Annotated in this window: 51 protein-coding genes (2 of these 51 running past the window's edge); 24 read left to right on the top strand and 27 right to left on the bottom strand. The window is 61.7% G+C overall.

Going from position 1 to position 57,671, the window contains the following annotated elements; translation table 11 throughout:
- The 3 genes from BLW22_RS14065 to BLW22_RS14055 form a co-directional block, all read left to right on the top strand.
- Positions 1-1,205, top strand: partial view of a fimbria/pilus outer membrane usher protein gene (locus BLW22_RS14065; RefSeq protein WP_235865588.1) — the 3' end only. It extends 1,369 nt beyond the left edge of the window; only the last 1,205 of its 2,574 coding nucleotides appear in the window; the start codon falls outside the window, past its left edge; it ends in the stop codon at positions 1,203-1,205.
- A gap of 64 nt (positions 1,206-1,269) precedes the next feature.
- A complete protein-coding gene (locus BLW22_RS34465) occupies positions 1,270-2,304 on the top strand; it encodes a fimbrial protein (protein ID WP_143045133.1) in 1,035 nt (344 codons plus the stop codon).
- Positions 2,301-3,083 (top strand): fimbrial biogenesis chaperone, encoded by a 783-nt coding sequence (locus BLW22_RS14055; protein WP_074846821.1) that lies wholly within the window; start codon positions 2,301-2,303, stop codon positions 3,081-3,083. The genes BLW22_RS34465 and BLW22_RS14055 overlap by 4 nt, the downstream gene beginning before the upstream one ends.
- Here the strand turns inward: BLW22_RS14055 and rarD are convergent.
- From rarD to BLW22_RS14040, 3 genes are all read right to left on the bottom strand, one after another.
- The gene (rarD, locus tag BLW22_RS14050) at positions 3,052-3,933 is read right to left on the bottom strand and encodes an EamA family transporter RarD (RefSeq protein ID WP_065927790.1); all 882 of its coding nucleotides are present in this window, start codon (positions 3,931-3,933) and stop codon (positions 3,052-3,054) included. The two genes, BLW22_RS14055 and rarD, sit on opposite strands and share 32 nt — an antisense overlap.
- A gap of 411 nt (positions 3,934-4,344) precedes the next feature.
- Entirely contained in the window at positions 4,345-5,355 is a 1,011-nt protein-coding gene (locus BLW22_RS14045) for an aldo/keto reductase (RefSeq protein ID WP_065927494.1), read from the bottom strand.
- A gap of 81 nt (positions 5,356-5,436) precedes the next feature.
- On the bottom strand, positions 5,437-6,339 hold the full coding sequence (locus BLW22_RS14040) for a LysR family transcriptional regulator (protein WP_065927495.1): 903 nt from the start codon (positions 6,337-6,339) through the stop codon (positions 5,437-5,439).
- 101 nt (positions 6,340-6,440) lie between these two features.
- On the opposite strand from BLW22_RS14040, the gene BLW22_RS14035 reads away from it, so the two are divergent.
- Positions 6,441-7,145 (top strand): SDR family oxidoreductase, encoded by a 705-nt coding sequence (locus BLW22_RS14035; protein WP_065927496.1) that lies wholly within the window; start codon positions 6,441-6,443, stop codon positions 7,143-7,145.
- Positions 7,146-7,209: 64 nt separating this feature from the next.
- On the opposite strand, the gene BLW22_RS14030 is transcribed toward BLW22_RS14035, so the two are convergent.
- Positions 7,210-8,520, bottom strand: a complete 1,311-nt coding sequence (locus tag BLW22_RS14030) for an MFS transporter (RefSeq protein WP_065927497.1) — start codon at positions 8,518-8,520, stop codon at positions 7,210-7,212.
- Positions 8,521-8,693: 173 nt separating this feature from the next.
- Between BLW22_RS14030 and BLW22_RS14025 the strand changes: the two genes are divergently transcribed.
- From BLW22_RS14025 to BLW22_RS14000, 6 genes are all read left to right on the top strand, one after another.
- Positions 8,694-9,800, top strand: coding sequence for a sugar diacid recognition domain-containing protein (locus BLW22_RS14025; protein ID WP_074846820.1), 1,107 nt, complete (start codon positions 8,694-8,696; stop codon positions 9,798-9,800).
- Positions 9,801-9,891: 91 nt separating this feature from the next.
- Positions 9,892-11,031, top strand: coding sequence for a glycerate kinase (locus BLW22_RS14020; RefSeq protein WP_074846819.1), 1,140 nt, complete (start codon positions 9,892-9,894; stop codon positions 11,029-11,031).
- A gap of 103 nt (positions 11,032-11,134) precedes the next feature.
- Positions 11,135-12,406, top strand: a complete 1,272-nt coding sequence (locus tag BLW22_RS14015; RefSeq protein WP_074846818.1) for an AAA family ATPase — start codon at positions 11,135-11,137, stop codon at positions 12,404-12,406.
- Positions 12,403-13,122 (top strand): HNH endonuclease family protein, encoded by a 720-nt coding sequence (locus BLW22_RS14010; RefSeq protein WP_065927501.1) that lies wholly within the window; start codon positions 12,403-12,405, stop codon positions 13,120-13,122. The genes BLW22_RS14015 and BLW22_RS14010 overlap by 4 nt, the downstream gene beginning before the upstream one ends.
- Before the next feature lie 64 nt (positions 13,123-13,186).
- Complete coding sequence (locus tag BLW22_RS14005) at positions 13,187-14,251, top strand: DUF1176 domain-containing protein (protein ID WP_074846817.1); 1,065 nt, start codon at positions 13,187-13,189, stop codon at positions 14,249-14,251.
- A gap of 61 nt (positions 14,252-14,312) precedes the next feature.
- A complete protein-coding gene (locus BLW22_RS14000; protein ID WP_065927503.1) occupies positions 14,313-14,825 on the top strand; it encodes a GNAT family N-acetyltransferase in 513 nt (170 codons plus the stop codon).
- Here the strand turns inward: BLW22_RS14000 and BLW22_RS13995 are convergent.
- From BLW22_RS13995 to ccoN, 3 genes are all read right to left on the bottom strand, one after another.
- Positions 14,822-15,514: an aspartate/glutamate racemase family protein gene (locus tag BLW22_RS13995; protein ID WP_065927504.1), complete on the bottom strand. Its 693-nt coding sequence runs from the start codon at positions 15,512-15,514 to the stop codon at positions 14,822-14,824. The genes BLW22_RS14000 and BLW22_RS13995 overlap by 4 nt on opposite strands.
- Before the next feature lie 90 nt (positions 15,515-15,604).
- A complete protein-coding gene (locus BLW22_RS13990; protein WP_065946973.1) occupies positions 15,605-15,814 on the bottom strand; it encodes a hypothetical protein in 210 nt (69 codons plus the stop codon).
- Position 15,815: 1 nt separating this feature from the next.
- Positions 15,816-17,243 (bottom strand): cytochrome-c oxidase, cbb3-type subunit I, encoded by a 1,428-nt coding sequence (ccoN, locus tag BLW22_RS13985; RefSeq protein ID WP_065927506.1) that lies wholly within the window; start codon positions 17,241-17,243, stop codon positions 15,816-15,818.
- Between the two features lie 194 nt (positions 17,244-17,437).
- On the opposite strand from ccoN, the gene BLW22_RS13980 reads away from it, so the two are divergent.
- Together BLW22_RS13980 and BLW22_RS13975 are read left to right on the top strand one after the other, a co-directional pair.
- Positions 17,438-17,932, top strand: coding sequence for a hypothetical protein (locus BLW22_RS13980; protein ID WP_065946974.1), 495 nt, complete (start codon positions 17,438-17,440; stop codon positions 17,930-17,932).
- A gap of 133 nt (positions 17,933-18,065) precedes the next feature.
- On the top strand, positions 18,066-18,737 hold the full coding sequence (locus tag BLW22_RS13975) for a DUF3313 domain-containing protein (RefSeq protein ID WP_074846816.1): 672 nt from the start codon (positions 18,066-18,068) through the stop codon (positions 18,735-18,737).
- A gap of 3 nt (positions 18,738-18,740) precedes the next feature.
- Here BLW22_RS13975 and BLW22_RS13970 read toward each other — a convergent pair whose 3' ends face one another.
- The 5 genes from BLW22_RS13970 to BLW22_RS13950 form a co-directional block, all read right to left on the bottom strand.
- Entirely contained in the window at positions 18,741-19,724 is a 984-nt protein-coding gene (locus BLW22_RS13970) for a DUF3829 domain-containing protein (RefSeq protein ID WP_074846815.1), read from the bottom strand.
- Positions 19,721-21,268: a J domain-containing protein gene (locus tag BLW22_RS13965; RefSeq protein WP_074846814.1), complete on the bottom strand. Its 1,548-nt coding sequence runs from the start codon at positions 21,266-21,268 to the stop codon at positions 19,721-19,723. The genes BLW22_RS13970 and BLW22_RS13965 overlap by 4 nt, the downstream gene beginning before the upstream one ends.
- 131 nt (positions 21,269-21,399) lie before the next feature.
- On the bottom strand, positions 21,400-22,800 hold the full coding sequence (locus BLW22_RS13960; protein ID WP_065927511.1) for a DUF1254 domain-containing protein: 1,401 nt from the start codon (positions 22,798-22,800) through the stop codon (positions 21,400-21,402).
- A 198-nt stretch (positions 22,801-22,998) separates the two neighbouring features.
- Positions 22,999-23,364, bottom strand: a complete 366-nt coding sequence (locus BLW22_RS13955) for a response regulator (RefSeq protein ID WP_065927512.1) — start codon at positions 23,362-23,364, stop codon at positions 22,999-23,001.
- A gap of 238 nt (positions 23,365-23,602) precedes the next feature.
- Positions 23,603-27,154 (bottom strand): hypothetical protein, encoded by a 3,552-nt coding sequence (locus tag BLW22_RS13950; RefSeq protein WP_143045131.1) that lies wholly within the window; start codon positions 27,152-27,154, stop codon positions 23,603-23,605.
- A 219-nt stretch (positions 27,155-27,373) separates the two neighbouring features.
- Here BLW22_RS13950 and BLW22_RS13945 point away from each other — a divergent pair, with 219 nt between their 5' ends.
- From BLW22_RS13945 to BLW22_RS13925, 5 genes are all read left to right on the top strand, one after another.
- Positions 27,374-30,871, top strand: coding sequence for a response regulator (locus BLW22_RS13945; RefSeq protein ID WP_074846812.1), 3,498 nt, complete (start codon positions 27,374-27,376; stop codon positions 30,869-30,871).
- Entirely contained in the window at positions 30,872-31,702 is an 831-nt protein-coding gene (locus BLW22_RS13940) for a CheR family methyltransferase (RefSeq protein WP_174562736.1), read from the top strand.
- Positions 31,699-32,298: a chemotaxis protein CheB gene (locus BLW22_RS13935; RefSeq protein WP_065927515.1), complete on the top strand. Its 600-nt coding sequence runs from the start codon at positions 31,699-31,701 to the stop codon at positions 32,296-32,298. Before BLW22_RS13940 ends, BLW22_RS13935 begins: the two co-directional genes overlap by 4 nt.
- On the top strand, positions 32,292-33,485 hold the full coding sequence (locus BLW22_RS13930; protein WP_065927516.1) for a hybrid sensor histidine kinase/response regulator: 1,194 nt from the start codon (positions 32,292-32,294) through the stop codon (positions 33,483-33,485). The genes BLW22_RS13935 and BLW22_RS13930 overlap by 7 nt, the downstream gene beginning before the upstream one ends.
- A 78-nt stretch (positions 33,486-33,563) precedes the next feature.
- On the top strand, positions 33,564-33,941 hold the full coding sequence (locus BLW22_RS13925; RefSeq protein ID WP_057703059.1) for a response regulator: 378 nt from the start codon (positions 33,564-33,566) through the stop codon (positions 33,939-33,941).
- A gap of 62 nt (positions 33,942-34,003) precedes the next feature.
- On the opposite strand, the gene BLW22_RS13920 is transcribed toward BLW22_RS13925, so the two are convergent.
- From BLW22_RS13920 to BLW22_RS13905, 4 genes are all read right to left on the bottom strand, one after another.
- The gene (locus BLW22_RS13920; RefSeq protein WP_065927517.1) at positions 34,004-35,674 is read right to left on the bottom strand and encodes a response regulator; all 1,671 of its coding nucleotides are present in this window, start codon (positions 35,672-35,674) and stop codon (positions 34,004-34,006) included.
- Positions 35,671-37,173 carry an ATPase domain-containing protein gene (locus BLW22_RS13915; RefSeq protein ID WP_065946983.1) on the bottom strand — a complete coding sequence of 501 codons (1,503 nt, stop codon included), beginning with the start codon at positions 37,171-37,173 and terminating at the stop codon, positions 35,671-35,673. Before BLW22_RS13915 ends, BLW22_RS13920 begins: the two co-directional genes overlap by 4 nt.
- A gap of 111 nt (positions 37,174-37,284) precedes the next feature.
- Positions 37,285-38,343: a tetratricopeptide repeat protein gene (locus tag BLW22_RS13910; RefSeq protein WP_065927518.1), complete on the bottom strand. Its 1,059-nt coding sequence runs from the start codon at positions 38,341-38,343 to the stop codon at positions 37,285-37,287.
- A 71-nt stretch (positions 38,344-38,414) separates the two neighbouring features.
- Entirely contained in the window at positions 38,415-39,308 is an 894-nt protein-coding gene (locus BLW22_RS13905; protein ID WP_074846811.1) for a bestrophin family protein, read from the bottom strand.
- A gap of 45 nt (positions 39,309-39,353) precedes the next feature.
- Between BLW22_RS13905 and BLW22_RS34855 the strand changes: the two genes are divergently transcribed.
- The 5 genes from BLW22_RS34855 to BLW22_RS13885 are packed head-to-tail and all read left to right on the top strand — an operon-like array spanning position 39,354 to position 43,398.
- Positions 39,354-39,509, top strand: coding sequence for a hypothetical protein (locus BLW22_RS34855; RefSeq protein ID WP_159440246.1), 156 nt, complete (start codon positions 39,354-39,356; stop codon positions 39,507-39,509).
- Positions 39,509-40,276, top strand: coding sequence for an SDR family NAD(P)-dependent oxidoreductase (locus BLW22_RS13900; protein WP_065946985.1), 768 nt, complete (start codon positions 39,509-39,511; stop codon positions 40,274-40,276). Before BLW22_RS34855 ends, BLW22_RS13900 begins: the two co-directional genes overlap by 1 nt.
- Before the next feature lie 12 nt (positions 40,277-40,288).
- Positions 40,289-41,473 carry an acetyl-CoA C-acyltransferase gene (locus BLW22_RS13895; protein WP_074846810.1) on the top strand — a complete coding sequence of 395 codons (1,185 nt, stop codon included), beginning with the start codon at positions 40,289-40,291 and terminating at the stop codon, positions 41,471-41,473.
- Positions 41,474-41,485: 12 nt separating this feature from the next.
- Positions 41,486-42,613: an acyl-CoA dehydrogenase gene (locus BLW22_RS13890; RefSeq protein WP_065946987.1), complete on the top strand. Its 1,128-nt coding sequence runs from the start codon at positions 41,486-41,488 to the stop codon at positions 42,611-42,613.
- An 11-nt stretch (positions 42,614-42,624) separates the two neighbouring features.
- The gene (locus BLW22_RS13885) at positions 42,625-43,398 is read left to right on the top strand and encodes an enoyl-CoA hydratase (protein ID WP_065927523.1); all 774 of its coding nucleotides are present in this window, start codon (positions 42,625-42,627) and stop codon (positions 43,396-43,398) included.
- Between the two features lie 97 nt (positions 43,399-43,495).
- Here the strand turns inward: BLW22_RS13885 and BLW22_RS13880 are convergent, their stop codons facing one another.
- The 11 genes from BLW22_RS13880 to arnC form a co-directional block, all read right to left on the bottom strand.
- Positions 43,496-44,647 carry an acyl-CoA dehydrogenase family protein gene (locus BLW22_RS13880; RefSeq protein ID WP_074846809.1) on the bottom strand — a complete coding sequence of 384 codons (1,152 nt, stop codon included), beginning with the start codon at positions 44,645-44,647 and terminating at the stop codon, positions 43,496-43,498.
- Between the two features lie 3 nt (positions 44,648-44,650).
- Positions 44,651-45,754, bottom strand: coding sequence for an enoyl-CoA hydratase/isomerase family protein (locus BLW22_RS13875; protein ID WP_065927525.1), 1,104 nt, complete (start codon positions 45,752-45,754; stop codon positions 44,651-44,653).
- Between the two features lie 141 nt (positions 45,755-45,895).
- On the bottom strand, positions 45,896-46,606 hold the full coding sequence (locus BLW22_RS13870) for an HPP family protein (RefSeq protein WP_065927526.1): 711 nt from the start codon (positions 46,604-46,606) through the stop codon (positions 45,896-45,898).
- Positions 46,607-46,845: 239 nt separating this feature from the next.
- Positions 46,846-48,468, bottom strand: a complete 1,623-nt coding sequence (locus BLW22_RS13865; protein WP_074846808.1) for an ArnT family glycosyltransferase — start codon at positions 48,466-48,468, stop codon at positions 46,846-46,848.
- 3 nt (positions 48,469-48,471) lie between these two features.
- Positions 48,472-49,851, bottom strand: a complete 1,380-nt coding sequence (locus BLW22_RS13860; protein WP_065946990.1) for a UDP-glucose dehydrogenase family protein — start codon at positions 49,849-49,851, stop codon at positions 48,472-48,474.
- Positions 49,848-50,261 carry a 4-amino-4-deoxy-L-arabinose-phosphoundecaprenol flippase subunit ArnF gene (gene arnF, locus BLW22_RS13855; protein WP_065927529.1) on the bottom strand — a complete coding sequence of 138 codons (414 nt, stop codon included), beginning with the start codon at positions 50,259-50,261 and terminating at the stop codon, positions 49,848-49,850. Before arnF ends, BLW22_RS13860 begins: the two co-directional genes overlap by 4 nt.
- Positions 50,258-50,605, bottom strand: coding sequence for a 4-amino-4-deoxy-L-arabinose-phosphoundecaprenol flippase subunit ArnE (gene arnE / locus BLW22_RS13850; protein ID WP_065927530.1), 348 nt, complete (start codon positions 50,603-50,605; stop codon positions 50,258-50,260). The genes arnF and arnE overlap by 4 nt, the downstream gene beginning before the upstream one ends.
- On the bottom strand, positions 50,602-52,257 hold the full coding sequence (arnT, locus tag BLW22_RS13845; protein WP_074846807.1) for a lipid IV(A) 4-amino-4-deoxy-L-arabinosyltransferase: 1,656 nt from the start codon (positions 52,255-52,257) through the stop codon (positions 50,602-50,604). The genes arnE and arnT overlap by 4 nt, the downstream gene beginning before the upstream one ends.
- The gene (arnD, locus tag BLW22_RS13840) at positions 52,254-53,138 is read right to left on the bottom strand and encodes a 4-deoxy-4-formamido-L-arabinose-phosphoundecaprenol deformylase (RefSeq protein ID WP_065946993.1); all 885 of its coding nucleotides are present in this window, start codon (positions 53,136-53,138) and stop codon (positions 52,254-52,256) included. The genes arnT and arnD overlap by 4 nt, the downstream gene beginning before the upstream one ends.
- A complete protein-coding gene (arnA, locus tag BLW22_RS13835) occupies positions 53,138-55,129 on the bottom strand; it encodes a bifunctional UDP-4-amino-4-deoxy-L-arabinose formyltransferase/UDP-glucuronic acid oxidase ArnA (RefSeq protein ID WP_074846806.1) in 1,992 nt (663 codons plus the stop codon). Before arnA ends, arnD begins: the two co-directional genes overlap by 1 nt.
- Positions 55,126-56,163 (bottom strand): undecaprenyl-phosphate 4-deoxy-4-formamido-L-arabinose transferase, encoded by a 1,038-nt coding sequence (gene arnC / locus BLW22_RS13830; RefSeq protein ID WP_065927534.1) that lies wholly within the window; start codon positions 56,161-56,163, stop codon positions 55,126-55,128. The genes arnA and arnC overlap by 4 nt, the downstream gene beginning before the upstream one ends.
- Positions 56,164-56,563: 400 nt before the next feature.
- Here arnC and BLW22_RS13825 point away from each other — a divergent pair, with 400 nt between their 5' ends.
- Positions 56,564-57,376, top strand: coding sequence for a M949_RS01915 family surface polysaccharide biosynthesis protein (locus BLW22_RS13825; protein ID WP_065946995.1), 813 nt, complete (start codon positions 56,564-56,566; stop codon positions 57,374-57,376).
- A 108-nt stretch (positions 57,377-57,484) separates the two neighbouring features.
- On the top strand, positions 57,485-57,671 hold the 5' end (the start) of the coding sequence (locus BLW22_RS13820) for a site-specific integrase (RefSeq protein ID WP_027605855.1). Its footprint extends 728 nt past the window's final position; 187 of the gene's 915 nt are visible here — the first part of the coding sequence; its start codon is at positions 57,485-57,487; its stop codon lies beyond the right edge, outside the window.

Below are 57,671 nucleotides of genomic sequence, written 5' to 3'. Positions count from 1 at the left end.
CCCTGAATGTGCGTGAGATCGCGAGCCGCTCCGGTGATGTCAACGGCTATGCCCGGCAAAAAAGCCGGCTCGACCTGACCATCAGCCAGCAACTGGGCATCGGCACCTTGAGCCTGTACGGCAGCTCTGTCGACTATTGGGGCGGTGAGGAGGGGCGCCAGGTTTCATTCACCGCCAGCTACGGCTCGACCTGGAACAAGCTCAACTGGAACCTTTCGGCGCAACGTTCGAGGATCCAGGACACGCGGCAACTGACCCAAAGCGAGCTCAGTGACGATGTGTTCTTCGGGCGTATCGGCCAACCTGGGCGCATTGATAACCGCTACATGCTCACACTGTCGATGCCCCTGGGGAGCGAGTCGAGGTCGCCGACGATCAATACTTCGCTGTCCCGGGATACCGGCGATACACGGGGCAGCCAGCAGCAGGTGGGCATCAACGGCTTCCTGGGCGAGAACGCCGAGGTCAACTACGGTGTTTCCGCCCACCGTGCGACCAGTGAAGGCACACGCTCCAGCCAGTTCAACACCTATGCGGGTTATCGCACCGATGCCACCCACCTGCGCGCCGGATATGGCCAGAGCCGCGATAGCTCGCAGCTTTCGTTCGGCGCCGACGGCGGGGTAGTCGTGCACGCCGACGGTGTGGCGTTCTCGCAAAGCCTGGGCGAAGCCTCGGCGCTGGTCCATGTGCCGGGAGCCGAAGGCGCCCGGCTTGGCGGCGGCGGCGGTACACGGGTCAACAGCAAGGGATACGCCGTCGTGCCCAATCTGACGGCGTTCCAGAACAATACGGTGGAGATCGATCCGGAAGGCATGTCGCTGGATGTGGAGCTTCAGGAATCGACCCGCAACGTCGTACCGACCTCGGGTGCGGTATCGCTGGTCAAGTTCGACACGGTCAACGGCCGGGCAGTGGTGGTCAAGGGCGTTCGCGAGAATGGCAGCCCGCTGCCATTTGCCGCACAGGTATTCGATGGGCAAGGGCGTGAGGTCGGTGTGGTGGGGCAGGCCAGTAAAGCCTTCGTCCGGGACATCCCGCAGGAAGGCCGCCTGACCGTCAAGTGGGGCAGCAAAATCGCCGAGCAGTGCGATATCCACTATCACATGCCGCCGGCGACCGCCGGCCAGCGACAGGTCACTACCGACTTCATGCAAGGGGTATGCGTGGCGAGCCAGGCTCGCCAGGTGGCAGGCCAGCCATGAGCGAGCGCCGATTCATGATTGATGCGATGCAAGACTTATCCGATATGACAGAGGTGTTGTTTTCATGACTAGGTATTCGCTTGTCGGCGTGGTGCTGGGAGGATGGATGGTGGCGCTGGAAGCTCAAGCGATCACCTGCGCCCCCGGCCCGTCGGTGAATATTACTATTCCCCCGATCACCGTTGCGGCCGGGCAACAGGTAGGGCAAGTGATAGGGTCCGCCAGCGGCTATCGCTTTGACAGCCCTCCAGCATCTGCGCTTCGGTGTACCCAACGCATTGCTTTTGGGGCGCAGGCCAGGCTGGCGCTGGTCAATAGCCCGCCGACGGGCCGGACATTTTCCGCTAACGGGCTTTCAATGCCAGTGCATGCCACCAATGTACCTGGGGTCGGGTTTGCCTTGATGGCGAGGGACCCGAATCGGCCGTTCATGCCTATCAACACGGCAGGTGTCACACTGATTGTTGGAGATATCAGGGCAAGGCCCATCGTCCTCGGGCTTGATACCCGTATCTACTTTGTAGCCACGGGCCCCATCACCGGCGGCACGATCGCCGCCAGGAACCTTGCACGGTATACGATCACCGGCACGCCCATCAGCGGCGCCGGTTATTACGCGGTGAACTTCTCCAATATCACGATCAATGCGCCCCGCAAACCCACCTGCAGCGTCACCACGCCTTCGGTTGCAATGCCCATGCCGGCCGTGGCTGCACGTGACTTTCGCGGGGTGGGCAGCTTCGCCGGCAGCGTGACCCGCAACATCACACTGTCATGTGCGGGCGGCACCAGCGGCGCTACGCGTGACGTATTTATCACGGTGACAGACCAGACCACGCCGGCCAATCGCAGCGATGTGTTGTCCCTGACCCCGACCTCCGTGGCCAGCGGCGTCGCACTGCAATTACTGCGGGGGAGCACACTGGTGCGTTACGGCGCTGACTCCACGACCATTGGCAACCCGAACCAGTGGCTGGTCGGCACAACCGGCAATGCAACCGTGCAGATTCCTTTGACCGCACGTTATATCCAGACGGGCTCATCGATCCGGCCCGGCAGCGCGAACGGGTTGGCGTCCTTCACAATGAGCTACCGATGAGCATCGCGCTGTGGAGCAGGGGCCTTGGCGTGCTGATGAGCCTGCAGGTGATCGTCGCGCAGGGTGAAATCGTGATTGACCGCACACGTGTCATCTATCCGGGCGCCGCGCGCGCGGTGGTGATCAACCTGCACAATGAGGCTGACAGTCCGCGCCTGGTGCAGGCGTGGATCGATGACGGCGATGCGGCGGCGGCGCCCGAAAACAGTGATGTGCCGTTCACGATTACGCCACCCATCGTTCGCATGAATGCAAGCACCGGACGCGCCTTGCGGATCATGCATTATCAAACGCCGAAGCCGATGGCTGGCCGGGAGTCGGTGTACTGGCTGAACGTGCTGGCAATCAGGCCGAGCGTTGAGGCCTCGGCTGAAACCAACGTCCTGCAATTTGCCTTTCGTACGCGGATCAAGCTTTTCCTCCGGCCCGCCGAACTGCCGGGGAAGGTGCAGGACGCGGCTCATGCGCTGCAATGGTCCGTAAGCGGTGGAGGCGAGGCGGGGTTGGAGGTGCTTAACCCCACGCCCTATCACGTGACCTTGTCCGGGGTGGTACTGACACTCAGCGCAGTGGAGCATCGCAGCGAAGATCCGCCGATGGTCGCGCCCTATGGGACTGCACGGATTGCGATGCCCGGGCTGCCTCACGAGGGCCTGACCGGTACGCAAGTACAGTTCACCACCCTGGACGATGCGGGTGCCATTCAGCACCATCAGGCGCTGTTGCGGCCTGTCGCCTGTTCGTCGCTCAAGCCCTGCGCTGACGCACCAGGTGCTTGACCCCTTCGAACACCAGGACCATGACCGCGATCCAGATCGGGATGTAGGTCAACCATTCGCCGGCCTTGATGCCTTCACCCAGCAGCAGCGCCACCACCAGCAACAGCACCGGCTCGACATAACTGAGCAGTCCGAACAGGCTGAACGCCAGCAGGCGGCTGGCGATGATATAGCTCACGAGCGCCGAGGCGCTGATCAGGCCCAGCATCGGGATCAACCCGTACAGCTTGGGGTGGGCATCCATCACCGCAAAGCCCTGTTCGCCGCTTTGCACAAACCACCAGGCCACCGGCAGCATGAGCGCCATGTCCAGCCACAGTCCGCCCAGGTGGTCGGTCTTGAGGTATCTGCGCGCAATGAAATACAGCGGGTAACCGATGATCACCACCAGCGTCGCCCAGGAGAACCCGCCGGCCTGGAACAACTCGTTGAGTACCCCGAGGCCGGCAAAAAACACCGCGATCTTTTGCAGGTAGGACAACTGTTCGCCCCATACCAGGCGCCCGGTCAGCACCATGGTCAGCGGCAGCAGGAAGTAACCCACCGATACATCCAGGCTGCGCCCGTTCAGCGGCGCCCACATGAACAACCACAACTGCACGCCCAGCAACGCCGACGACAACACCACACCGCCGATCAGCCGAGGCTTGGCCGCCAGCACTCGCAGCAATTCCCAGACCCGCCGCCATTCGCCGCTGACGATCATGAACACCGTCATGCACGGTACGGTCAGCAACATGCGCCAGCCGAAAATTTCCAGGCCGCTCAATGGCGTCAGCAATGACGTGAAGTAATACATCACGGCAAACAACACCGAGGCCGACACCGATAACACAACACCTTTAGACACGCTGTCCTCGCGAAAACCGATTTCAAACAAGTAGGGGAGTTTCAACAGGGGGATTATGGTGCTTTTGAAGCGGGAAGGGCGCGCTGTTTTGGGGCGTTTTCAGGAAAATCTCTCGCTGCCGCTGTCTGGGTCTGCCTGGTAGGGGCAGTCGGGGTGTTGTGGTGGTGGTGGTGGTGGTGGTGGTAGTGGTAGTGGTAGTGGTAGTAGTGGTGAGCGGGCTTGCCCCGCGCTGGGCTGCGAAGCAGCCCCAATAACTGGCGACGAGGTTTTCCTGGAAAAACGCGACGGCTTTAAAGGGCTGCTGCGCAGCCCAGCGCGGGGCAAGCCCGCTCACCACAGCAAGCCCGCTCACCACAGCAAGGCAGCTCACCACAGTAAGGCCGCTCCGCAACCCTTACTTGGTCAAACAGGCTATGCGCGCGCCACTCGGCCCGAGACAAAATGGCCCACATCGTTGAACCCCGGCGTAGAGGAATGCCCCGGCGTTACCAACGAATCAATGAACGCTTCATCCTCAGCCGTGATCTTCACGTCCAGCGCGCCGGTGTAGGCATCCCACTGCGCCTCGGTGCGCGGCCCCACGATCGCCGAGCTAACCGCCGCGTTGTTCAGCACCCAGGCGATGGCAAACTCGACAATGCCCACGCCACGGCCCTGGGTGTATTGCTGGATCTGCTGGGCGATGCGCAACGACTCCACGCGCCATTCGGTTTCCAGGATGCGCTTGTCCTGGCGTGCCGCACGGCTGCCGGCTTCGGGTGTCACGTCCGGTGCGTACTTGCCGCTGAGCACGCCGCGCGCCAGTGGGCTGTAAGGCACGACGCCCAGGCCGTACGCGGCAGCGGCGGTGATCTGTTCGACTTCAGCCTGGCGGTTGACGATGTTGTACAACGGCTGGCTGATCACCGGTTTGTCCACGCCCAGGCGTTCGGCGACGCGGATCACCTCGGCAATCCGCCAGCCGCGATAGTTGGACAGGCCCCAGTAGCGGATCTTGCCCTGGCGAATCAGGTCGCCGATGGCCGATACCGTCACCTCCAGCGGGGTGTCGTGATCTTCGCGGTGCAGGTAGTAGATGTCGAGGTAGTCGGTATCGAGACGGGTGAGGCTGGCTTCCAGCGCGTTGAAGATGCGCTTGCGGCTCAGGCCACTGCGGTTGGGCAGGCCCTCGGTGGGGCCAATGGCGACTTTCGACGCCACCACCCAATCCTGACGATGGCGAGCGATGGCCTCGCCGACGATTTCCTCGGAGCGCCCGCCGGTGTAGACATCCGCCGTGTCGATAAAATTGATGCCCTGGTCCCAGGCCTTGTCGATGATGCGCAGCGAGTCCTCGGTGTGGGTCTGTTCGCCAAACATCATGGTGCCCAGGGTCAAGGCGCTGACCTTCAAACCGGACTGGCCCAATGTGCGGTAAATCATGCAAAGCTCCTTGCAGCTGTGAGACGTGACCTATGCAATACCAGAGTCGCAGGCTCTGGAACAAGCCCTGCGGGCGTTTCTTCATGCACTCAGCAAGGCCTGGCAACGCCCTTGCAGAAATCGGTGCAGCACTTTCACCCGCTCCGACACTTGCAGGCGGTGCGGGCACATCAGGTTGAACGGGGTGGGTTCGCCTTGCCAGTCCGGCAGCAGTTGCACCAGCCGTCCGGCCTTGAGGTCCCGGGCGATGTCGAGATTGGCTTTGTAGGCAATCCCGTGGCCAGCCAGCGCCCAGCGCCGCACAATTTCACCGTCATCGCTCAGGTAGTCGCCCGTCACTTCGACTTCCTGCAACCTAGTGCCCTGGCGAAAGTACCAGGTGCTGTTGGCCCGGCCCTGGCGCATGTACCGCAGCGTATTGTGCTGCGCCAACTCCGCCGGGGTGCGCGGCGTGCCGTGGCGCGCCAGGTAGTCGGGGCTGGCGCAGGGCAGGCGTTGGTGATCGGGCACCACCGGCAGCGCCACCAGGCTGGAGTCCCGTGGGACGCCGAAGCGCAGGGCGATGTCGACGGTGTCGCGGAACAGGTCGGCATTGCTGTCGTTGAGCAGTAGTTGCAGGCGGATGTGCGGGTGTTCCAGCTTGAACTCATCCAGCCAGCCCAGCACCACATTACGGCCGAAATCCGAGGGCGCGGCCAACTGCAACAAGCCGGTCAGGCCCTGGCTCTGCTGCTTGAGCGCTTGCTCGCCTTCGGCCAAGGCGGCCAGGGCCTCGCGCACGCTGTCGAGGTAGCGCCGGCCTTCTTCGGTCAGGCGCATGCTGCGGGTGGAGCGTGCCAGCAGGCGGGTACCCAAGCGGGTTTCCAGGCGCTTGAGGGCAATGCTGGCCGCTGCGGGGGTCAGGCCGAGCCCGCGTGCGGCGGCAGACAGGCTGCCGGTGTCGGCGGTGCGTGCGAACACTTCGAGGTCGAGGATTGAGCTCATTTGTAAAAATCCCTTAAAGATCCTGTCGTTTTACCGGGATTTTTCATTGATTGCCAAGCTGGGAAGATGAACGCTCACTTTCTGACCCAGGACACTTCCCCATGAATTCCTCACTCAACGGCAAAACGGTCATCGTCATCGGCGGCAGCAGCGGCATCGGTGCAGCCGTGGCCAAGGCCGCAGCCGCACGCGGTGCCCAGGTGGTGCTGGCGGGGCGGCGCCTATCGTCGGGCCGCGATAACGGCCTGCGCAGCGAACCAGTGGACGTCACCGACGCCGCGTCCCTGCAACGGTTGTTCGAAACCGTCGGGCGGTTTGACCATCTGGTGTACACCTCCGGCCCCGCGGTGCGCGCCAAGGCCTTGGCCGAAACCGACCTGGGCGAGGCCCAGGACAACTTCAACGTGAAACTCTGGGGCGCCTTGCGGGCGATCCAGCACGCGCTGCCTTTCCTCGATGAGCACGGCAGCATCAGCCTGACCTCCGGGCAACTGGGGCGCAAATTGGCACCGGGGCAGTTCATCAAAGTCGGTATCAACGCCGCCACTGAAGCCCTGGGCAAGCAGTTGGCCAAGGAGCTGGCGCCGCGTCGGGTCAACGTGGTGAGTCCCGGCGTGATTGATACCCCGGCGTATGCGGGGTTGGCCGAGGACCAGCGCCTGGCGATGTTTGCCAAGGCAGGTGGCGCGCTGCCGGTGGGGCGCGTGGGGCAGGCCGAGGAAGTGGCGGCGGGGTATGTGCTGGCCATGGAAAATGGCTACATGACCGGCGCTGTCATTGATATCGACGGCGGCGGCCTGCTGTAAACGCAGGCTAAATGTGGGAGGGGGCAAGTCGAATCGTCGCACCGCCCCTCCCACATGGACCGCGTTATACCTTCAAGGTCCGCGTCATCCGCAACGCCAGCACACTGCCCGCCACAATCACCGCCGCCAGCAGGTACAACGCCACATCCGTGGACCCGGTGGCATCCTTCACAAAACCGACGATATACGGGCTGAGGAAACCGGCCATCTGGCCCATGGAGTTGATCAGCGCCAGGCCGCCAGCGGCTGCGCCTGCGCTGAGCATGGCGGTCGGCACCGGCCAGAACATCGGCAGGCCGGTGAGGGCGCCCATGGTGGCGATGGTCAGGCCGAGGATAGCGATGGCCGGGGTGGTGGCGAAGTTCACCGCGATCACCAGGCCGATGGCGCCCATCAACATCGGTACGACAAGATGCCAGCGACGCTCCTTGCGCAAGTCCGCCGAGCGGCCCACCAGCAACATGAACACCGCTGCCAGCAGATACGGAATCGCACTGAGCCAGCCGATCACCAGGTTATCGCTGAAGCCCAGGTTCTTGATGATCGACGGCAGCCAGAAGTTGATGGCGTATACGCCACTCTGGATGCAGAAGTAGATCAGGCCGAACGCCCAGATCGCCGGGTTCTTGAACACTGCGGCGAGTGAATCGGTGGTGGTTTTCGGCTTGTTGGCCAGGTCGGTGGCCTGATCGGCTTCCAGCACGGCGCGCTCGTGGGGCTTGAGCCACTTGGCATGGGCAAAGCTGTCGCTGAGCAGGAAGTAGGCGAGGGCGCCGAGGATCACGGTCGGGATGCCTTGCAGCAGGAACATCCACTGCCAGCCCGCCAGGCCGCCCTGGCCGGCGGCGAAGTGGTTGAGGATCCAGCCGGAAAACGGGCTGCCAAGCAAACCGGACACCGGGATCGCCGACATGAACAGCGCCATGATCCGCCCACGGCGGAACGTCGGGAACCACTGCGAGAGGTACAGCACCACACCGGGGAAGAAGCCGGCTTCAGCCGCACCGGTAAACAGGCGCAAGGTGTAGAAATGCGTCGGCGTGGTGACGAACAGCAGGCAGGTGGACAGTGTGCCCCAGACGATCATCATCAAGGCAATCCAGCGCCGTGGACCGAACCTGGTCAGCGCCAGGTTGCTCGGCACGCCGCACAGCACGTAGCCGATAAAGAAGATCCCGGCGCCCAGGCCGTATACGGTTTCGCTGAATTTCAGCGCATCGAGCATCTGCAACTTGGCAAAGCCAACGTTGACCCGGTCGAGGTAGTTGAACAGATAGCAGATGAAAATGAAGGGGATCAGGCGCAGGGTAATGCGCTTGTAGATGGCGTTTTTATCGTCATCGGTGGCCAGTGTGACAGCGGCGCTCTGTGACATGGGAATCTCTCTTTATTATGATTTTTTGCGATGCGAGGGTAACGTTGATCGCCCAACGAGTCTCGGCCACGTGGCGGGGTGCTGTCTTTGTGCTTGCGCACAGTGATGCATGCTTTGCGCTGTGCCGATGAACAACCACGCTTTCAAGGACTTCCTTTCAAGGAGATGGCCGCATGTTCGAGCTGGATCATGACCTGGCGCAGGATATCGTCAATCGCACCATGGCGATCCTGCCCTATAACGTCAACGTCATGGACAGCCAGGGCCTGATCCTCGGCAGCGGCGAACCCGAGCGCATCAACACCCGCCACGAAGGCGCGCAACTGGTACTGGCCAACGGTCGCGTGGTCGAGATCGACGGGCAGACCGCCAAGCACCTCAAGGGCGTGCAGCCGGGCATCAACCTGCCGCTGATGCACGATCAGCGCTTGATCGGCGTGCTGGGTATCACCGGCGAGCCCGAGCTGTTGCGCACCTATGCCGAATTGGTGCGCATGACCGCCGAAATGCTCGTCAGCCATCGTCATCAGCAAGCCGAGCAGCAATGGCGACGCCAACGTTGCGATGATCTGTTGGCGTTGCTCCTCGCCGACAGCGGCGACTCACCACGCCTGATTGATGAAGCCCGGCAATTGGGCCTCAAGCCGCAGCTGGCGCGCACGCCGTACCTGTTCGAACTGGGCGCGGGGCAATCAGCGGAGGCCTTGAGTACCTGGTTGACGTCGCGTTACCCGGACAGCTGGTGTGTCAGCTCGGCGCAGTTTTCCCTGTTGTGGTGCCGGCCTGCCGCCGTGCCCGTCGACAATCCGCGCCTGTTGGAAAAACTCGAAGGCCTGGGCTGGACTATCCTGCGTGTGGCCGTGGGCGGGCAGGCCGATGGGCTGGCGGGGCTGCGCCGGTGTTATCGGCGGGTCGGCGATTTGCTGGCGTACGGTCGCGATGTACTGCCGCACTCGCGGCTGTTGACCCTCAACCGCTACCGCCTGCCCGTGATGCTCTGGCGTCATCGCAACGACGATGCCCTGGACGAGCTGCTCAATCCCTTGCGCAAGGTGCTGGCCAAGGACAGCAACGGCCAACTCCTGGCCACGCTACGCAGTTGGTGCGAACACGACGGGCAAAGCCAGGCCTGTGCCGACGCCCTCGGCATTCACCGCAACAGCCTGCGTTACCGTATGGAGCGCATCGCCGAACTCAGCGGCGTCGACCCGCTGACCCTGGATGGGATGTTGGCGCTGTACCTCGGCGTGCAGTTATTGCCCCAGGCTTTGTCGGAATGAACAACAAACCTTACTCGTACTTGTGCATCGGACCGGCGTCAGCGGCGGTGCCAACTGGCAGCATGGGCGTGATAAAAACCGGAGAAAGCCCATGAAAATCATCATCGCACCCGACTCGTTCAAGGACAGCCTGAGTGCCGAGGGCGTCGCCCAGGCCATTGCCGCAGGGTTGGCGCAGGTCTGGCCGGACGCACAGCTGATCCAGTGCCCGATGGCGGACGGTGGTGAAGGCACGGTGGACGCGGTGCTCGCCGCCTGTAACGGCCAATTGCGCCGCCAGGCGGTATGTGGCCCTCTGGGCGGTACGGTTGAAGCACGTTGGGGCTGGTTGGCTGACAGCCACACCGCGATTATCGAAATGGCCGAAGCCAGCGGCCTGCAATTGGTAGCGCCAGGCCAGCGCGATGCGTGCACCAGCAGCACCTACGGCACCGGCGAGCTGATTCGCGCGGCCCTGGACCTGGGTGCCCAGCGCATCATTCTGGCAATTGGCGGCAGCGCCACCAACGACGGCGGCGCGGGGGCGATGCAAGCCCTGGGCGTGCAACTGTTCGACGCTGCGGAACAGGCCTTGCCGCCCGGAGGCCTGGCCTTGTCACGGCTGGCGCATATCAACCTGGAAAAACTCGACCCGCGCCTGGCCCAGGTACGCTTTGAAATCGCCGCCGATGTGAACAACCCACTGTGCGGCCCCCACGGCGCCTCGGCGATTTTCGGCCCGCAAAAAGGCGCCAGCCCCGGGCAGGTGCAACAACTGGACGCCGCCCTCGGCCACTTCGCCGATCACTGCGCCAAGGTCCTGCCCAAGGACGTGCGCGACGAGCCCGGCAGCGGCGCCGCCGGCGGCCTGGGGTTTGCCGCCAAGGCGTTCCTCGGCGCGCAGTTCCGCGCGGGCGTGGAAGTCGTTGCCGAACTGGTGGGCCTTGACGAAGCCGTACGCGGCGCCGACCTGGTCATCACCGGCGAAGGCCGCTTCGACGCCCAGACCCTGCGCGGCAAAACCCCCTTCGGCGTGGCTCGCATCGCCCGGCAACACGGCGTACCGGTGATTGTCATCGCCGGCACCCTGGGCGACGGCTACAAGCAGATGTACGACCATGGCGTGGCAGCGGCGTTTGCCTTGCCGAGCGGCCCGATAAGCCTGGAGCAGGCCTGCAGCGAGGCGCCGCGTTTGCTGCGCGAGCGCGCGGCGGATATTGCGCGGGTGTGGCGTGTGGCCGCGCGGGGCTGATAGAGGCAGCCCTCGGCTGCCGTGACACAGCTGTCGATAATTACTATGATCCGTGCATTCTTTTAAGACTGGCTGACCTGGCCGGACACGTTGGAAGCCGATCATGCAGATCAAGCGTTTTACTCTCGTCAATTTTCGCGGCATCGAGCACATGGAGCTCGACTTCGAGGGTAAGAAGACTGTTGCTTTGGTGGGCGTCAATGGGGTGGGCAAGTCTTCGATTCTGGATGCGTTGGCGATTACGCTTTCGAATTTGACGGCGCGGATCATCGATCAGACTTCGAAATCCAGAGCTATTTCCAAAGATGACATCAGAATAGGTGCTGATTATTCACGATTAGAGGTAGTGACCACGCTCGCTGATGAGGAAGTCGATTGGGCCATTGCCTTGAATCGGCGTGCAGGCAAACATTCGAAAGATCAAAGCAGTGATTTGATACGTTTGAATAAAGCGGTCTCTCCTATTGAGACCCAAGCGTTCAACTATGACCTTGTTGGTGGCATGCGTGTCGAACTACCTCTGGCCGTTTACTACGACGTCCATCGAGCAGTGTTAGACGTACCATTGCGTGTGCGAGAGCATTTGATCAATGCAGTCACTGAGGGATACGACGACGCGCTCGGGCACGGCGGGGCGGATTTCAAGAGATTTTTTATCTGGTTCCGCAATCAGGAAGATTTGGAAAATGAAAGTAGTCGCGACTTGCCTGGATATCGCGATCCAGAGCTTTCGGCAGTTCGCCAAGCGATCGAAACATTCACTGGATTCAAAGATGTTCGGATTCGTCGCAAACCAACATTGAGAATGACTGTTCTTAAGGATCGTCTCGAATTCAATGTTTTACAGCTATCCGACGGAGAGAAGTGTCTACTGGCAATGGTTGGAGATCTTGCACGCAGACTGACCTTGCTCAACCGTCAGGTAGCTGAGCCATTGAAAGGCAAAGGCGTTGTTCTTATCGACGAACTGGACCTTCACTTGCACCCAGCCTGGCAGCGTACCGTCGTCGCCAACCTTGAAAGGACGTTTCCCAATTGTCAATTCATCATCACTACACATTCCCCGCAAATACTCGGAGAGCTTCCTGCCGAGTCTGTAATGTTGTTGAAAGACGGCCAATACCTCGGGCACCCAGAGCGTTCTCTGGGGCTGCGCAGCGGTGAAGTCATCGAAGAGTTGATGGGCGGCCTCGCTCAAAACCATAACGTCAGCCAGCAACTCAGAACAATCTACCTTGACCTCGACGACGACAATCTTGAATCCGCCCAGGCTAAACTCGCGAACCTGCGCGAACAGGTCGGCAAAATCCCTGATGTCCTTGAAGCCCAAGCCAGTATTGACTCTCTGAGGTCGCTAGAAGAGGGCGGCGCGTGAGGTCTATCAAAAAAGGCGCCGAGCCACGGGCGCTGATTGAATGGAAAAGAGAAAACCGCAATACGCCGCATAACCTTTACTACGGCAAAGGAAGCAGCTTTCCGAGCGAGCCCGTTCGCCAGGCGCTCTTGAAGGAGCAGTTCCATTTATGCGCGTACACCTTGCGGCGGTTGCCCACTGCGACCGAATGCCAAACAAAGGGACAGGGCACACAATTCAGCTGCCACATTGAGCATGTCCTTGCACAAACGCATCACGAGGCTGACAGCATCGCCTACGACAATTTGGTGGCGTGTTATCCCTCCAGCCAAACCAAGATGGCTTGTGGTTATGGTGCCGTGGAAAAAGCCGACTACGACGTGGCCCGAAAGCCCTTCGTTTCTCCGCTGTCAGCCAATGTCGAGCGCCAGTTTCGATATTCCAGTGATGGCTACGTAGAAGGTCTGACGCCTGACGCTGTTGCCACCGTCGAGGTCCTTAAGCTCAATCACCCGACGCTGGTAAACGATAGGGCCGCCGTTGTCAGAGGCCGATTGCGACCACGTGGTACTCCGATCACTGCCGCTGCTGCCCGGCGCCTGGCAGACGAAGTCAACTCACCCGATGCCCAGCATTGCCTCCCCGAATACTGCCAGGCACTCAAGCAACAGGCCGAACGTCACGCACAGCGTCTCGAAAAGTACGCAGCCCGTGTTCGTGGCCAAGCCAGGCCCTGAGTACTACCGTCTTAAACAGTGAACATGGGACAATCCGCGTCATTTTTCGACACGGAGAGTCCCCATGCTGCGCCCCGTTCTCCTGGCCCTGCTGCTGACCGGCACCGCCACCCAGGCCTTCGCTCAACCGCCCGCTGAAACCGTACCGCTGCTACGGGAAATCAAGAACTGGGTCACCGGGTGCGACAACCTGCGCAATTGCCATGCCCTCAGCGCGCCCAGTGGCGTCGATGAAGAAGACTACAGCTCCCTGACCTTACATATCTGGCATCAGGCCGGTCCCGAAGGGTATCTGCGCTTGCGCTTCGACCACCGCGGCGAAGCGCTGGACCTGTCGACCTTGCTGTTGGACGGTCAGCCGCTGGGCCTGGAGCTGACCCGGGATCTGCATGTGGAACTGGACGATCAGGGCGGCGATCCCGAGGTGCAGTCTTACGGCGTGATCGAGGACGCTGCGGCGCGGCGCTGGTTGCAGCGTTTGCGCAATGGCCAGCGCCTGCAATTGCCGGGCGACGAACAGGCCCATGTGTCGCTGAGCGGCCTGAGCGCTTCGCTGCTGTTGATGGATGCGGTGCAGGGGCGGGTGGATAACGTGACGGCCCTGGCACGCCCCGGAAAAGCGCCGGCCCGTGAGGTGCCGCCACGTTTGCCGACACCGGTGTTGCGCAAGTTTCCTGCGCCGCCGGCGTTGACCGCGCAGGAACAGGCCGGCCTGGTGGCCGCTGCAGTGCAGGCCGTGACGCCGGAGGAGGGTGAGCCCGAGGCAAAGGCCGGGGCGCTGACGGCGCAACAGGCGATGACGGTGGTGCGTTACGACTGCGCGGCCTACAACTGTGAGTTCGACGTGACCAGCCGCCAGCGTCAGGCGCCCTATGCGCAAACGCCGCTGGCGCTTGAGCCCTTGCCGTTGGACGGCGCCGCGCTGCAAGGCTCGGTGGGCTATGACGAAGCCACCGGCACCTTGAGTTATTTCTACAAGCAGCGTGGCATCGGTGACTGTGGCGGCGGTGGTGTCTGGGTGTTTGACGGCAAGGCGTTCCAGCTCAGTGAATTTCATAGCATGCCGCGCTGCACCGGTGTCGGTTACGGCGACTGGCCGTCGTTATGGACGACCGTGCCGGCGCCCTAGCCAGGGAGCAGGCACGGCCTCTACACTGGTCGGCCACGTGTCTTTCAAAGGATGAAACACCATGCACGCACCTGAACCCCATATCGTGATCCAGCGCTTTACCGAGGCCCACCTTGACGGTGTGGCGGCGCTCTATAACGAACCGGCCGTGTGCCGGCAGGTGCTGCAGATGCCGTTCCAGTCGGTGGATGTCTGGCGCAAACGCCTGGTCACCGACAACGAGCGGCGCCTGCAACTGGTGGCGGTGCACGGCGGCGAGGTGATCGGCCAACTGGGCCTGGAACAGTACCTGCGCGTGCGCCAGGCCCATGTCGGTTCGTTCGGCATGGGCGTGGCGACGGCCTGGCAGGGCAAGGGCGTAGGCTCGCGGCTGTTGACGGCCGCGCTGGACGTGGCCGACAACTGGATGAACCTGCACCGGGTGGAACTCACGGTGTACGCCGACAACGAAGCCGCGCACCACCTGTACCGCAAGTTCGGCTTCGAGGTCGAAGGGCGCTTGCGTGACTACGCCCTGCGCGATGGGGTGTTTGTCGACACCCTGAGCATGGCGCGCCTGCGCCAGTCGGCTTAACCCTCCAGCGCAAACGCCACCGCAGCCTGCGCATGCAGCTCGGTGGTGTCCAGCAGCGGCAGGTCGCTGTGTTCGGGCTTGACCAACAGGCTGATTTCCGTGCAACCGAGGATGACCGCCTGGGCACCCCGTGCGGCCAGGGACTCGATGACCCGCAGATAAACCTGGCGTGATGCATCGCTGATCACGCCGACGCACAACTCCTCATAGATGATCCGGTGCACGGCGCGGCGCTCCTCCGCGTCCGGCACCAGCACGGTGAGGCCCTGGGCGGCCAGGCGTGACGTGAGAAAATCCTGCTCCATGGTGAACGCGGTGCCGAGCAAGCCGACGGTCAGGGTGCCGGCTGCCACCGCCGCCGCAGCGGCCGCATCGGCGATATGCAGGAAGGGAATCGACACCGCCGCCTCGATACGCGGCGCCACCAAGTGCATGGTGTTGGTACACAACACCACGCATTCGGCGCCGCCGGCCTGCAAACGGCGCGCGGCGTCTTCCAGGATCAGCGCGGTGTCATCCCAACGCCCGGCGTGCTGGGCCTGTTCCACCGGGCCGAAGTCCACGCTGTACATCAACACCTGGGCCGAGCGCAGCGGGCCGAGCTGGTCGCGCACGCGCTGGTTGATGATGCGGTAGTACTCGGCGCTGGACTCCCAGCTCATGCCGCCGATAAGGCCGATGGTGCGCATGTGATGCTCCTGACAGGGAAAGTCGCTTCACCTTACCCATCAGCCGCTGAATAGTCATACGCAGTTGCCCGCCAAATGACCGGAGCAGTTTCACATGTCCAGGTTGCCCCATCCCGGCCGGGGTTGCTCCGCGGCAATGGCGTGGATGGGTTTACCCGTGGCCTGCTCCACGCGCCGCGCCACCTCCGGGTCGTCGGCGAACGGCAACATGCTGGCTTCGTCCAGGCTCGTCTCGGACTGCCCGCGCAGGCAATACTCCACCGCAGCGTACAGGCACACCACGATCAGCACGCTCCACATATCAGGCGATCCGCGCATCGAGCCGGGCCACGTTCAAGTCTGCGACCCGCACCGTGCGCCAAGTGTTGTAGGCCATCAGCAACATGCCCGTGAGGAAAAACACGCCCCCCGCAAACCGCACCACAAACCCCGGATGGCTGGCCTGCAAGGCTTCGACAAACGAGTAGGTGAGGGTGCCGTCGTCGTTTACCGCGCGCCACATCAGGCCTTGGGTGATGCCGTTGACCCACATCGAGGCGATGTACAGCACCGTGCCGATGGTTGCCAGCCAGAAGTGCAGGTTGATCAGCGCCACGCTGTGCATCTGCTCGCGGCCGAACAGCTTGGGGATCATGTGGTACAGCGAGCCAAAGGTGATCATCGCCACCCAGCCCAGGGCACCGGCGTGTACGTGGCCGATGGTCCAGTCGGTGTAGTGGGAGAGGGCGTTGACGGTCTTGATCGCCATCATCGGACCTTCGAAGGTCGACATGCCATAGAACGCCAGGGACAGCACCAGGAAGCGCAGGATCGGGTCGGTGCGCAGCTTATGCCAGGCACCGGACAAGGTCATCATGCCGTTGATCATGCCGCCCCAGCTCGGGGCCAGCAGGATCAGCGACATGGCCATGCCCAGTGACTGCGCCCAGTCGGGCAAGGCGGTGTAGTGCAAATGGTGCGGGCCGGCCCAGATGTACAGGGTGATCAGCGCCCAGAAGTGCACGATGGACAGGCGATAGGAGTACACCGGCCGGCCCACCTGCTTGGGTACGAAGTAATACATCATCCCCAGGAAACCGGTGGTGAGGAAAAAGCCCACGGCGTTATGCCCGTACCACCACTGCACCATGGCATCGGTCGCGCCGGAATACACCGGGTAGGACTTGAACCAATCCACCGGGATCGCCAGGTGATTGACCACGTGCAACATGGCGATCACCAGGATAAACGCGCCGAAAAACCAGTTGCCCACGTAGATATGCCGGGTCTTGCGCCTTACCACCGTGGTGAAGAACACAATGGCGTAGGCCACCCACACCACGGTCATCCACACCGCGCCGGAAAACTCGATCTCGGCGTATTCCTTGGTGGTGGTGTAGCCCAGGGGCAGGCTGACCAGCATGATCACGATCACCGACTGCCAGCCCCAGAAGGTAAACGCGGCGAGGCGGTCGGAAAACAGGCGCACCTGGCAGGTCCGTTGCACCGCATAGTAGCTGGCGGCAAATTGCGCACTGCCGGCGAAGCCAAAGATCACCAGGCTGGTGTGCAACGGCCGCAACCGGCCGAACGTGGTCCAGGGCAGGTCCAGGTTCATCTGCGGCCAGACCAGTTGCGAGGCGATCCACACGCCCATGGCCATACCCACCACGCCCCACACAAGGGTGGCGATCACGAATTGGCGGACGACTTTATAGTTATAGGCCTGCCCGGTTATTGCTGTGCTCATGCTTAGTCCTCCCACGGTTCCAAGTGGCGGGCACTGTAGGAAACGCGGGAAAAACAAAACAGGCTCAGAAAAACCTCATTACAGCGGATCAGTCGACAAGCACGCCCACTGGCCTGTCAGCGTTAATCGTACGGTCAGTGGCCGCATCTGCCATGATCGGGCATCGCAACCTGGCACACCCAAGGAAATCTGCAATGGACGATGTACAGCAACTGGGCGAGATGCTTCGTCATTACGCCGATAGCGAAGCGCACAAGAAGCAGCAGTTCGATGTGCAGTCGGCGCGCTGGACGCACAAGCTCGACGAGCTGTTCGGGCAGATCGAGCAATGGCTGGAGCCGGTCAAGACTGTCGGCCTGCTGGAGGTGCACCGTGAAGCCTATGTCGCCAGCGGGCCGGGCGTACCGGTGGAGACCTCGACCTTCAAGACCGAAAAGCTGCTGGTGCAGATCACCGGTAAGACCGTGGAGTTCGTGCCTGAAGTCATGGGCGTGGGCGGTTTGATCTCGGTGTCGGTGATGGGCCTGACCGCTGCCCGCCACGGCAGTGTGTCGCTGGTGCTGCCGGCCGACAAAAACGACTGGCTGTGGAAGAAAACAAATGGCCTCAAAGACCCGGACACCTTTGGCTTTGACGCCAATTTCCTGGCTACGCAGTTGCAGAGCCTGATCCCGCGCGAACGCGGCTGAGGGCTCCCGCTTCGCGCAACGTCGATGGGGGACGCCGGTGTGTCAGACACTGGGTGGAAATACGCATTTTTTTCCCAGGATTGGCTATACCTACAGCTCCATGTTTCGATGATGATCGCCAGGGAGTTCAATGATGAAACTAAGGCTAATGATCAGTACGCTGTGCGTGGCCTCCATCGCAATGGCCGGCTGCGCCAGCAAGGTCACCCAACCGGACGAGTACTCAGGCTTTCTGTCCGACTACAGCCAACTCAAGGAAGCCAAGTCGCCTTCGGGGGTCGAGGTGATGCGCTGGGTAGACCCCCAACTCGACCTGAGCCGCTATACCGCGGTGTATATCGAACCGACGCAGTTCTACCCCAAGCCCCAGGCCACCACGAAAATCCCCGACAGCACCCTCAATGGCATCAACACCTACTTCAACCAGGCGCTCAAGCGTGAGCTGGGCAAATCACTGCCCCTGGCCAACGGGCCCGGCCCCGGTGTGATGGTGGTACGTGCGGCGATCACCGCCGTCAGCAGCAAGACCGAAGGCCTCAAACCCTATGAATTCGTGCCCGTGGCCCTGGTGGCGGCAGCGGTGAGTACCGGTACCGGCATCCGAGACCAGGAAACCACCCTGGGCACCGAGGCGCAGTTCCTCGATGGTGCCAGTGGCAAGGTGCTCGCCCAAGTGGTGCGCAAGGGCACGGGCAAGCCGCTGTCCAACGACTCGCAGGTGATGAAGGCCGATGACGTGAAAGGCGTGATCGATGGCTGGGCGTCGGACCTGCATCAGTCGTATGTGAAGCTGAAAAAACACTAGGGACTAGAACGCATTCCTGGCGGGTTTGTTGTAGTAGCTGAGCAGGGCGTCGTAGCGACGGGTGATGAGGTAGTAGTCATCGCTCAGTTGCTGTGGTGGGGCGTGTTCCCGCCAGTCCTGATGCAGGGTGCGCAACGCCTGGAGGTACGCGTCGGCTGACGCGCGGGTGGCGTACCAGAGGTGAGTGGCTTCATCCTCCCGTTTGCTGCGCGGCATTTTCACCAGGAAGTCCTTGCTGGCATCGCTGGCCTGTTGCAGCGTCTCGGTCAAGCTGAACAGTTGCTGAGGCGTCAGGCTGGCGTCGCGTACACCCTGGTCAATCTGGTTCATCGCCTGGCGGGCGGCGATCATATGGTTGAGCAGGTGCCAATGCAGGTCCCGGCCGAAGCGCGATTCGAGTCGCTCCAGCTGTGCCGGGCGCAAACGGAGGTCTTCGTCCTGCAAATGGTTGCGTAATTCGGCGGATGCCCGCAGGTATTCTTCGCCCCGCTGGGCCAGTTGCTCCTCCAGACTCTTGTTCATGGCCTGTGCCACAAACTGGCGTATGTTCGACGGCATACCTTCGGTTTGTATCGGGTCAACCATGTCTGCCAGCGAGGTGAATTTATTCAGCTTGTCGGCATACACCGTGGCGAGAGTACCGAGGTGGCTTCCGGGCTGCTGGCGCTCCAGTTTGAGTGTGTACAACTGCGAACAGACCGCCGCTTGGATAAGGCGCGGTTCAGGCTCATCACGGTCGCCAAATTTATCCTGGGTGGGTGCTTCGGGCTGTGTCGAACGCATACGGTAGTACGCCAGGCGCGTATCGCGATCAATGCGGTTCACGCAGTCAATGATCGGGGCCAGTGCGCTGGCCGTTGCGGTGGAAGGGCTGTCCCGTTGGTCGAGCCATAATTGCACGCGTTGCAGGGGTTTGGTGGCGCCGGCCACACCGAGCAATCCCAGGCCCAATACCAGGCTGATGGGTAACAACCATTTCGGATTCATTGCGCGGCCTCCTGGCCATACCACTGTGCCTGGGTGGCGGGCGCCTGACAGTCGGGGGCGGTGCGAGGCATGCGGCTGCACAGGCGTTCGGGCCACTGTTGCAGGCCCTGGTTACGGGTCACGTGTTGCTGGTTGTCGAGCACCTTCAAGCCGGCGTACAGCACAATCCCACTGGTGACCAACAGCACCATGCCCAGGGCCGTCCAGCGCGGGTGGCGGGCGGTCCAGGGGGTGTGGCTGTTCATGAAGGGTCGCTTGATGACGCCGATAACCGCCAGGGTCGCGACCAGCGCCAGGCTGGCAAACGGGCCGAAGGCGTAACCCAGCGCTGCGACAAGGACCAGCCCTGGCAGCAGGTCCCGTATCGGCAACAACGGCAGGTGAGTAGGGCTGAGCCAGCGCGGCAGGTGCTCACTGAGTCGTTCATCGAGCACGCGGTACTGATGAGCCAGCGGGCGCCAGACCTGCCAAGCCAATCCGGCACCTATCACGGCGCCCAACGCCCACAGCAGGCCGTAGCCCAAGGTCGGCAGCACATTGCCGGCCAGGGGCTCGGCATTCACCAGCACGCCCACCAGGCAGCTCAACACCAGTGCGACAATCCAGGGCCAGGTGTCCATGGCCGTGTCCCACCCTTGCCAGAAATACACGGTACCGCCGGGCATCGCTTCGGCTTCGGCCACATGGTCGGCGTAGATATCTGCGCTGAGTGCCTGGCAGGCTTTCCAGTCATGTTCATCGAAGCGTTGGGCGAAGGCACGGCGCTGCCCCAGGCTCATCGGAGCCAATAGCAGCCGGGCGGCACGTTGTTGCGGGCTGTTGGGCGCTTCGGCTGCCAGTGCCCGTTGGCGTGCCATGAAGACCGGGCCTTGCTGGCGTTGCAACAGCCGCGCCCAATCCCCCGCCGGGCAGTCGTGACCGGCGCCGCCATGCCAGTGCTGGCCGGCGCACACCGCGTCGAACACTGCGCTCGACCAGTAGTGACTCTGTGCAAGCAGGCGGGCCAGCCATTGGTTGAACCACTCGGCATGGGGATGATTGTTCACCCAGGGATGTTCGGAACGTGCGGCATAGGCAGCCAGGAAAGCGGCCTCGTCCTTTTGCTCAAGGGCCTGGCGAAAGGGTTGCTGCAACGCGCTGCGGTGCTTGCGCTCGAGTCTTTCGATCAGCTCGCCGGGCAACTCCAGGCGCTGCCAGGCCGTCAGCCAGTTGAAGGTTTCAAAGGCCCAGCGGGTGTCTTCGGGGTTGAGATGCCCCTCGATGTCGCGTAACAACAGCTGGATTTCAAAGTGCAGCGCATTGCCATGGGCCATGGCTGCCTGGTAGTGGTCGGCAAGGCCGTCGCCCAGGATGTCGATGACCACTTCGTCAGCTTCCTGCTGCCCCTGGCTCCACTCCAGCGCGGCCTCATAGGCTTCGCGCAGGCGCTGGAAACCCTCGGGGTCATCATCCGGCCGGGTTTTCTTCAGCAGGGCGGCGTATTGGCGCTTGATCGCGCGGCTATCGGCATCCGGGGCCAGGCCGAGGAGATTCCAGCAAGTCATGTGCAGTGCAACTCCATAGACAATCGCGCGCACGTTACCCGTTTTACAGGTTGATAAACCAGCGGTAGTAGGGGGTAGGGCTCGTGGTAGGACTGGCCCGGTCCAGCCCTGCGGCGACCGGGCACGCGGTGTTACTTGAGCGGCGTCAACGGCGGCAGTTTCCACTGGCCGTTACCCACCTCAGGCGTGGGCAGGTAAATCCGCAGGATTGCGTAGAACGGACCGGGTGGGGCCGGCAACCAGTTGCTCTGCTCGGCTTTTGGCGGCTCGTGGTGCTGCAGGGCCAGGGTCAGGCCGCCATCGGCGTCGCGCTTGAGGCCGGACAGCATGTGCGAGTTGATCAGGTAGCGTTTCTTGTGGTTGGGCACCAGTTGCTTGGTCTTGGCGTCGTACATGGTCAGGGACCAGAACGCATCGGCCGGTGGCAACTGGTCCTTGGCGAAATGCACGGTGTAGCTGTGGCGTGCGCCGTTGGCAGGCTTGCCCTCGCTGTCGATGACGTAGCTCAGGTACGCGACCTCATCGCCGGAGTTACCGAAAATCCCCATGTCCGCACCGGCGTAGCGGTACAGGTAGTTGTTGTTCAGGTGGTCGCGGCTGCCGTACAAATCGGCACTGGAGACTTGATGCGTGTCGACCTTGTCCTTTTTGAACGCGGCAAACTCGGCGCGGGCATCGGAGATACCGTCTTCCAGGGCCTTGCGCTGTTCAGCGGTCAACGCCTTGACCTTGAAGGGCGCGCCTGGGGCGATACCGATCTTGGCGAAACGCGCCAGCAGGTCTTTCTCGCTGTCCTGGGGCGCGGCGAAGGCCAGCATGAAGTTCAGGTAGCGAAACAGTTGCGGACCTTCGGTCATGGTCGCCATGGGCTTGGGCCACTCCACTTTCGGAGCCTTGGCCGGCGCGGCTTGCTTCACGTAGCTGCTCAGTGACTGCACTTTGTAGCCGTTCTGAATCTGCTTGACCTTGTTCAGGTCCTTCTCGTCGAACAACTGCGTACGGTAGAGGGCGTAGGCGATGTTGCTTTCGCTGTACACCACACGGTCCACGTTGACCGGTTGCTGACCTTTCCAGTCAGGGCCGGCGATCATGTAGTGGCCGCCGTTGTTGCCGGTGCTGCGGGTGCCCAGGTAGGCGATGTTCTGTGTGTAGAGATCGATCAACTGCACCGAGTAATAACGGTTGTCTTCGATCCTGGGCAGTGTCAGAACCTGAGGCTCGCTGCGCAGGTCCAGCCAGACGAAGGAGTAGGGCGTGTCCAGGTTCGGGGTGACGACCGCGGTGTCCTTGGGGGTGAACACCTGAGCTGTATTGCCGATATGGTTGAACGGCGCCTTGAAGTTGGCGCCGCCCTTGTCGACGGCCTGGGTGTAGAGCGTCTTGTACATCTCCACCACTGGGTAGCCATACAGGTAGGCTTCCTTGGCGATGGCCCGGGCTTCGCTGGGGGTGGCGGTGAAATCGGCCCAGGCGCCGGTACTCATGAGTATCGAGAGGCTCGCCAACAGCAGGCGCGTCGGTTTTCCAATCATGTTGTCGCGTCCTTCCAAAGTGCGTTTGACTGACGGGGAATAAAGGCGATGAGTTTCCTGTTTTATTTCCCGAACGTCACGTTAATCCCTGCGAATTATGCGAACTCATCAATGCCGATCCGTACGGCGGCTTGAACCTGTGGGTAAAGACGCACAAATAGCCGCCTCGATGGGCGGCACTGTGTAAAAGAGGGGTGGTCAGGCGGCAGGCAGCATCGATTTGACTTTGTCGCGCAATTGATCGATGGAGAACGGCTTGGCGATCACCTGCATGCCGGCGGGCACATCGATGTTCTCGGCATAGCCGCTGGCAAACAGGATCGGCAGGGTGGGCCGCACTTCACGCACCTTGGCTGCCAATTGCTTACCGTCCATATCCGGCAGGCCGACGTCGGTCATCATCAGGTCGATGTGCTGCGCGGCATTTTCGACAATCTTCAAGGCTTCTTCAGCGTCGGCAGCTTCAAGCACCAGGAACTCCAACTCTTCGAGCACATCAACGATCAACATGCGCACGATGGCATCGTCTTCGACGACAAGGAGGGTGGAGGGGGCTGCGGACATAATGAGGGTTCCCGAAAAAATGGAGGTGCAGGTCTTTAGCGGTTGAAAGACCATTCTCTAATGAGTCGCGTCAATCTCGGCAAGTTCCGTTGGCGCGGGCATTGTGACGGGAATGGAGGAAAATGTCGCGTTAACCACGAGGGGCCGCGAGCGGTCAGTGGCGCCCTCCTGCGCACCGTTCAACGCCTTGCTTTTTCAGGAGCCCCAACCCTGCCGGGGGCCGGGGCAATCCCATGCGTCAAGACGGCAAGGGCGTGGACACCATGATTGAAACCGCAAAACTGTCGACCTTGTCTGTGACGATGTCATCGGGATGGAAAGCGCTCACGTGGAATTCCTTTTTGCCCGCCGGCGAAACCTTAGGCTTCAAGGTCGCGCTGACACCGCCGCTGCTGAGGATTTTTTCGATGCCTTCGCGCATGGACTCTACGTTGTCAAAACTGACCAGCCCGCCATTGGGTTCGAAGAAAAACCACTCTTTTTGGCCATCCTTGACTCTGACACCCGCCAGCATGGCGTGATCTTCCGTGCTGATTCTCAGGTATTTTGACGCAGTGGACTTGCTCAGGTCGTCGATGATGGACTGATGATTGATCAGTGAAGGGGCGGCGTTTATATGGAAGGTGTCCTTTGTGTTTACGGCGTACTGCAGTGTTTTTATATCGCGATTGAATTTGTCATGCAGCGAAGAGGGCGATTTAGTCGTGGACGCCTTGCGAAGATTGTCGAGGAATATTTTTTCGTCGCCTCGATGCAAGGCGAGCGCCATGGCATTCGATAGCCCGGCGCAATCGCCCTTGGAGGTCAGATCGACACGGCCGAGGTAGTCCGACTGGGCAAAGCGATTGATGGAAACCCCGGGATTCCCGACGTCGCTGGCAAGCAGCGCGGTGAAATACTCGCCGTCTTCAATTCTTCTGGTCTTCAACTCCCTGGCCAGAATCCCCATTTCTTCCGGTGTCCTGCCAGGTTTTGCGGCGAGTGCCACCAACGCTTCGAAACTGCGCTCTCCAGCGTAATCCGACAGGTCATCCAATGCACCGCTTCGATAACCCTGGTTGAATTTTGGAAGTGCGTTGGAGGTCCTCGCCTTAGCGATATTCGTTCCTACACTCGTCAGGTGCATATCCGCGACGCTATCGAACAGACTGCCGCGCAGGGGGGAGAAATCCTCGATTGGCGGGCCATAGGGCAGGTTCCGGACAGGGTCATAACTGAACCACTGATCGTTTTTCAACACGGCAAAGCCTTCGACGCTTTGCTCTCCGACCTTATAAGACCCTATCAGCGTCGGGCCATATTGCTTGTTTGCCGCCTTCAACAGGTCATAGCTTCCGGATGCGCCACGCACCTTGTTGATCAGTACCTGCCCGGAGTCGCCGAGAAATTTTGCGCCGCGCGTGGCCAGCTTGGCGCCTCCCGTCGCCGCGCCCCTCACTCCGCTCAACGGGTTGAGCGAGCTGATAAGGCTACTGCCGATGACGCGACCCGCCTGCAATGCCTTTACGGCAGTGGACGCCGAGGATGAAGCCACCTTGGCGAGCTTTGCGGCAGCACCGTAACCCATGGTCAGCAGCCCGAGAGCATCCAGGCCGAGGTCCAAAAGCCCGGCTTCATAGTCACCGTCACGAAAGTTGACAATGGCCGATCTCAAGGGAATCAAGTTGAGAAAAAACTGCCTGAGTCGCTCATTACTTTCTTTCTGCTGATCGAATGTCGTGCTTCCCCTGGCTTGTTGCCATTGGTTCCTGATACCAAGGTGCTCAAAAAAAGCGCCTGCCAGGTCGTGTGTTCGGGTAGAGGTGAAACTCGATGGGGGACGAGAAGGGTCCTCCGGCGGCTGTTCTCGCTCGAGCCGGTCCTTGTGCTCAGGGGTGAACTTTTCCACTTTGGTCGATATATTCGCGTCGCGCCATCCACCCCGCGTAATGGCTGCCTCACTCTGTCGCTTGACGATGCGTTTGTTCCGGACATCGATCTCATAAACATTGACCTCGGTTTTTCCGTCAACCTGCCTTTCGGTTCTTACCAGCAATTCATTGAGCTTGGATTGGAAAGTGGCCGGGTTTATGAAACCCCTGCCAATCTTGTATTGGTTGTATTGAAATAATTCGATTTTACCGAACTCCAGGTTTTTCCGATCTTCCAGTGGCAGCTCGGAAATCATGTGTTTTACCTGGGTCTCAATGCCATCTTTGAGTGATTCGATTGCCGATTCGTATTGCCCCAGGAATATCCCATTGACGTTGAGCCTGGGTTGCTGGTTGATCGCGTGGATAGGAAGGCCAGGGTCGTCGGTTTTCCAGTTGACGTTGATGCCCATCATGGCCATGTCCAGCATCGAGTGCTTGCCATCCAGTTGCTTGGCTTTGTCATCGGAGACGGTTGAGAGACTTTTCGACTCAAAGTCAGTGCGCTCGCCAAAATGCTCCTTGAGTTTTTCCAGGGCGATGGCTTTTCTACTTGGAATCTCGGCAGTGAGTGATTGGGAGGCCTTGATTCTGGCACTTAACTGCTCATTGAACGCGGTCCGGATGCTGTCCACTTCCTCAGGGGTGTAGAGGGCATCGTCCTTCTTTTCGACCAAACCATTGGACACGCCCCAATCCAGTAACAACGGCGTGATGGCGTGTTCCGCAGGACCATTCAAGGCTTGTGCGGCACTCATGACCTGGCCGTAGCTCATTTGTGATGCGGTCCCCGGCGCACTCGCTTCGACCTTGGCCACCGCAAGGCAGAAACTCACCCAGGCCTGGCTGCCGTTCACCAGTGTGTCGGGAATATCCTTGACCAGGAACTGGGGGGCTGTGCGTGACAGCAACAGGTGGGTGGCCAGCTTGGCCGTGGCCGGCGTGGCCCTGCCTTTAGTCACCAGATGTTTACTGAGCCGCTCGACGATGGCTGACGGTGGCAGGCCCCAATAGTCTTGATGGCTCAAGTCAAAGCCGGCGATTGAATTTCTCACAGGCAACACGACGGATTCACGATCGAGACCGATGTGAAGGGCGGCCAACACGTAATCGCTGATGCTGGTTGGCGTGTCGATACCATTCAGCCCGTCCTGGATCCCTTGCCCTATCTTCTGGGCCATGGGGGACTTGAGCAGGGTGTCCAGCGCCCTGGCCGGGTCTTGCAGTTCGACATCCGAAAGAGCGCTGGCCTTGATAAGCGCACCCAGCGCCGCTTTGGCCAGCTCCGCCCGGACTAAGGAGGGCTCTGTCCGGATATTGCTGCGCAGGATGCTGGACTCGACGATGACCCGTATCTTGCGCCGTTGTTCCTGGGTCAGGGGAAGGGGCCAGGATAAGCCACCTCCTAGATCACCCAGCGGCGGTTCCAGGGCCCGAGCGTTAGCGGCATCTGCCAAGTGAACCAGGTCAGCTCGGGTTTCAGGGATAGGTAAATCGTGATGCTTGATAAAGCTTTCCAGGCTGGCGGCGGACTCGCTGCCCGGCATGCCGGACGGGTGAAAGGCCGAGTGTGGATCAATGACTGTTTGAGTGGTTTTCAAATGTGACAACACGGCTGCTGGAGTCGCGTCCTCTCCCAGGCTCTTCGTCGCCTCGGTGAGCTGGTGCGCGAGGTTCTTCCAGTTCTGTGCGTTTGCCTGCGCGCGTGCTTGGGGTGAAAGAGGCTGCGATTCATCCGAGGAGCGTCGTGCAGGTGTTGAAGCTGGGTCGCTGTGTATGGACAGGGTGTTACCAGGGGTGGCCTGCGACTGAGCAGGCGTCGATGCAATGGAGTGATCTATAACCGAGGGGCGTGGTTGGACGCTCAATGAGGATGACATTTTCATTACCTTTGGTTGTTGGTCCTCCCTGGACCTGCTTCAGACCTCCGTTGAGTGTCGGGAGCGCACAAAGGTGTTCCTCCGGCATTGGTTCCATAAATGTCGGGCATCGGCGGTGGCAAGTTTGGGATGTGAATATGTTTCGCGTCAGAAACGTAGCCCTCTACCGGCACTTTGGGGCAAACTCCCGGTTTTTCCCTATTTGGCCAAGGCATGCCCATGACTCCCGCGTCGTCCGTCGATGAAAAGAGCTTTCGTACACTGCTCAGCCGAAACGTGGCATTGCCCCTGGGGGTGGGCGTGCTCAGCGCGGTGTTTTTCGTCTGTCTGATCACCTATTTGCTCGCGGTGATCCAGTGGGTGGAACACACGGACCGGGTCATCAACAACCTCAACGAGTCGTCCAAGCTGACCGTCGATCTTGAAACCGGCATGCGTGGTTTCCTGATCACCGGGGACGAGCACTTCCTCGACCCGTACGAAGTGGCCAAGCCGCGCATCATTGCCGACCTGCGTAACTTGCAGGAGCTGGTGGCGGACAACCCGCAACAGGTGGACCGCCTGAAACGCCTGGAAGCCCTGCAAGCCGAATGGAACAAATACGCCCAGTCGATGATCGACCTGCAGCGCGAAAGCGGTGACTACCGCAACGCCGTCAAGTCCGGCCGGGGCAAGCGCCTGACCGACGAAATTCGCAAGGAATACGAGGACGCGGTGGCGATGGAGCAGCAGTTCCGGATCACTCGCAACGAACAAGTCACGCGCACCACGGTGATCAGCGTCACCCTCTATCTGTTGTTCGTTCTCGGCCTGAGCGGGATCCTGGCGTATATCGGTAGAAAAAATTTACTTTCCCTGTCAGATAGTTACAGCGCAAACCTCGCGTCACAACAGAAGATCGCGCAGCGCCTGGAGCGACAGGCATGGCTGCGTAACGGCCAGACCGAACTGGCCGAACAAGTGCTCGGCCAACTCACCCTGAACATGCTCGGACGCAATATCCTGCAGTTCTTTGCCCAGTACATGGGCTCGGCGGTGGCGGCGCTGTATGTCCGCGAAGAGCACGGCGGCCTCAAGCGCGTGGCCACCTATGGTTTCTCCCGCGAGCAGGAACAGCTGGAGCAGTCGATCTACAGCGATGAGGGCATCGTCGGGCAGGCCGCCCAGCTCGATCGCCTGATTCGCCTGGACGACGTGCCGGTGGACTACTTCAAGGTCAGCTCCGGCCTGGGGGAAGGCTCGACCCGCAGCGTGCTGGTGGTTCCCACCAGCGATGACGACCGTGTCAACGGTGTGATCGAACTGGGCTTTTTGCGCCCGCTGGAGGAGCGCGACGTCGAACTGCTGGAGCTGATCGCCGGCAATATCGGCACCTCCATCGAAGCCGCCCGTTATCGCCAACGCCTGCAGGAAGTGCTGGCCGAAACCCAGCAGCTCAACGAAGAACTGCAGGTCCAGCAGGAAGAACTCAAGACCGCCAACGAAGAACTCGAAGAACAGTCGCGCATTCTCAAGGAGTCTCAGGCTCACCTGGAAACCCAGCAGGCAGAGCTGGAGCAGACCAACGAGCAACTGGCCGAACAGACCCAGACCCTGGCCGAACAGCGCGACGCCATGGACCGCAAGAACGTCGAACTCAACCAGGCCCAGCTGGAGCTGGAAGATCGCGCCGATGAATTGCAGCGCTCCAGCAAGTACAAGTCCGAATTCCTCGCCAATATGTCCCACGAACTGCGCACGCCGCTGAACAGTTCGTTGATCCTGGCCAAGTTGCTGGCGGAAAACCCCCAGGAAAACCTCAGCGCCGAACAGGTCAAGTTTGCCGAGTCGATCTATTCGGCGGGCAATGACCTGCTCAACCTGATCAACGACATCCTGGATATTTCCAAGGTGGAAGCCGGCAAGTTGGAAGTGCGGCCGGAAAATTCAAGCGTCACGCGCCTGGTCGATGGCCTGCGCGGGATGTTCGAGCCGTTGGCCGCCGACCGTAAGCTGGGGTTTCAGGTACAGGTGCAGGCCGATGCACCGATCATGCTGTTCACCGACCGCCAGCGCCTGGAGCAGATCCTCAAGAACCTGCTCTCCAACGCGATCAAGTTCACCGAGCAAGGCGAGGTCAGCCTGTCGGTGTCCCGCGCGCCGGGGGAAGGCATCGCCTTTACCGTGCGCGATTCGGGCATCGGGATTGCCCCGGACCAGCAGGAAAGCATCTTCGAGGCGTTCCGCCAGGCCGATGGCACCACCAACCGCCGTTACGGCGGCACTGGCCTGGGCCTGTCGATTTCCCGCGACCTGGCCGCGTTGCTTGGCGGCTATATCAGCGTGACCAGTGAGCCCGGCAAAGGCAGCACCTTCACCCTGGTGTTGCCGGAGCAGTATGTCGAACGCGAGGAAGATGCCGCGCCAATCGAGCCGCCGCGCCAGGTGATTACCGCACCCGCACCCACGCCCATCGCAATTTCGCCGCTGCCGGTGGCCGATACCAGGCAGATCCCGCGCTTCGCCGATGACCGCGACAAGGCGCCGTTCACCACCCGCTGCATCCTGGTGGTGGAGGACGAACCGAACTTCGCCCGTATCCTGTTCGACCTGGCCCATGAGCTGGGTTACCAGTGCCTGGTGGCCCACGGTGCGGACGAGGGCTACAGCCTGGCCGAGGAGTACATTCCCGATGCGATCCTGCTGGACATGCGCCTGCCGGACCATTCCGGGCTCACCGTGCTGCAACGCCTCAAGGAGCACGCCAACACGCGCCATATCCCGGTGCACGTGATTTCCGTGGAGGACCGTGTCGAAGCCGCCATGCATATGGGCGCCATCGGCTATGCGGTAAAACCGACGACGCGCGAAGAGCTCAAGGACGTGTTTGCGCGCCTTGAGGCCAAGCTGACCCAGAAGGTCAAGCGCGTACTGCTGGTGGAGGACGATGACCTGCAGCGCGACAGCATTGCCCGCCTGATCGGCGACGATGACATCGAGATCACCGATGTCGGCTATGCCCAGGCCGCCCTGGAACTGCTGCGCACCAACGTCTATGACTGCATGATCATCGACCTCAAGCTGCCGGACATGCTGGGCAACGAGTTGCTCAAGCGCATGGCCACCGAAGATATCTGCTCGTTCCCGCCGGTGATCGTCTACACCGGGCGCAACCTGACCCGCGATGAAGAGGCCGAACTGCGCAAGTATTCGCGCTCGATCATCATCAAGGGCGCCCGCTCGCCAGAGCGCCTGCTCGATGAAGTCACACTCTTTCTGCACAAAGTCGAATCCCAGCTGTCCCATGACCGCCAGAAGATGCTCAAGACCGCTCGCAGCCGCGACAAGGTCTTCGAAGGGCGCAAGATCCTGTTGGTGGACGACGATGTGCGTAACATCTTCGCCCTGACCAGCGCCCTGGAGCACAAAGGTGCCGTGGTGGTGATCGGGCGTAACGGCCGCGAAGCCATCGAGAGACTCAATGAAGTCGACGATATCGACCTGGTGCTGATGGACGTGATGATGCCGGAGATGGACGGCTACGAGGCCGCCGCCTTGATCCGCCAGGACCCGCGCTGGAAGAAACTGCCGATCATCGCGGTGACGGCCAAGGCCATGAAAGACGACCAGGAGCGCTGCCTCGCGGCGGGTTCCAACGACTACCTGGCCAAGCCGATCGACCTGGATCGCCTGTTCTCGCTGATTCGCGTGTGGCTACCGAAGATGGAACGCATTTAAGTGGAGCAACGTTTTTTGGAGAAGAGCAGCGATATTGAGCTGCGCCTGTTGATCGAGGCGATTTACCTCAAGTACAGCTACGACTTTCGCGACTACTCCGGCGCGTCGGTCAAACGCCGCGTGGCCCATGCCTTGCGCCAGTTCGACTGCGCCACGATTTCAGCGCTGCAGGAGCGGGTGCTGCACGACCCGGCGGCGTTCATGCAGTTGCTGCAGTTCCTGACGATCCCGGTGAGCGAGATGTTTCGCGACCCGTCGCACTTCCTGGCGATCCGTCAGGAAGTGGTGCCGCTGCTCAAGACCTACCCGTCGATCAAGATCTGGATTGCCGGCTGCAGCACGGGGGAGGAGGTGTACTCCATGGCCATCCTGTTGCGTGAGGAAGGGCTGCTGGAACGCACGATCATCTATGCCACCGACATCAACCCCGCGTCCCTGGATAAAGCCAAGCAAGGCATCTTCTCCCTGGAGAATGTGCGGGCCTACACCGCCAATTATCAGCAGGCCGGGGGGCAGCGATCATTTGCCGACTACTACACGGCGGCTTACGATTACGCGATCTTCGACAAATCGTTGCGGGAGAATGTGACCTTCGCCGACCATAGCCTGGCAACCGACAGTGTATTCTCAGAAACTCAATTAATTTCATGTCGTAACGTGCTGATCTATTTCAATAAAAAATTGCAGGATCGGGCGTTTGGATTGTTTCATGAGTCGCTGTGCCATCGCGGCTTCCTGGTCCTGGGCAGTAAGGAAACCCTGGACTTTTCCGCCTACAGCAAGCAATTCGAACCCTTGGTCAAGCAGGAACGGATCTACCGCAAATCATGACCGACGTTGCCGCCAACCCGATTCGCGGGATTGAAGCCATCGTCGTCGGCGCCTCCGCCGGCGGCGTCGAGGCGTTGCTGAGTATTTTCAGCGAACTGCCCGACACCTTCGGCCTGCCGATCATAGCCGTATTGCACCTGCCGGATGAGCGCCGCAGCCAACTGGCGGAAGTCTTTGCGCGACGCCTGCCGATTCCGGTACGGGAAGGGCAGGACAAGGAAGCGATCCAGGCGGGCACGTTGTATTTCGCCGGGCCTGGTTATCACCTTTCGGTCGAGCATGACCGCAGCCTGTCCCTCAGCCAGGAAGAGCGGGTACACCATTCCCGGCCGGCGATCGACTACCTGTTTGCCTCCGCCGCCGATGCCTATGGCCAGGGCCTGCTGGCGATTTTGTTGACGGGGGCCAACCAGGACGGCGCCCACGGGCTGGCCCATGTCAAGCATTCGGGCGGCACCACGGTGGTCCAGGACCCCAGCGAAGCGCGGATTGCCGTGATGCCGCGGGCGGCCCTGGCCCTGCACACCCCTGACCATATTCTGACCCTGAGCCGCATTGCCGCATTGCTGGCTTCCCTGGAATCCTCCCCATGTTAAGTACTGTCCAGGCCAAACTGCTGATCGTCGACGATCTGCCGGAAAACCTGCTGGCCCTCGAAGCGTTGATCAAGCGCGAGGACCGTCAGGTCTTCAAGGCTTTGAGCGCCGATGAGGCCTTGTCCCTGTTGCTGGAGCACGAGTTCGCCATGGCGATTCTCGATGTGCAGATGCCCGGCATGAACGGGTTCGAACTGGCCGAGCTGATGCGCGGCACCGAGAAAACCAAAAACATTCCGATTGTGTTCGTCAGCGCCGCCGGCCGTGAACTCAATTATGCGTTCAAGGGCTATGAAAGTGGCGCTGTGGACTTCCTGCACAAGCCGCTGGATATCCACGCGGTCAAGAGCAAGGTCAATGTGTTTGTCGACCTGTACCGCCAGAGCAAGGCGATGAAGCAGCAAGTCGAAGCCCTGGAGCGCAGCCGCCGCGAGCAGGAGCTGTTGCTCACGCGCCTGCAGGCCACCCAGGCCGAGCTGGAGCAGGCGGTGCGCATGCGCGACGACTTCATGTCGATCGTCGCCCACGAGGTGCGTACGCCCCTTAACGGCCTGATTCTCGAAACCCAGCTGCGCAAGATGCACCTGGCCCGGGATAACGCCGCCGCGTTCACCCTGGACAAGATGCACGCCATGGTCGACCGCGATGAGCGCCAGATCCAGAGCCTGATCCGCCTGATCGAAGACATGCTCGACGTCTCGCGTATCCGCACCGGCAAACTGTCGATACGCCCGGGGCGCTTCGACCTGGCGCAATTGGTGAGCAACCTGGTGGAGAATTTCGCACCGCAGGTGGCTGCCGCCGAATCGTCGATGCACCTCGCGGCCGAGGGGCCGGTGGTGGGCAACTGGGATGAGTTTCGTATCGAACAGGTGGTCACCAACCTGCTGACCAACGCCCTGCGCTACGGGGCCAAGAGCCCGGTGGAGGTGCGCGTGTATACCGAGCATGGCGAAGCCAGGGTAGAAGTGCGTGACCACGGGATCGGCATCAGCGAAGAGAACCAGAAGCGTATTTTCCAGCAGTTCGAACGTGTGTCAGCCAGCCAGGTTGCCGCGGGACTGGGCCTTGGGTTGTTTATTTCCGAGCAGATCGTAGCCGCCCATGGCGGCACCATCGAGGTCGAGAGCCAGATAGGCGAGGGCGCCTTGTTCCGGGTGTGCCTGCCCCTTGAACCGTCGGCATGAAATCAATCGTCACCCCGACGCAACCTCTACGTGACCCCATGGTCGTAATTGCAGCAATTGACCGGACAAAGGCTTCCCATGAGTGAAGATGCACAAGATGTCGTACTGATCGTCGAGGACGACGAATCCATTATGTTTGTGCTGGGTGAGTACCTGGCCGGCCTGGGGTATCGGGTATTGAAGGCGATCAACGGGGAGCAGGCCTTTGAAATCCTCGCCACCAAGCCGCACTTGGACCTGATGGTCACCGACTACCGTTTGCCCGGTGGGATTTCCGGCGTGCAGATCGCTGAGCCCGCGCTCAAGTTGCGCCCGGAATTGAAAGTGATCTTTATCAGCGGCTACCCGCAGGAGATTCTCGACTGCAACAGCCCGATCACGCGCAATGCGCCGATCCTGGCCAAGCCGTTTGACCTGGATACCTTGCAGGAGCATATACAGCGGTTGTTGGCCTGAAGGGCCAGGTGGTGCATCAGGCTCTTCCTGAGCCTGAATGACACTGCTTGGCTAATGGCCATTTACGCCCGAATCATCTCCCGCACCTTCGCCGTCAACAAATCAAAGGTAAATGGCTTGGTGATCAACTGCATCCCCGGATCCAGGAACCCCCCACGCACCGCCGCATGCTCGGCATATCCGGTAATGAACAGCACCTTCAGGTCCGGACGAACCTGCCGGCCTATCTCTGCCAGTTGGCGTCCATTCATGCCGGGCAAGCCGACGTCGCTGATCATCAGGTCAATGCGCTGGCTGGATTCGATAATCGGCAGTGCGCCATCGGCATCGCCCGCTTCGACAAAGGCGTAGCCCAGCTCACTCAATACCTGGCTGACCAGCACGCGCACCGCCGGGTCGTCCTCGACGATCAGCACGGTTTCCCCGCTGTTGGCGATCGGCAACAGGGCAGGGTCCACGGTCACATCGGGGGTGATTTCGCCGACGAAACGCGGCAGGAACAGGCTCACCGTGGTGCCTTTGCCTACCTCGCTGTGGAGGGTTACATGGCCGCGCGACTGGCGCGCGAAACCGTAGATCATCGACAAGCCCAGGCCGGTGCCCTGGCCAATGGGCTTGGTGGTAAAGAAGGGGTCGAATACCCGGCCCATGAGGCTTTCCGGAATACCGCAGCCGGTGTCGCTGACGCTCAGTTCCACGTAGTCGCCGGGCTTGAGCGTGCCGTAGGCGGCGGTGAAGACGCTGTCGAGGTGACGGTTGCAGGTTTCGACAACCAGGCGGCCCCCACTCGGCATGGCATCCCGGGCGTTGAGCGCCAGGTTGAGCAGGGCACTTTCCAGTTGATTGGGGTCGGCCTCGGCGGTCCACAACTGAGTGTCCAGGCGCATGTCCAAGGCGATGCTTTCGTTGAGGCTGCGTTGCAGCAGCTCGCCCATGGACGTCACCAGTTGGTTGATCTGTACCGGCTTGGAATCCAGCGATTGGCGCCGCGAGAACGCCAGCAGGCGGTGGGTGAGGCCGGCGGCGCGGTTGGCGGAGGTCACGCCGAGGTCGATCAGGCTGTCCAGATCGTCCAGCTTGCCGCGGGACACACGCCTTCGCAGCAGCTCCAGGCTGCCGATAATACCGGTGAGCATGTTGTTGAAGTCATGGGCGATACCGCCGGTCAACTGGCCGACGGCTTCCATCTTCTGGGATTGGCGCAAGGCTTCTTCATTGCTGCGCAACTGCGCCGTGCGTTCCTCGACTTGCTGCTCCAGGGTCTCAAGGGTGCGCTGCAGGCGCAGTTCGCTCTCGCTCAGGTCGATCAACCTGTCCCGTGCTTCATATTGCCGACGCCGTCCACGCAGGGCCGCGCTCACCAGGCTGATCAAGGTCACGGGGTGGAAGGGGCGCTCCAGGAACGTCACGTTGCCCAGCAGGCCGCTGAGGTGGGATGAACCGTTCTGCTCGCTGCCGCCGTGATGGGTCATCAGCACGATGGGCAGGTCGGACCAGGCGGGCTGCTGGTGAAGGTATTCCAGCAGGGGCTCCAGGTCCGCGCCGCGCAGGGCTTCGGCTGCGATGATAAGCATCCCGGCGCCTTGCTCCACGGCCTCGCACAATGCGGGCAGGCTGCTGGCAACCATGCCGGTGTAGCCGGCTTCCTTGAGCATCATCAGCGCCAACGAACCATCACGGCCCATGGGCGCCAGGACGATTGCGCGTTCGGATACAGGTGAAATGGTGGTCACACGCCCTCATCCTTGAGCAAAGGCGAACCGGCGCCCATGTAGGTCGGGATGCCGCGCAAAACCCCTTGGAAATTGTCCAGCGGTTCGCCGACGGTCATGCCGCGGCTGCTGATACGGTATTCACGGATAGTCGACTCGTGGGCGCCGGTGCGTTTCTTGATAATCGAGATGGCGCGGCGCACCTTGCCCAACGCCTCGAAATAACGCAGCAGAATCACGGTGTCGGCCAGGTAAGTGATGTCGACAGGAGCCTGCATGTCGCCGACCAGTCCATGTTGCGCAACGGTCATGAACGTCGCCGCGCCACGGCGGTTGAGGTACAGCAGCAGTTCATGCATATGCAGGATCAGCGCGTTTTCTTCCGGCATTGCCGCCTGGTAGCCATTGATACTGTCGATGACCACCGTCTTGATCCCGCGCTCGTCCACGCAACGACGCACGCGGTGGGAAAACTCGCCGGGGGACAACTCGGCGGCGTCCACCTGTTCGATCAGCAGGTTGCCGGTGGCCTGCAGGGCGGCGAGGTCGATGCCCATATTGTTCATGCGCTCGAACAGCAGGCCCAGTTCTTCATCGAAGATAAACAGCGCGGCCTTTTCGCCACGGCCTACCGCCGCTGCGGCGAAGATCATCGAGATCAGCGATTTGCCGGTACCGGCCGGGCCGAGAATCAGGCTGCTGGAGCCGGTCTCGACGCCGCCGCCCATCAGGGCATCCAGCTCACGAATGCCGCTGCTCAAGGTCTGGCGTATGTAACCGCCACGATGCTCGGCGGCGACCAGGCGCGGGAATACGTGAATGCCATCGTGCATGATGGTGAAGTCGTGAAACCCACCCCGATATTTCTGCCCGCGATATTTCACCACCCGCACACGACGGCGTTCGGCGCCGTAGTTGGGGGTCAGTTCTTCCAGGCGAATCACCCCGTGGGCCACGCTGTGCACGGTTTTGTCGAGTGATTCGGTAGTCAGGTCGTCGAGCAGCAGCACGGTGGCGTCGTAGCGCACGAAGTAATGCTTGATCGCCAGGATCTGGCGGCGATAGCGCAGCGAGCTTTGCGCGAGCAGGCGGATTTCCGAGAGGCTGTCGATGACCACTCGGGTCGGCTTGACCCGCTCCACCACTTCGAAGATCTGCCGGGTTGCTTCGCCCAGCTCCAGGTCCGAAGAGTACAGCAGGCTCTGCTGATGCTCGGCATCCAGCAGGCTCTCCGGCGGGGTCAGTTCGAAGATATAAATATTGTCGTCCAGGTCCCAACCGTGGGACTCGGCGCCCTGGCGCAACTCACGCTCGGTTTCGGACAGTGTGATGTAGAGCGTTCGCTCACCCGCTTTCGCCCCGGCCTGCAGGAAGTGCAGGGCGACCGTGGTTTTACCGGTGCCAGGTTCACCTTCCAGCAGGAACAGGTGGCTGCGCGATAGCCCTCCGGCAAGAATGTCGTCGAGACCTTCGATGCCGATGGCTGCTTTTTCGGTTAACAACGCTTTGGATGTAGACAAGAAGTGCCCTCAGGTCACATACGAGTAGAGGATGCGCATCCAGGTGGACGCGCCATGTTCTCTTGACCGTAGCGCTTTGTGGCGGTTCAAACTGATGCGCGATTATTGTGCCTACAGGCCTTGCTGCAGTGCCGGATCGTCAGGGTTTTGCTGTTCCAGCTGGGCGAGCAGCACCTGCACATTCTGCAATTGGCCGCTTTCTTTCCAATAATTGACCAGCAGCACCCGCGCCTTGCGATTGGCCGGGTGGCGCTGGACGATTTCCTCCAACTGGCGCTGGGCCGCTTCCAATTCCTGCTGGGCATGCAGGGTGGTAGCGAGGTCGTAGCGGTAATCCTGATTGTCCGGCTCCAGCTCCACGGCCTTGGACAGGCCGAGCAACGCATAGGGGCGCTCGCCATGGTGCAGCAGCCACATACCCAGGGCATGTTGCAGGTAGGCCGACTCAGGGTGCGCCGCCAATTGCCGGGCCAGCAATTGGCGGGACTCATCGGTCTTGCCCTGTTTATCCAGCAACTCGATCTGCGCGACCACCGCTTGCAGGTTGTCCGGCTGCAAGCGCATGGCCTGTTCCAGCGCGTTTTGTGCTTCCGGCAGCAGGGCGCTGTGGATGTACAGGCGCGCCAGTTGAATCCAGCCTTCGGCCGTTTCCGGCTGGGCCTTGAGCTTTTTCACGAACTCGTCCAATACCTGCTGCAATGGCCCGAAGTACAGGCCCAAGGTGTCGGGCGACAGGCCGAGCAGGGCATTGGCGGCGGCAAAGCGTACGCTTTGTTCGGGATCATCGAGCACCGGGCCCAGCAGAAGGGTGCGCTGGCCGCTGGGCACCAGGCCGACAATGCTGTGGATGGCCGCTTCGCGCACCAACGCTGAGTCGCTGGTGAGGTCTTTATCGGCGAGCTTCAAGGCCTGGGGGCTGGGGTAGTTGGGCAATTCGGCATGCAGCGCGGCGCGGCGTTCGGGTGACAGGTCCGGCCGGCCCAGTTGCTGATACAGCACGCGCGCGGCGCCCGGCTCGCCGTTATGCGCCTGTTTCAAGGCTTTTGAGTAACCGTGGGCAATGGCAGGAGGCACGGCCACCTGGGCGGTGCGGGAGAAATACCAGGTGATCAGCACAATCAACAACAGGGCGCACAGGCCGACGATGGCGTAACGGCGTGACTTTGACATGCAGGCGTCCGAAAAGCTGAAGAAGCAAAGCCGCAAGCTTCGGCCAGACCACGGCAGGTGTCAAACCCGCGTCAGGTCAGCACGTATTCCACTGGCTCCAGGGCCGGTGGCAGGTCGGTTTCGCCGAGGGCGGCGAGCAGCTCACGCTCCAGGGTGCGCAGGATCGCATTGCAGGGCAGGTCGTTTTCGTCAAAGCCGAAAGGGTCTTCCAGGTCGTCGCCGATCTCATCGAGGCCGAAGAAGGTGTAGCTGACAATGGCGGTAAACACCGGCGTCAGCCAGCCCAGGGGGTCGGCCATGGCGAACGGCAAGAGGATGCAGAACAGGTAAATGGTGCGGTGCAGCAGCAAGGTGTAGGGGAAGGGCAGCGGCGTGCTTTTGATTCGCTCGCACGCGGCCTGTACCTGGCTGAGGCTGACCAGACGGGTTTCCAACTGGGTGTAACGCCATTCGCTGAGGGCGCCTTGCTCGGCCAGGGCGGAAAATCCCGCGCCAATCTGTTGCAGCACCCGGTCAGGCAGGTTGGGATGACTCGCTTCCACACTGGCCCAGGGCTGGATCGCCCGGGCTTCGTCTTCGTGGCGCAAGCGCGCGACCAGCCCGTGGGCGAAGCCGCCCAGGCCCCGCAGCAGGCGCCCACGCTCCGCCGGGTCAGTAAGCAACTGGGTCTCGCGAATCAGCGAGCGCACCTCGATGATCATCTGCCCCAGTTGCTTGCGGCCTTCCCACCAGCGGTCATAGCAGGCGTTATTGCGAAAACTCATGAAGATCGACAGCGACAGCCCGAGCAATGTGAAGGGCGTGGCGTTGACCTTGGAGAAATAGGCCGGGTGCAGGGTTTCCACCAGCACGATCACCGACGCCAGCAGCGTGACCAGCAGGCTGCGCAGGGCGATGCGCTTGGCAATCGAGCCCTTGAGGGAAAACAGGATGCCCAGCAGGTTCGGTTTGGGACGTACGATCATCGCGGGGAGGACTTCTTCGGTGGCGCAGGCCCTCAGGTTAGGAGCTTGCACGACGCACGTCCAATCGCTTGGGCTGACCGGACGATCAGCGCGGTCGATGATTGGCCAAACCAGTCAGCCATGTTGAAGGCTTTGACCATTGCTGCCGTGGCGTTGCAGAGCGACTATTTCGACGATCTCGACCGTTCAAGGAAACAATAATGCAGATTGAGAACAAGGTTTTTCTGGTCAGCGGCGGCGCTTCCGGCCTCGGTGCGGCCACCGCAGATATGCTGGTCGCGGCCGGCGCCAAGGTCATGCTGGTGGATTTGAATGCCGACGCCGTGGCGGCCAAGGCCAGGCAGCTCGGCGACAACGCCCGCAGCGCCGTGGCGGATATCAGCCAGGAGGCCGCAGCCGAAGCCGCCGTGCAGGCAACGGTCGCGGCGTTTGGCGGTTTGCACGGCTTGGTCAACTGCGCGGGGGTGGTGCGCGGTGAAAAGATCCTCGGCAAGACTGGCCCCCACGGGCTGGCCAGCTTTGCCCAGGTGATCAACGTCAACCTGATCGGCAGCTTTAACCTGCTGCGCCTGGCGGCAGCGGCCATCGCCGAAACGGAAGCGAACGCCGACGGCGAGCGCGGGGTGATCATCAATACCGCGTCGGTGGCTGCGTTCGACGGGCAGATCGGGCAGGCCGCGTACGCGGCGTCCAAAGGCGCGATAGCCAGCCTGACCTTGCCCGCCGCACGGGAGCTTGCGCGCTTCGGCATTCGCGTGATGACCATCGCCCCGGGCATTTTCGAAACCCCGATGATGGCCGGCATGACCCCGGAAGTACGCGACTCACTGGCCGCCGGCGTGCCGTTTCCGCCGCGCCTGGGCAAGCCTGCCGAATACGCCGCGCTGGTGCGGCACATCATTGAAAACAGCATGCTCAATGGCGAGGTGATCCGTCTCGACGGCGCCTTGCGCATGGCGGCCAAGTAAGGAGGATGAGCCATGAATGATCCCATCGTGATTGTCAGCGCCGTGCGCACGCCCATGGGCGGGTTCCAGGGCGACCTCAAGGGCCTGACTGCGCCGCAACTGGGCTCTGCCGCCATCCGTGCGGCGATCGAGCGTGCAGGCATCGCCGCCGACGCCGTGGATGAGGTGTTGTTTGGGTGCGTGCTGCCCGCCGGCCTGGGCCAGGCGCCCGCGCGTCAAGCCGCCTTGGGCGCCGGGTTGGACAAATCCACGCGTTGCACCACCCTCAACAAGATGTGCGGCTCGGGCATGGAAGCGGCGATCCTCGCCCATGATTCGCTGCTGGCCGGCAGCGTCGACGTGGTGATCGCCGGCGGCATGGAAAGCATGTCCAACGCGCCCTACCTGCTGGACCGCGCCCGCAGCGGCTATCGCATGGGGCACGGGCGGGTCATCGACCACATGTTCCTCGACGGCCTGGAAGATGCGTATGAAAAAGGCCGCCTGATGGGCACCTTTGCCGAGGAGTGCGCGCAGCTCAACGGCTTCAGCCGTGAGGCGCAGGATGCGTTTGCCATCGCGTCGCTGACCCGTGCGCAGGAGGCAATCACCCATGGCAGCTTCGCCGCCGAAATTGTCCCGGTACAGGTCACCGTCGGCAAAGAGCAGAAAACCATCCTGCATGACGAACAACCGCCCAAGGCCAGGCCGGAAAAAATTCCCGGCCTCAAACCGGCGTTCCGCGAAGGCGGCACGGTGACGGCGGCCAATTCCAGCTCGATTTCCGACGGCGCGGCCGCATTGCTGCTGATGCGCGAGTCCGAGGCACAACAGCGGGGGCTCAAACCGTTGGCGGTGATCCATGGGCACGCAGCGTTTGCCGATGAACCGGGGTTGTTTCCGATGGCGCCGGTGGGCGCGATTCGCAAGCTGATGAGCAAGACCGGCTGGAGCCTCGACGACGTCGATCTGTTTGAAATCAACGAAGCCTTTGCCGTGGTCAGCCTGGTGACCATGAGCAAGCTGGAAATCCCCCACGCCAAGGTCAATGTCCACGGCGGTGCCTGCGCCCTGGGCCACCCGATTGGCGCGTCCGGCGCGCGGATCCTGGTCACCCTGCTCTCGGCCCTGCGCCAGAAAGGCCTCAAGCGGGGCGTCGCCGCCATTTGTATCGGCGGCGGTGAAGCCACGGCCATGGCCGTCGAATGCCTGTATTAAGGACTGAGCCCAATGCTGCCCAATGACGAACAACTGCAAATCAGCGACGCCGCCCGGCAATTTGCCCAGGAGCGGCTCAAACCGTTTGCCGCCGAGTGGGACCGCGAACATCGCTTTCCCAAGGAAGCCATCGGCGAAATGGCCGAACTGGGCTTTTTCGGCATGCTGGTGCCCGAACAGTGGGGCGGTTGCGCCACGGGTTACCTGGCCTACGCCATGGCCCTGGAAGAAATCGCCGCCGGTGACGGCGCCTGCTCCACCATCATGAGCGTGCACAACTCGGTGGGCTGCGTGCCGATCCTGAGCTTCGGCAACGATCAGCAGAAAGAGCAATTCCTCAAGCCCCTGGCCAGCGGCGCCATGCTCGGTGCTTTCGCCCTGACTGAGCCGCAAGCCGGTTCGGATGCCAGTGGCCTGAAAACCCGCGCACGGCGTGAAGGCGATCATTACGTGCTCAATGGCTGCAAACAGTTCATCACTTCCGGCCAGAATGCCGGGGTGGTGATTGTGTTCGCGGTGACCGACCCGGCAGCGGGCAAGCGTGGCATCAGCGCGTTTATCGTGCCCACCGATTCGCCGGGCTACAGCGTGGCGCGGGTCGAGGACAAGCTCGGCCAGCATGCCTCCGATACCTGCCAGATCCTGTTCGAGGATGTGAAGGTGCCGGTGGCCAACCGTCTTGGGGAGGAGGGCGAGGGCTACAGGATCGCCCTGGCCAACCTTGAAGGCGGTCGCGTCGGCATCGCCTCGCAATCGGTGGGCATGGCCCGCGCCGCTTTCGAGGCTGCACGCGACTACGCCCGAGAGCGCGAAAGCTTCGGCAAACCGATCATTGAGCATCAGGCCGTGGCCTTTCGCCTGGCGGACATGGCCACGCAAATCGCCGTGGCACGGCAGATGGTGCACTACGCCGCCGCCCTGCGGGACAGCGGCAAGCCGGCGTTGGTCGAAGCTTCCATGGCCAAGCTGTTCGCCTCGGAAATGGCTGAGAAAGTCTGTTCCGCCGCCTTGCAAACCCTCGGCGGTTACGGTTACCTGAGCGACTTCCCCCTGGAGCGGATCTACCGCGATGTGCGGGTCTGCCAGATTTACGAAGGCACCAGCGATATTCAACGCATGGTCATCTCACGCAATCTCTAAGGAGCCGATACATGAGTTACGACACCATTTTGCTCGAAGTCCAGGGCCGCGTCGGGTTGATTACCCTCAATCGTCCCCAAGCCCTGAACGCCCTGAATGCGCAGTTGGTCAGCGAGTTGAACCAGGCGCTGGATGGCCTGGAGGCCAACCCGGAAATCGGCTGCATCGTGCTGGCCGGCTCGAAAAAAGCCTTCGCCGCCGGCGCCGACATCAAGGAAATGGCCGAGCTGACCTACCCGCAGATCTACCTCGACGACCTGTTCAGTGACAGCGACCGCGTCGCCAACCGTCGCAAGCCGATCATCGCCGCGGTCAACGGCTTCGCCCTCGGCGGTGGCTGCGAACTGGCGCTGATGTGCGACTTTATCCTGGCCGGTGACGGCGCCAAGTTCGGTCAGCCGGAAATCAACCTCGGCGTGCTGCCGGGCATGGGCGGCACCCAGCGCCTGACCCGCGCGGTGGGCAAGGCCAAGGCCATGGAAATGTGCCTGACCGGACGGTTTATCGATGCGGTGGAAGCCGAGCGCTGCGGGATTGTCGCGCGCATCGTGCCCGCCGATGAACTGCTCGACGAGGCGCTGAAGGTCGCCACGCTGATTGCCGGCAAATCGGTGCCGATCAGCATGATGGTCAAGGAAAGTGTGAACCGTGCGTTTGAAGTGAGCCTGTCGGAAGGCGTGCGCTTTGAGCGCCGGGTGTTCCATGCCGCGTTCGCCACGCAGGATCAGAAGGAAGGCATGGCGGCGTTTGTGGCCAAGCGTGCGCCTGAGTTCAAGGATAAGTAGCCGTTGCCAGCTGTATAGCTGCAAGCTGCAAGTAATCGCCAATGCGCTTTTACTTGAAGCTTGCAGCTTAAGACTTGCAGCTTAAGACTTGCAGCTCCTACAGCTGGTAGTTTTTGAGTTCCCGGGCAATCACCATCCGCTGTATCTCGCTGGTCCCTTCGTAAATCTGCGTGATCCGCGCGTCCCGGTAGTAACGCTCCACCGGGTAATCCTCCAAATATCCATAGCCGCCATGAATCTGCATTGCGCTGGAACAGACCTTCTCGGCCATTTCCGAGGCGAACAGCTTGGCCTGGGACGCTTCCGAGAGGCACGGCTTGCCGGCGCTGCGCAGGCGCGCCGCGTGCAGGATCAGTAAACGGGCAGCGTTCAGGCGGGTTTGCATGTCTGCCAGCAGGTTGGCCACGCTTTGGTGTTCGATGATCGCCTTGTCGAATTGCACCCGGTCGCGGGCATAGGTCAGCGCCGCCTCGAAGGCCGCACGGGCGATGCCCAGGGCTTGGGCGGCAATGCCGATGCGGCCGCCTTCGAGGTTGGACAGGGCGATGGCCAGGCCTTTGCCGCGCTCGCCGAGCAGGTTGGCCTCGGGCACGCTGCAGTGGTTGAGGGTCACGGCGCAGGTGTCCGAGGCACGAATACCCATCTTGTGTTCGGTACGGTCGACCACAAACCCCGGGGTGTCGGTGGGTACCAGGAACGCGGAAATGCCCTTCTTGCCCAGGTCCGGGTCGGTCACGGCAAATACAATCGCCAGCTTGGCGCGCTTGCCGTTGCTGACGAACTGCTTGGCGCCATTGATCACCCACTGGCCATCGCGCAATTCGGCGCGGGTGCGCAGGTTGTGGGCCTCGGAGCCGGCCTGGGGTTCGGTCAGGCAGAAGCAACCAATCGCCTGGCCACTGGCGAGTTCGGCCAGCCAGGTATGTTTCTGGGCATCGGTGCCGTAGTTGAGGATTGGCCCGCAACCCACTGAATTATGGATACTCATCAGTGCGCCGGTGGCGCCATCGCCGGCCGAGATCTCCTCCACGGCCAGGGCATACGCCACGTAGTCGACATAGGTGCCGCCCCATTCTTCCGGCACTACCATGCCCAACAGGCCCAGTTCACCCATCTTCGCCACCAGGGCGTCGTCGATCCAGCCGGCTTTTTCCCAGGCTTGGGCATGGGGAGCGATTTCACCACGGGCGAAGTCGCGCGCCATGTCACGGATCATTACCTGTTCTTCAGTGTATTCAATGTCTTGCATGGCTTATTTCGCAACCTGCTCGAAGTGATGGAAGAAGCTGTCGACGTGGCTTTTGTTCAGTCCATGGAGCGTCGGCGGGTTCCAGCGAGGGTTCTTGTCCTTGTCGATGATCAGCGCGCGGACCCCTTCGATCAGGTCGCCGCGTTCGAACCATTGGCGGTCAAGGTGCAGCTCCAGGGCAAAGCACTGCTCCAACGGCAGGCGCCGGCCGCGTCGCAGCATTTCCAGGGTCACGGCCATGGCCAGGGGCGAGCGGGTTTGCATCAGGTGGACGGTGTTCAGTGCCCACTCATGGCTGTCGGCGACAGTGACCTCCTGAAGTTGCTCGACGATGCTCGGAATGTCCGGCAGGCCGAAGAAGTGGTCGATCGCGGGGCGCAATGCGGCCAGCGGCGGGTCGGGCAGGCGCTGCACCGCCAGCTTGGCCAGCACGCCTTGCAGGTCTTTGAGCGGCGATTCATGCCATTGCAGGCTGTCGAGTTTCTGGTCGAGGCTGGCCAGCTTGGCGCTGTCCAGGTACCAGTTGGCCAACCCGCAATACAGGGCGTCTGCCGCGCGAACCTGCACGCCGGTCACGCCGAGGTAAATGCCCAGCTCGCCGGGAATGCGCGGCAGGAAGTAGCTGCCACCGACGTCCGGGAAGTAACCGATCGCCACCTCCGGCATCGCCAGGCGGCTGCGCTCGGTGACGACGCGCAAATCAGCACCCTGCACCAGGCCCATGCCGCCGCCCAGGACAAACCCGTCCATCAGGGCCAGTACGGGTTTGCGGTAATGGTGGATGGCCAGGTCCAGCGCGTATTCCTCGACGAAGAAGTCTTCGTGCAGGGTGTCGCCGCGTTTGAAACTGTCATACAGGGAGCGGATATCGCCGCCGGCACAAAATGCCTTTTCGCCCGCACCGCGCAGGACTACGGCATGCACCTGCGGGTCGTCTGACCAGGCGTGCAGCTGTTGCGCCAGGCTGCGGACCATGTCCAGGGTGATGGCATTCAAGCCAGCGGGGCGATTGAGGGTGAGGTGACCGATATGGTTGCGTACTTCGGCCAGTACGTCGTCCTGACGCCTCTCGGCGCTGCTTGCTTCGCTTGAAACCTGAGCAGTCATCTGTAACTCCCTGCTTTTATTGTTCTTTATCAAGATGGTCGTGCGCAAATACTCCCGTGATCGTACCAGTGCAAATTTGCACAGTACAACCCGAAATCATGCAGGTCGTTTTTGCATTTATGCAGGGTGGCGGGCGCGGGTTCAGGTCACGCGGGTTGCCAGTACTTCACCGATGCTGCGGCGCCGAGCGTGGGTTTCTGCAGCATGGATCAATTGCTCCAGCTCCGTCGGGGCCACGTCGTAGAATTGCTCCATGTCCGCCAGCGCCAGCTTCAAGTCGGCGGCCGTGATAGCGGGGTCGCGGGCGGCCCTGGGGTCAGGCAGGACAGTCGTCGACGTCTCGACAGCACCCTTGGGGTAGCGCGTTCGCGTCGCATTATTGTAGGCCAATGCACAGGCCAGCAAGGCGCCGGCGCCGAGTAATACGGCCCCCAATTCGTGCCAGCCCAGGGCGGCGGAGGCAGGGTCGGCCAGGACCAGGCTCATGGCCAGCCCACCGGCAGGCGGGTGCAGGCACCGCAACCAGCACATCAGCACCACGGCCATGCCGGCCGCCAGGCAGGCACCGCCCAGGGTGCGCCCAAGGACGCGGGCCACCAGCAATGCCACGACACCGGCGCACAGGTAGCTGCCGATGATCGACCAGGGTTGTGCCAGCGCACCGGATGAGACCGCAAACAACAACACCGCCGAAGCCCCCAGCGGGCCGAGCAGGTGCAGGGCCACCTCCATGCCGAAGACCTGGGCACAGAGCCACACACTGAAGAATGTACCCAAGGCCATGCCAATCGCGGCACGGCTCCATTCGGTGGGGCGGGTGTTGATAGCAGCGGGAAACCAGCGAGAGCGCATTGAAAGGAAATCCATAAACGGCGGGCAAAAAAAAGGCTTGTCTGGTTGCCCGGAAAAGCCCTTTGAAAGTTCCTGCATTTGGGGGAGGAACCCGCGCAGTGTGCCGCGCCCGGCAGGGCAGCGCCAATGCATATTAATGAGGGTTAAATACAAAAATAATGAGTTTATCAAGGCGTGGCGGAGCGGTAGATAGCTACCGCATGTGGCCATCGAGTTTACAGTTGGGGTTCAGACGCAACTCAAGGTTGGGCAGGTTTAGCCAGGTGCAGCAGCACATAGGGGGTTCGGTCGAACTCACCGCTCAACGTAGGCGTGATAGAGGCAAAGCGCGGGTCTTCGAGCCCTTCGAAATCCGCCTGGCTCATCACCAGCCACGCCGGCCCTTGCAGCGGTGCCAGGTCAGAAGCTTGTTGGGTAAACAACGGCACCTGGTCGCAGTCGAGGTTGACCATGTATTTGATCGCCTTGGCGTCTTTGCCCAAGCCGTGCAATACCACGGGGGCGCGCTGTTGCTTGACCTGCTCATGCACTTGCAGGGTAAAGGTGCGGGTGTCGTAGACGCTGCGTTCGAGCGGTTCGACCATGGCAATATAGGTTGCCCAAACCGCAAGCACGGCGGCAAGCGCCGGACCCAGCGGCCGTAGGCGAGCCCTGAACAACGCCAGCAATGCCAAGGCTTGCAACACGCCGAGAACGGCGAACACCGGCCCCAGCTGGCTCAACTGCTGCGGATAGCGTGGCCGCGCGAATACCAGCCCGACGATCAGCAGGCCTGGCAGCAGTGTCCATAGACCCAGCATCAGCCCGCGTAGCCATGCAAACAGCCGCCCCTCAGCGACCTGGAACGGGTACGCCGCAATGATCGCTGCCATCGGCAACATCGGCAGCACATAGCGAGCCTTCTTTGCCTGGGGAATCGACAGCCCCAACATCACCAGCAAGCCTGCGGCGGCGCAGTACAGCACCAGTTGCAACGCCGGCGTCGGCACGCGGCGCCCACCGACCGCAAGCGCCAGCAGCACCAGCAGCGCCACGGGATAGGCGAGGGCGTAGTTGCCCAGCGAGCTGGTGAAGTAATACAACGCGCCACTGGAGCCTTCACTGCCGTCCATGCGCCCCAGGAACTGCATGCGGATCACATCCTGCATGAAGCTCTCGCCGCCACTGAGCTTGGCCATCAGCAACAGCAGGCCGACACAGGCCGCCAGCAGCGCCAGGGCCAGCAGGCCAAAACTGAACAGTTGGCGCCATTGCCGGTTGATCAGGTAGTAGCTGCACAGCACACCCGTGGGAATGACCAGCCCGATCGGCCCGCGAATCGCAAAGCCGAGGATCAGCAGCAGGTACAGCCAGTACAGGCGTCTGCCCGCACCGAAATGATCATGGGCATAACCGAGGTAGAACACCGCCAGGGCGATGGCGGCGAGCATCTGGTCGAGGGATACCGCACGGGTTTCACTGATGAAGGTACTGCTCAGCAACAACAGCGCGATGCTCAGCAGCCCCCAACGCTGGGAGTAGGGCGCCGTCAGGCGATACAGCAGGATGACGATCACTGCCGAGGCAATCGACGTGGGCAGCCAGGCCGTGAGGCTGGTGACCTGGCCCAGGGGCAGGGACAACAGCCAGGTCATCAGCGTCGAGGTGGCCAGGTAATCGGCATACGGCTGTCCGTAGGTGGTGGGGAAAAAACCTGGCCCATGGCGCAGCATCTCCTGGGCAAACACCACGAAGCGTGAGTCGAAACCGATAATCGCCTGGTGCCAGCTGCCGGCGATGAACAACAGCAGCGCCAGCAATCCCAAGGCGAGGGATTGGCGACGAATCGTTGGGCTGAGCAGGGACGGTTGAGCTTTGTTCACGAATCAGGCTTCCACGACCTGCGGCACCCACTGTTGTTGGGGGATCGGCAACTGGCAGGAATCGCCACGACCGATCGGGTAATACTGGAAGCCTTTGCGCGCCAGGCGCTCACCGTCATACAGGTTGCGGCCGTCGAAGATCACCGGGGTTTTCAGGCGCTGGTGGATCAGCTCGAAGTCCGGCGCCTTGAACTGCTGCCATTCGGTGCAGACGATCAGCGCATCGGCGCCGAGCAACGTGGATTCCGGCGTGCCCATCAGCATCAGCCGCTCCTCGTCAGCGTAGATGCGCTGGGTTTCCTGCATGGCTTCCGGGTCGAACGCCCGCACATTGGCGCCGGCGGCCCACAGGGCTTCCATCAGCACGCGGCTGGGTGCATCGCGCATGTCGTCGGTGTTGGGCTTGAACGCCAGGCCCCACAGGGCAAAGGTCTTGCCGCGCAGGTTGCCCTGGAAGAACGCATTGATACGTTCGAACAGCTTGCTCTTCTGGCGCTGGTTGATGGCTTCCACGGCTTCCAGCAGGTCGCTGGAGCAGTTGGCCTGCTTGGCGCTGTGGATCAAGGCACGCATGTCCTTGGGGAAGCACGAGCCGCCGTAGCCGCAGCCGGGGTAGATAAAGTGGTAGCCGATGCGCGAGTCGGCGCCGATGCCCAGGCGCACGGCTTCGATATCGGCGCCCAGGTGTTCGGCCAGCTCGGCGATCTGGTTGATAAAGCTGATCTTGGTCGCCAGCATGCAGTTGGCGGCGTATTTGGTCAGTTCGGCACTGCGCAGGTCCATGAAAATGATGCGGTCATGGTTGCGGTTGAACGGCGCGTACAGGTCGCGCATCACGTCGCGCACTTCTTCGCGCTCGCAGCCGATGATGATGCGGTCCGGGCGGCGGCAGTCGGAAACGGCCGAGCCCTCCTTGAGGAATTCCGGGTTGGAGACGATATCGAACTCCAGGTGCCGGCCGGCCAGGTGCAGGGCTTTTTCGATATGGGCGCGCAGGGTGTCCCCGGTGCCCACCGGGACGGTGGATTTCTCCACCAGGATCACCGGGTCGATGCGGTGGCGGGCTACCGCGTCGCCCACCGACAGCACGTACTTGAGGTCCGCCGAGCCGTCTTCATCCGACGGTGTACCCACCGCGATAAACAGCACTTCGCCGTGTTCGACGGCAAGCTTTTCGTCGAAGGTGAAATGCAGTCGCCCGCTCTCCAGGTTTTCCTTGACCATGGCCGCCAGCCCCGGCTCGAAGATGCTCACATGGCCTTGCTGCAGGAGCTTGACCTTGTTCTGATCGACGTCCATGCAGATGACATCGTGACCGACTTCGGCCAACACAGTGGCCTGCACCAGACCGACGTAACCACTACCAAATACACTGATTTTCATGGGGCATTCCTGGCGCTTGCAGCGCTAGCACGGCGAGAGTTAATAACCAGCACACCAAGGATGACAAGCGCCACCCCCAGGGTTTTCGAGAGGGAAAAATGTTCGTTGAACACCGGCAGGCTGGCGGCCAGCAGGTACACCAGCGCATAGCTGATGCTCAGCAGCGAATAGGCGCGGCCCAGGGGCAGGTGCTTGAGGGCGCCGAGCCAGCAGAGCATCGACAGCGCGTAGGCCAGGATCGCCAGGCTTACTACGCCCAACGCGGTGAAGTCGATGGCGTTGCTGTTGAACGCGGTCAGCCATTCGGTGGGCAAGGGCAGGCGCGTCATGCTCCAGCGCATGCCCAACTGGGCGGCGCTGACCAGGCCAACGCTGCCCAGGGCCAGGGCAAACCCACGCACGCGGCTCATACCTGGCGCCCCAGCAGCACCACACCGGCAATCACCAGCACCACACCCAGCCAATGCCGTGTGTCGATGGGTTCGTTGAATACACAGCGCGCCACCAGGGTGACCAGGACAAAATTGAGGCTGAGCATCGGGTAGGCGATGCCGACTTCCAGACGCTGCAACACCAGCAACCACACCAGCAAACCAAAACCCAGGCACAGCAGGGCCGACCACAACCATGGTGAGCGCAGTTTCAGCGCCCAACCGTCGGGCTGGCCGCGCCAGCCTTCCACGGCGAATTTCTGCGAGACCTGGCCCATGCATGTCAGCAGGCAGGCCGCCAATAACAGGAGCAGTGTGATCATGGCGCAACCTGCGGGAACACCAGGATCACGATATTGCCTTGCTCGTAGCGCTTGCCGTCCTTGGGCAGCAAGTCCACTTCGGCGAGTTCGTCGTCACCCTTGACGCGCATCACCACACCGACCGCGCCGTGTTTTCGCGCGTCGCTCATCCATTGCTGGACCTGTGTGGTGTCGACCTTGTGATGGGCCGCATCGTCGAAGGCCAAGCCATATTTCACTTCGCCGACGGTGTTATAGAGGGTCACGTCCGGGCGCTTGACGCGCCATGCCAGGGCGGAGGCCGCGCCGAGGTCGTTGCTCAGCAACGCGCTGGTCTGGCTCAACTCCTGGAGGTGATCGATGATGAACTGGTCCGGGGTCTTGTTATAAACCACCGAATGGGGCAATGCGGCCGGGACCAGCGCCACCAGCAACCAGCTGCCGATCGCCGGCGCCGCCCACAAGCGCAGCGGGCGCGACGCTTGCAGCAGGTTGGCGACGATCCAGCCGAACAGGAACATAAACACCAGCACCAGGCTGAGGGTTTCACTGCCGTGCTCATACACCGGTTTTTTCAGTTGGACCCACGTCAGCGCGAGCAAGGCCAGCACGCCGATGACCAGGTTCAGCCAGCCGTTGATGCGCAACACACGGCCACGGGCCCGGGCCAGTTTGTCGGCCAGGGTATGGCCCATCAACAACGCCAGCGGCAACAGGCACGGCATGATGTAGGAGGGCAACTTGCCCTTGGCCAGGCTGAAAAACGCCAGCGGCATCAGCAGCCACAGCAACAGGAAGGCGGTTTTCGCCGCGCGTTTTTCCTGCCACGCCTGTTTCAGGGTCGACGGCAATAGCGCCACCCACGGCAGGCAGAAGGCAATCAGCAGTGGCAGGTAATACCAGAACGGTTCCGCATGCTGGGCATCGTCGCCGGCAAAGCGCTGGATATGCTCGTGCCAAAAGAAGAAGTTCCAGTAGTCCGGCTCCTGCAGGTGCACGGCCAGTGCCCACGGCAGGCTCACCACAATGGCCACGACCACGGCGACCAGGCCGTAGCCGAGCAGTTCGCGAAAGCGCTTCTGCCAGATCGCGTAGGGCAGGGTGATCAATACCGGCAACAGCCACGCCAGGAAGCCCTTGGTCATAAAGCCCATGCCACAGGCAAAACCGAGCAGCGCCCAGGATCCCAGGCGGCCGTTGCGGGTGGTGCTGTCGAAGCAGAACCACAGGGCAACGCCGGTCAGGTTGACCCAGAACGTGAACTGCGGATCAAGGTTGGCATAGCCGCCCAGTGCCGCCACGCTGACAAAACTCATGTACAGCACGGTGCTGACCAGGCTCTTTTGCGGGTCATTCCACAGCCGGCGCGACACCAGGTACACCAGCAGGATGCTCAAGCCGGTGCTCAGCGCCGAGGCGAAGCGCACGCCAAACAGGTTCTGCCCGAAGATCGCCTGGCCCAGCGCGATCATCCAGTAACCGGCAGCCGGTTTTTCGAAATAGCGGATCCCCATGAAGTGCGGCGAGGCCCACTTGCCGGTCAGCAGCATTTCCTGGCTGATCTGTGCATAGCGGGTTTCATCCGGAATCCACAGGCCGTGGGTGGTCAGCGGCAACAGGTAAAACACACCGAACGCCAGCAGGAGCAGGGGCAAGGCCCAACGCCGGATCATGCCTGCTGCACTCCGAGCCACCCCTCGCGGCCGCTCAAGGCGCCGCGCACCAGGTGTTGCCGGGGCAGGGTGGTCAGGTCCGCAGGCAACAAGTCGCCCAGCGGTTTGAAGTCGATGCCGCGCTGCCCTGCCTGGGCGAGCAACTGGCGAAAATCGTTGGCCATCAGAATCCCTTCTACTTCTGCGTGGATCGTGTAGACGTTGAGCTTCGACTCGGCAAACCGGTCAAGAATGAAGCCGTTGAAGTCCTTGGCGGCCACCACCGGCCCGACGACTTCGTCGAAGGTCGGCAGGTCCACCGGAATTTGTGGCGTGCCCGCGCTGCCATCGGCCAATGTCGGCCGAAACAGGCTGGTACCCCGGCAATCGCTGTTGTAGCGGAAGTTGAAACCTTGCTTGGCCTGCACCACACGCTCGTCGGCACGCCAACCCGCGGCCGCCGAACAGTCGATGGGTTCGCCGAGGATGTCGCTCAAGGTCTCCACGCCGCGTCGAATCTGCTCGACCAGCTGTGCATCGCTCCAACGCCCGGTGTTGGCCTGCCAGCCGTGGTGATCCCAGGCGTGCAGGCCGACTTCATGCCCCGCCGCCTTGGCCTGGCGCATCAAGTGCCCCAGGTCACGGCCGATCGGCTTGCCTGGCCAGGCGGTGCCGGCCAGCAGGATGTCCCAGCCGTACAGGCCGGCCGCGTTGGAACGCAGCATCTTCCACAGGAACTGCGGGCGGATCAGGCGCCACAAGTGGCGCCCCATGTTGTCCGGCCCGACACTGAAGAAGAACGTCGCCTTGACCCCGGCCTCATCCAGGGATTCGAGCAACCGTGGCACGCCTTCACGGGTGCCGCGGTAGGTATCGACGTCGATGCGCAAGCCTGCCTTCATTACTTTTTGTCCGCGATTTCGAGCATGGCTTCACGCAGGAAGAAGTCCAGCGTGTTGCCGATGGTTTCGCTCATCTCCACGGTCGGCTCCCAGTTCAGCAGGCGCTTGGCGTTTTCGATGCTTGGCTTGCGGTGCGCCACGTCCTGGTAACCGGTGCCGTAGAACGCCTTGCTCTCGACGTCGCGGAAACCAGCAAACGGCGGGAAGTTACCGCGCAACGGGTGCGCCTCGAACTGACGCAGCAGCTCTTCGCCCAACTGGCGGATGCTGGCTTCGTTTTCCGGGTTGCCGATGTTGATGATCTGGCCGTTGCAGGCATCGTCGTCGTTATCGATGATGCGCGCCAGGGCTTCGATACCGTCGGCGATGTCGGTGAAGCAACGCTTCTGCTCGCCACCGTCGAACAGGCGGATCGGCGTACCTTCCACCAGGTTCAGGATCAGCTGGGTGATCGCCCGGGAGCTGCCGATACGCGCCGAATCCAGGCGGTCCAGGCGCGGGCCCATCCAGTTGAACGGACGGAACAGGGTGAAATTCAGGCCCTTGGCGCCGTAGGCCCAGATCACGCGGTCCAGCAGTTGCTTGGAGACCGAGTAGATCCAGCGCTGCTTGTTGACCGGGCCGACCACCAGGTTGGAGGTGTCTTCGTCGAAATACTGGTCCTGGCACATGCCATAGACTTCGGAGGTCGACGGGAAGATCACGCGCTTGTTGTACTTGACGCAGTAGCGCACCAGCTTGAGGTTTTCTTCGAAGTCCAGCTCGAACACGCGCAGCGGGTTGCGGGTGTATTCGATCGGTGTGGCGATGGCCACCAGTGGCAGGACCACGTCGCACTTCTTGATGTGGTACTCGATCCACTCGGTGTGGATGCTGATGTCGCCTTCGACGTAATGGAAGTTCGGGTGGCTGCGCAGGCGCTCGATGGCGTCAGAGCCGATGTCCAGGCCGTAGACTTCATAACGGTCGTCACGCAGCAGGCGCTCGGACAGGTGGTTACCGATAAAGCCGTTCACACCGAGGATCAGCACGCGGGTCCGGCGCGGCTTGCGGCCGGACTCGGCACCGCGCAGCACGGAGCCGTCGACCAGGCCCAGTTCGTTGGCCAGTGATGGGCCGGCCAGGTACAGGCCGTTGTCGTTGCGCTGGCCGAACTTGACCACCAGAGAGTCTTCGCCGCAGGCGATGCGCAGCGGGTTGACGCTGATCACACGGCCCGGTGCCAGACCTTCATTGCCCTTGACCACTTCGGCTTGCCAGACGATGAGCTTGTGCTCGCCGACGGCGCAGAAGGCGCCCGGGTACGGTTGAGTCACCGCACGCACGAGGTTGAACAGCTCTTCAGCGGGTTTTTTCCACTCCAGCTTGCCGTCGGCTGCCGTACGGCGACCAAAGTAGGTGGCCTGGCTTTCGTCCTGGGCCGTTTCCGTCAGCTTGCCCGCAGCCAGTTGCGGCAGGGCGTCGCGCAGCAGGCTGGTGGCCGCATCACGCAGCTTGGCGTGCAGGGTCAGGCCGGTGTCGGTGCGCTCGATCACGACTTTTTGCTGGGCCAGGATCGCCCCGGCATCGGCGCGCTTGACCATGCGGTGCAGGGTCACGCCGGTTTCGGTTTCGCCGTTGACCAGCACCCAGTTGGCCGGTGCGCGGCCACGGTATTTAGGCAGCAGCGAGCCGTGCAGGTTGAACGCACCTTTGCTGGCGGTGGCCAGCAGCGGCTCGCTCAGCAGGTTGCGGTAGTAAAAGGAGAAGATGTATTCCGGGTTCAGCTTGGCAATACGCTCGATCCACAGCGGGTGGTTGGCGTCTTCCGGCGCATGTACCGGGATGCCGTTGCGCGCGCAGAGTTGGGCGACGGAAGCGTAGAAATTGTTTTCCTTGGGGTCGTCGGCATGGGTGAACACGGCGGCAATGTCGTAGCCGGCAGTCAGCAGGGCTTCAATGCCCGCACAGCCAATATCGTGGTAAGCGAAGACAACGGCTTTTGAATTCATGACGAAACCTGATCGGAAGGAAAAGTAGTGGTGGAATGGGAAGACACCAGGCCGTCGACGACGACCACGGGTGCCGGTGCTGCCGGTTGGTTGCGCAGCACTTTTTCAATAAAGAAGCGGGGGCGCGCACGCACGTCGCTGTACATGCGCCCCAGGTATTCGCCCAGCAGGCCCATGCCGATGAACTGGCCGCCGGTGAACACGAACAGCACCGCGAACAGTACGAACATGCCATCGCCGGCCCATTGGGCACCGAAGGCCAGGCGCAGGATGATCAGCGCGAAGGCGAACAGCACGCCCAGGCCCGCGAGGCTGAAGCCGACGATGGACAGCAGGCGCAGCGGGGTGGTGGTCATGCAGGTCAGCAGGTCGAACATCAGGCTGATCAGGCGCATGGCGCTGTATTTGGATTCGCCGTGTTCACGCTCGGCGTGGTGCACCAGGATCTCGGTGGTGTGACGGGCAAAGCCGTTGGCCAGGATCGGGATGAAGGTGCTGCGCTCGCGGCAGGCGAGCATGGCGTCGACGATGGTGCGCCGGTAAGCGCGCAGCATGCAGCCGTAGTCGCTCATGGCCACGCCGGTGGAACGTTGCACGGCGAGGTTGATCAGGCGCGAAGGCCAGCGGCGAAAGGCCGAGTCCTGGCGGTTGTTGCGCACCGTGGCGACCACGTCGTAGCCCAAGGCGGCCTGTTCCACCAGGCGCGGGATTTCTTCGGGAGGGTTCTGCAGGTCGGCATCGAGGGTAATCACCACTTCGCCCCGGCACTGCTCGAAACCGGCCATGATCGCCGCATGCTGCCCGTAGTTGCGATTGAGGATCACCGCCACCACGTTGCTGCCGTCTTGCGCGGCGGCGTCTTCGAGCAATTGGGCGGAGTTGTCGCGGCTACCGTCATCCACCAGGATGATTTCGTATTCGTAGGCCAGTTGCTTGCAGGCGGCGGTGGTGCGACGCAGCAGTTCAGGCAGGCTTTCTTGTTCGTTGTAGACCGGGATAACGATCGACACGCAATGAATAGGGTAGGGTTTCAAAGATTCATGACCTCGGGGCTAGAGCAACTTGGAGCGTAAAAACAGCAGTGATCATTGGGCAAACGTAGGGCTCGCAGGTAAAAAACGGCGCAAAAGTTGAAGTTTAATCAACAGGTTAGCTGGTGTTGTGGGACTCGCTCTGAAGTTTCACGTTCAAGATTAAGCGCAAAAATGTGCAACAGATATGAAAGGCAGATGAAAAACTCGTTTATTTGACAGGTAGACAGCTAGGGTTCAGCTACGCAACTAAGGTATGGCAGGGTAAGGCCCGCAGGCTGAATAGGCGTTGTCTGCAGGTGAGGCGCTTTAATCCGCCAGCCCTTGGTCTTAATTGAAGAATCTTCTCTGCAATGCGCTTCAAGTGCCGGTAAAGTAAGCCATCTCTTGCCAGGGTACTCGGATGAATAGCGTGCAGCGTATAAGCGGCCAATGGCGGCCCGTTTTGATCGGATTGTTGATGACGGCGGCCTGCGTCAGCGCCGTACGGGCAGATGATGGTGTGGCGCTCACCGCGCTCGCCCAAGTGCCTGAGGGTGTTGAAGTGCGCGGCAGGCAGGTCGCCGCCTATACCTGGGACGACCGCCAGGGCAAGAACCTGCTGGTGCTCTCCGAGCAGGTCAGCGAACGCGAGGATGACGGTACCCAGTCGGCGTTTGTCTATGCGGCCCAATACCTGATCGACGGTGACCGTCCCAAGCGCATGTGGATGCTCTACGACGACGTGCAGCATTGCCAATTCGATGCGGCGCTGCGCTTCGACATGGCCGCGACCAAGGTCACCGACCTCACCGGCGATGGCGTCACCCAGGCCACCGTGGGCTATTCGCGCTCCTGCACCAGCGATGTCAGCCCCAACGAATTCAAGCTGATCATGCATGTCGGCAAGTCGCAGAAGTACCGCCTGCGCGGGGTCGACCGGGTCGGCGCAGCCTGGTGGGATGAAGAGGCCGGGGCCCTGCGTGGCATGCCGCTGCCCAAGGATTGTAGCGTGGCCGGGCAGCAGGCGCTGGTCAGCCAGTACAAGGAGCAGGGCACGGAGTTGCCGTTGCCGGGTTGCTATGGCGATGAGAAGGACTTTGCCAAGGCGCCGGACGCTTACCTGACCTTTATGCGTCAGCACTGGTTCGCACTGATGCAGAAGCAGGATGCCGAATGGAGTCAGGCCCAGACCCAGCCCCAGGCGCCCACCGAGGATGAAGACACGGCACCGTGATTTTGTGCCAGGGCTTTTCCTGGGTTAGACTCGGTCTTCGCCAATTCACTAAATACCTCGATTAAACAATGAGTTGTTCGAGGTATTTAATCCAAAGGCTGATCTACCTTGACCGAGTCTATCCGTAACCCGTTGACCCTCTACCTCACCCGCCTGGCCCCCTCCAGCCAACTGACCATGCGCTACGTGCTGCAGGACGCCGCCGACCGCCTGGGCTTCGAAGACATCAACCTCGAAGACATCGACTGGCACCTGCTGCAACCCGAACATGTCATCGCCCTGGTCGCAGCGTTGC

Source organism: Pseudomonas marginalis (assembly GCF_900105325.1).
Lineage (GTDB): Bacteria > Pseudomonadota > Gammaproteobacteria > Pseudomonadales > Pseudomonadaceae > Aquipseudomonas > Aquipseudomonas marginalis.
Note: the sequence above shows the minus strand (reverse complement) of the source record. Positions and strands in the feature narration are given on the sequence as shown.

Bases quoted from the DNA above. Each gene is read 5' to 3' on its own strand.
- BLW22_RS34465 (WP_143045133.1), top strand. From the start codon at position 1,270: ATGACTAGGTATTCGCTTGTCGGCGTGGTGCTGGGAGGATGGATGGTG.
- BLW22_RS14055 (WP_074846821.1), top strand. From the start codon at position 2,301: ATGAGCATCGCGCTGTGGAGCAGGGGCCTTGGCGTGCTGATGAGCCTG.
- BLW22_RS14045 (WP_065927494.1), bottom strand. From the start codon at position 5,355: ATGATTTACCGCACATTGGGCCAGTCCGGTTTGAAGGTCAGCGCCTTG.
- BLW22_RS14040 (WP_065927495.1), bottom strand. From the start codon at position 6,339: ATGAGCTCAATCCTCGACCTCGAAGTGTTCGCACGCACCGCCGACACC.
- BLW22_RS14035 (WP_065927496.1), top strand. From the start codon at position 6,441: ATGAATTCCTCACTCAACGGCAAAACGGTCATCGTCATCGGCGGCAGC.
- BLW22_RS14030 (WP_065927497.1), bottom strand. From the start codon at position 8,520: ATGTCACAGAGCGCCGCTGTCACACTGGCCACCGATGACGATAAAAAC.
- BLW22_RS14025 (WP_074846820.1), top strand. From the start codon at position 8,694: ATGTTCGAGCTGGATCATGACCTGGCGCAGGATATCGTCAATCGCACC.
- BLW22_RS14020 (WP_074846819.1), top strand. From the start codon at position 9,892: ATGAAAATCATCATCGCACCCGACTCGTTCAAGGACAGCCTGAGTGCC.
- BLW22_RS14015 (WP_074846818.1), top strand. From the start codon at position 11,135: ATGCAGATCAAGCGTTTTACTCTCGTCAATTTTCGCGGCATCGAGCAC.
- BLW22_RS14005 (WP_074846817.1), top strand. From the start codon at position 13,187: ATGCTGCGCCCCGTTCTCCTGGCCCTGCTGCTGACCGGCACCGCCACC.
- BLW22_RS14000 (WP_065927503.1), top strand. From the start codon at position 14,313: ATGCACGCACCTGAACCCCATATCGTGATCCAGCGCTTTACCGAGGCC.
- BLW22_RS13995 (WP_065927504.1), bottom strand. From the start codon at position 15,514: ATGCGCACCATCGGCCTTATCGGCGGCATGAGCTGGGAGTCCAGCGCC.
- BLW22_RS13990 (WP_065946973.1), bottom strand. From the start codon at position 15,814: ATGTGGAGCGTGCTGATCGTGGTGTGCCTGTACGCTGCGGTGGAGTAT.
- ccoN (WP_065927506.1), bottom strand. From the start codon at position 17,243: ATGAGCACAGCAATAACCGGGCAGGCCTATAACTATAAAGTCGTCCGC.
- BLW22_RS13980 (WP_065946974.1), top strand. From the start codon at position 17,438: ATGGACGATGTACAGCAACTGGGCGAGATGCTTCGTCATTACGCCGAT.
- BLW22_RS13975 (WP_074846816.1), top strand. From the start codon at position 18,066: ATGAAACTAAGGCTAATGATCAGTACGCTGTGCGTGGCCTCCATCGCA.
- BLW22_RS13970 (WP_074846815.1), bottom strand. From the start codon at position 19,724: ATGAATCCGAAATGGTTGTTACCCATCAGCCTGGTATTGGGCCTGGGA.
- BLW22_RS13965 (WP_074846814.1), bottom strand. From the start codon at position 21,268: ATGACTTGCTGGAATCTCCTCGGCCTGGCCCCGGATGCCGATAGCCGC.
- BLW22_RS13960 (WP_065927511.1), bottom strand. From the start codon at position 22,800: ATGATTGGAAAACCGACGCGCCTGCTGTTGGCGAGCCTCTCGATACTC.
- BLW22_RS13955 (WP_065927512.1), bottom strand. From the start codon at position 23,364: ATGTCCGCAGCCCCCTCCACCCTCCTTGTCGTCGAAGACGATGCCATC.
- BLW22_RS13950 (WP_143045131.1), bottom strand. From the start codon at position 27,154: ATGTCATCCTCATTGAGCGTCCAACCACGCCCCTCGGTTATAGATCAC.
- BLW22_RS13945 (WP_074846812.1), top strand. From the start codon at position 27,374: ATGACTCCCGCGTCGTCCGTCGATGAAAAGAGCTTTCGTACACTGCTC.
- BLW22_RS13935 (WP_065927515.1), top strand. From the start codon at position 31,699: ATGACCGACGTTGCCGCCAACCCGATTCGCGGGATTGAAGCCATCGTC.
- BLW22_RS13930 (WP_065927516.1), top strand. From the start codon at position 32,292: ATGTTAAGTACTGTCCAGGCCAAACTGCTGATCGTCGACGATCTGCCG.
- BLW22_RS13925 (WP_057703059.1), top strand. From the start codon at position 33,564: ATGAGTGAAGATGCACAAGATGTCGTACTGATCGTCGAGGACGACGAA.
- BLW22_RS13910 (WP_065927518.1), bottom strand. From the start codon at position 38,343: ATGTCAAAGTCACGCCGTTACGCCATCGTCGGCCTGTGCGCCCTGTTG.
- BLW22_RS13905 (WP_074846811.1), bottom strand. From the start codon at position 39,308: ATGATCGTACGTCCCAAACCGAACCTGCTGGGCATCCTGTTTTCCCTC.
- BLW22_RS13900 (WP_065946985.1), top strand. From the start codon at position 39,509: ATGCAGATTGAGAACAAGGTTTTTCTGGTCAGCGGCGGCGCTTCCGGC.
- BLW22_RS13895 (WP_074846810.1), top strand. From the start codon at position 40,289: ATGAATGATCCCATCGTGATTGTCAGCGCCGTGCGCACGCCCATGGGC.
- BLW22_RS13890 (WP_065946987.1), top strand. From the start codon at position 41,486: ATGCTGCCCAATGACGAACAACTGCAAATCAGCGACGCCGCCCGGCAA.
- BLW22_RS13885 (WP_065927523.1), top strand. From the start codon at position 42,625: ATGAGTTACGACACCATTTTGCTCGAAGTCCAGGGCCGCGTCGGGTTG.
- BLW22_RS13880 (WP_074846809.1), bottom strand. From the start codon at position 44,647: ATGCAAGACATTGAATACACTGAAGAACAGGTAATGATCCGTGACATG.
- BLW22_RS13875 (WP_065927525.1), bottom strand. From the start codon at position 45,754: ATGACTGCTCAGGTTTCAAGCGAAGCAAGCAGCGCCGAGAGGCGTCAG.
- BLW22_RS13870 (WP_065927526.1), bottom strand. From the start codon at position 46,606: ATGCGCTCTCGCTGGTTTCCCGCTGCTATCAACACCCGCCCCACCGAA.
- BLW22_RS13860 (WP_065946990.1), bottom strand. From the start codon at position 49,851: ATGAAAATCAGTGTATTTGGTAGTGGTTACGTCGGTCTGGTGCAGGCC.
- arnF (WP_065927529.1), bottom strand. From the start codon at position 50,261: ATGAGCCGCGTGCGTGGGTTTGCCCTGGCCCTGGGCAGCGTTGGCCTG.
- arnE (WP_065927530.1), bottom strand. From the start codon at position 50,605: ATGATCACACTGCTCCTGTTATTGGCGGCCTGCCTGCTGACATGCATG.
- arnT (WP_074846807.1), bottom strand. From the start codon at position 52,257: ATGATCCGGCGTTGGGCCTTGCCCCTGCTCCTGCTGGCGTTCGGTGTG.
- arnD (WP_065946993.1), bottom strand. From the start codon at position 53,138: ATGAAGGCAGGCTTGCGCATCGACGTCGATACCTACCGCGGCACCCGT.
- arnA (WP_074846806.1), bottom strand. From the start codon at position 55,129: ATGAATTCAAAAGCCGTTGTCTTCGCTTACCACGATATTGGCTGTGCG.
- BLW22_RS13825 (WP_065946995.1), top strand. From the start codon at position 56,564: ATGAATAGCGTGCAGCGTATAAGCGGCCAATGGCGGCCCGTTTTGATC.